This window comes from uncultured Pseudomonas sp. (genome assembly GCF_913777995.1).
Lineage (GTDB): Bacteria > Pseudomonadota > Gammaproteobacteria > Pseudomonadales > Pseudomonadaceae > Aquipseudomonas.
The window spans coordinates 1-57,671 of sequence record NZ_CAJYVE010000020.1; the positions used below are offsets into that span (position 1 = coordinate 1).

The following is a 57,671-nucleotide window of genomic DNA, read 5'->3' on the forward strand; positions in this document are numbered from 1 at the left end:
CTCGCCGCTGATCACCGCCACCGCCTGTGGGGTGCGCTGTGCCTGGTCGGCAAACAGCTGGTGGACGAAGCGCTGGCTTGGCCAACGCGCCTCGGTCTGCTCGCTGATCGCCAGTACCGCCTGCTGCTGTTCAGCGTCCAGCAGCGCCAGGCTGCCAATGGATTGCCGTGGACCGGCGAGCATGGCGTCCAGCAGGTTGCTCAGCGCGCAGGCCAGGAGCCGCACGCCCTGGGCGGAGAATGCCTGGCACTGGTAGATGAAATGCAGGCTCAGCTCGTCGCCGAGGCTCACTGCCAGGGTCATCGGGTAGTTGGTCTGTTCGTGGCTGCTGACGCCGGAGAAGCTCAAGTCGCCGGGCGCCCGCTGCAATGCCTCGGAAACCGGGTAGTTCTCGAACACCAGAATGCTGTCGAACAGGGCTTCACCGCCCTGCCCGGCCCAGCGCTGGATCTCGTAGAGCGGCGTGTGCTCGTGCTCGCGCAGGGCCAGGTTCAGGCCCTGTACGTCTTGCAACCACTGCTCGACGGACTGCTCGGGACGCGGCGTGGCGATCACCGGCAGGGTGTTGATGAACAGCCCGATCTGCTCCTCGATACCCGGCAGGTCGGCCGGGCGCCCGGCCACCGTGGCGCCGAAAGCGACGCTGGCTTGCCCGGTGAAGCGTTGCAACAGCAGCAGCCAGGCCGCCTGCACCAGGGTATTGACGGTGACCTTGTGCTGCCGGGCGAACTCGCCCAAGCGTCGGGTGCGCGCGGCGTCCAGCACGCATTCATGGCTGCCACGTCCGTTGGGACGCACGGCGGCGGACTCGTCGCCCTGCGCCAGGCTGGGCTGCGCCAGCCGGGTCGGCTCGGCCAGGTCGGCGAGCCTGGCACGCCAGAAGCGCTGGCTGGCCGCCGCGTCCTGCGCCTGCAGCCAGGCAATGTAGTCGCGGTAGCGCCCGCCCGCCGCCGGCGGCGTCTGCCCGGCGTAGCGCTGCAGCACCTCGGCCAGCAGGCGCGCATTGCTCCAGCCGTCCATGAGAATGTGATGGCTGGTGTAGACCAGGTGATGGCTCTGCTCGCCGGTGCGCACCACCAGCAGACGCAACAGCGGCGCCTGCGCCAGATCGAAGCCGCGTACCCGTTCGGCATCGGCCAGGGCCGCCAGGGCGGCCTGTTGTTCAGACCGCCCCTGCCAGTCCTGCTCGCTGTACGGCAGGGCGACATGCTGATGAATGAGCTGCAACGGCTCGCCCATCGGCCCGGCCAGGATGAAAGCGCTGCGCAGCACGTCATGAGCGGCCAGGGTCGCCTCCCAGGCGGCCTTGAAGCGCTGGCTGTCCAGGCCCTGCACATCGACGCGCATCTGGTTGACGTAGTCGCCACCGCCCTGCTCGAGCAGGGTGTGGAACAGCATGCCCTGTTGCATGGGCGACAGCGGGTAGATGTCCTGCAGGTGCGCAGCAGGCACCGGCAGGGCATCCAGCTCGCGCTGGTCGAGGTTCACCAAGGGGAAGTCGGACGGCGTCACGCCACGCGGCTGAGCATCGCAGCAGTGGCGCACCAGCGCCTCCAGCTCCTCGGCATAAGCGTCCGCCAGGTGCTGGATCGTGGCGCTGTCGAACATCTCGCGGCTGAAGGTCCAGCTCAGGCTCAGGGCACCGCCGTACACATGGCCGTTGACGGTAAGCCAGTTGCCCAGCGGCGCATGGCCGTCGTGCTCGCGGCCCCGGGCTTCGCTGGCCGGCGCGAACAGGGCGTCTGCGGCATCGAAACTGCTGTCGAAACGGCCCAGGTAGTTGAAGGTGATACGCGGCACCGGCAGGGCGGCCAGCGCTTGCCGGGTCTCGGCCGTGCCCATGTAGCGCAGCACGCCAAAGCCCAACCCCTTGCCGGGTACTGCACGCAGCTGTTCCTTGACCGCCTTGATCGAGTCTTCCAGCCCCGCCGACGGCGTCAGCTGCACCGGGTACAGGCTGGTGAACCAGCCCACGGTGCGGCTCAGGTCGATGTCTTCGAACAGCTCTTCACGGCCATGTCCCTCCAGCTCGACCAGCAGCGAGGCGCTGCCGGTCCAACGCGTCACGACCCGCGCCAGAGCGGTCAGCAGCAGGTCGTTGACCTGCGTGCGATAGGCCGCCGGCGCCTCTTGCAGCAGGCGACGCGTGTTCAGTGCATCGAGTCGGCTTTCCAGCGTCACTGCCAGGTCTTCACGCAGTGCGCCGTGCGGGTTGGCGCACGGCAGCGCGGTGTCCTGGTCACGCAGTACGGCCTGCCAATAGGGCAGCTCGGCCAGCCAGGCGCTGTGCTCGTGCAGGCGCTGCCCCCAGGCCTGCACGGAGCTGGTGCGGGCGGGCAACGTCGCGGCCTGCCCGGCTTCGATCTGCCGGTAGGCCTGTTGCAAGTCCTCCAGCAGGATGCGCCAGGACACGCCATCCACCACCAGGTGATGGACCACCAGCAGCAGACGCTGGCTGCCATCGGCGAGGTCGGCCAGCAGCGCACGCAACAGCGGGCCGTCGCGCAGGTCGAGGCTGCCCTGGGCTTCATCGCACAGCACTTCGAGGATCTCGTCATCCGCCACTTGCATGTGCCAGGTCAGCGGCTGCGCAGCGCTGTCGCGATAGTGGGCCTGCCACTGCCCGTCGTGGCATTCGAAGGCCATGCGCAGGCTGTCATGCCGGGCAACCAGCGCCTGCAGCGCCGCCTCCAGGCAGCGGGCATCCAGCGCCGTGGCAGGCCGCAGCAGCAGCGACTGGTTCCAGCGCTGGCGCTGCGGCATGTCCTGTTCGAAGAACGCCTGCTGCACCGGCAGCAGCAACGCCTGGCCGACGGGCGCCTGCGCGGCCGGACTGGCCGCGTCATCCTGCACCGCCACGCAGGCCAGGCTGGCGATGGTCTGGTGCTGGAACAGATGCTTGGCGGTGAAGCGCAGGCCGGCCTGCCGCGCGCGGCTGACCACCTGGATGGAGGTAATCGAATCACCGCCCAGTTCGAAGAAGTTGTCTGCCACGCCGACCCGTTCGAGCTTGAGCACATCGGCCCAGATCTGCGCCAGGCAACGCTCCCGGTCATTGCCTGGCGGCTGGTAGGCAACCTGCGCGACGCTGGCGTCAGGGGCTGGCAGCCGCTGGCGATCGAGTTTGCCATTGAGGGTCAGCGGCAGGCTGTCGAGCAGCAGGATGTGCGCCGGCACCATGTAGTCCGGCAGGACGGCCTTGAGCCCGGCGCGCAGGCTGTCGCGCCAGGCGGCCTGGGCCTGCGGGTCAGCCAGCAACCCGGTGGCCTCGGGTACCACATAGCCCACCAGCTGCTTGCTGCCGCCGGTCTCCAGCGCCAGCACCACGGCGTGGCGTACACCGGGCTGTTGCTGCAGCAGCGACTCGACCTCACCCAGTTCGATACGGAAGCCGCGAATCTTCACCTGGTGGTCGATACGGCCACGGTATTCCAGCACGCCCTGTGCGTCGAAGCGCGCCAGGTCGCCGCTGCGGTAGAGTCGCCCACCCCCTGTGGTACTGCTGTCGAAGGGGTCGGGAATGAACCGCTCGGCGGTGAGTGCCGGACGGTTGAAGTAACCCCGTGCCAGGCAGCCCTGGCCACCGATCAGCAGCTCGCTCTCGACGCCCACCGGTGCCGGTTGCAGGCCCTGGTCACAGACCTGCACACGGCGCCCGCCCAGCGGCTTGCCGATCGGCATGTTGCCCTGCGCCAGGCTGCCCGCGTCGACCTCGGCGCAGTCGAACACCGTGGTCACCACGGTCGCCTCGGTGGGCCCGTAGGTATTGAGCAGGCGTACATGGCCCAGCCCCGACGCCAGCCAGTCGCTCAAGCCTTCCGGCGGCAGCGCTTCACCGCCGACATGCACCTGGCGCAGGCTCGGGCAGGCGCCGGCTGGCCAGCGTTCGGCGGCCAACAGGCGCCAGTAGGCGGTCGGCAGGTCCGCGACGGTCACGCCGTGGGCTTCGATGCGCTCCCGGAGGGTGGCAATGTCCCAGACTTCCTGGCCACGCATCACCACCTGGGCGCCGTGGCACAGCGCCGGGTACAACTGCTCGACGAAACCGTCGAAGCTCACCGTGGCGAACTGCAGCACCCGGTCTTGCGGCGACAGCCGCGAATAGTCGGCGGCCACCTGGCTGAACGCGGCCAGCTCGGCGTGGGCGATAGCCACGCCCTTGGGCCGGCCGGTGCTGCCAGAGGTGTAGATCACGTAGGCCAGGCTGGTCGGCAGCAGCGGCGTGGCGAGGTCGCTGTCGGGGTAGCCGGACCACTGCGGGTCGCCGACCTCCAGCACCGCGCAGTCCGGCGCCAACGGCAGGCGTTCGCGCAGGCCAGCCTGGGTCAGCAGTACTCGAATACCGCTGTCATCGAGCATGTAGGCCAGGCGCTCGCGCGGGTAGTCCGGGTCCAGCGGCACGTAGGCACCGCCAGCCTTGAGCACCGCCAGCAGCGCCACGATCAATGGCAGGTCCCGTTCCAGGGCGATGCCGACCCGCACTTCCGGCCCCACGCCGCGCTCGCGCAGGGCATGCGCCAGGCGGTTGGCGCGGCGCTCGAGTTCGCCATAGCTCAGGCGCTGCTCGCCGAGCACCAGGGCGATGGTATCGGGGCGCTCACGCGCCTGACGGGCGAACTGCAGGTGCACCGCCGGTGGCACATCGGCCCGCTGCCAGGCCGGATTCCAGTCCTGCGACATGCGCTGCGCGTCGCTGGCCGGCAGAATCGGCAGCTCGCCCACGGCCTGCTCGACGTCTTCGGCCAGGCCATGCAAGGCCTGCAACCAGTGTTCGGCCAAGGCCTGGATGCGCGGCGCCAGGAACAGATCGGTGGCGTAGGTGAACGAGGCCGTTACCCCGTTGCTGCGCTCCAGGGTGTCGAGCGCCAGGTCGAACTGGGCGGTGCGCTCGCCGAGTTCGATCTCTTCGGCGCGCACGCCCTGCACGGCATCAGTGCCGATCTGCTCGCCCACGTCGCGCAGATGGTTGTACATCACCTGGAACAGCGGGTTGTGACCCAGCGCCCGCTCGGGCTTGAGCGCGTCGACCACCGCATCGAACGGCACGTCCTTGTTGGCCTGGGCCTGCAAGGTGGTTTCCCTGACCGCCGCCAGCAGCGCGTCGCCACGCTGTGCCGGGTCGATGGTGATACGCGCCACCAGGGTGTTGACGAAAAAGCCGATCAGGCCTTCCAGTTCCTCGCGGTTGCGGTTGGTGACCGGTATGCCGACATTGACCTTGTCCTGTCCGCTGTGACGGGCCAGCACCAGGGCGAAGCCGGCGAGGAATACATGAAACAGCGTGGCATTGGCTTGCACGGCGCGTTGCCGCAGGCGCGCCGTAAGGGCCGCGGGCAGGTGCAGGTCGATGCGCGCGCCACGGTAGCTCTGCACCGGCGGGCGCGGATGGTCGCTGGGCAGGGCCAGCACGCTGAAGTCATCTTCCAGCGCGCGGCGCCAATAGGCCAGTTGCTGCTCGGCCAGGCCGCCGGCCAGGCGCTGGCGTTGCCAGGCGGCGTAGTCGGCGTATTGCACCGCCAAGGCCGGCACGGCCTCGGTGCGCCGCGCGGCATGGCTGTTGTAGCGCGCAGCCAGCTCACGGACCATCACGCTCATCGACCAGCCGTCCGACACGATGTGATGCAGCACCAGGCACAGCACATGCGCCTGCGCAGCCGTCTTGAACAGGGTGATGCGCAGCAGCGGGCCGTGCTCCAGATCGAAGGGCTGGCCGACCTGCTCCTGGATCCACGCGTCGAGGGCGCTGTCGTCAGCCCCCTGCAGGTCGACGAAATCAATTTCGATACCGCTGGCCGGCAGGATGCGCTGCCAGGGCTGGCCGTCACGCTCGACGAACACACTGCGCAGGGTTTCATGCCGCGCCAGCAGGGCATCGAAGGTCGCCTGCAGGGCCTGGCGATCCAGCTCGCCGTGCAAGCGCACCGCCAGGGGCGTGTTGTACGCCGTGCTTGCCGGGTTGAGCTTCCAGAACAACCACTGCCGATGCTGGGCGTGCGACACCGGCAGCGGCTGGCTGCGATCCACCGGCCTGATGCTGTCGTCCTGCACCGCCTCGACCGCCGCCAGCGCCTGACAGAAGCCTTCCAGGTCGGCGCTGTCGAACAGCGCCCGCAACGGCACCTCCAGATGCAGCTGCCGGCGCAGCCGCGACACCACCTGGGTGGCCAGCAGGGAGTGGCCGCCCAGGGCAAAGAAATTGTCGTCCAGGCCGACCCGCTCGACCCGCAGGACCGCGGCCCAGATGGCCGCCACGCTGATTTGCAGCGGGGTCTGCGCGGCGCGGTGGCTGGCCTGCACCTGCATCGGTGCCGGCAAGGCCCGGACATCCAGCTTGCCGTTGGCGGTCACCGGCAGACGCTCCAGCACCTGCCAGTGCAACGGCAGCTGATGCTCGGCCAGCGCGTGCCGCAGCGCCTCGCGCACGCACAGCACCAGGCCCTGGCGCGCCGTGTCGTCTGCCAGCGCAGCGCTCGGCACCAGCCAGGCCGCCAGGTATCGGTCACCCTCCTCGCCCAATACGCGAACCACAGCCTGCGCGATACCCGGCACCTGCAGGATGTGCTGTTCGATCTCGGCCAATTCGATGCGATGGCCGCGAATCTTCACTTGGCCATCCATGCGCCCACCGAACGCCAGCAGACCTTCGGAATTACGCCGCACCCAGTCGCCTGAGCGATACAGGCGCGCGCCCGCCGCCCCGCATGGATCGGGCACGAAACGCTCGGCGGTCAACGCTGCACGGCCCAGATAACCGCGCGCCAGGGTCGCGCCACCGATGTACAGCTCGCCCCGAGCAGGGCCGGGCACCGATTGCAGGCAGGCGTCGAGCACGTGCACGCTGACGCCGGGCAGCGGGCTGCCGAGCAGCGGCTGGCCGTGCAATTCATGGGTGAGTACGCCGACCGTGGTTTCCGTCGGGCCGTAGTGATTGATCATGCGCAAGGCCGGTGCCAGTTCGGCGATCCGCTTCAGCAGCGCCGCCGGACAGGCTTCACCGCCGAGTACCAGGCAGCGCCCTGGCAAGGCCGCCGCACCGGCGGCGAGCATCGCCTGCAGGTGCGAGGGCACCATCTTCACCGCATCGATGGCGTGCTGCTGCAGGTAGGCAGCGAACCCCTCGGCGTCCAGCACGCGGTCCTTGTCCAGCAGGTGCAGGGTCTTGCCGTGGCACAACGCGCCGAACAGCAGGGTGTGGCCCAGGTCGGCGGCCGGCGTGGTGACCATCGCCAGGCTGGCCAGACCCTCGAGGTCCAGGCGCTCGGCCACGCCACGCAGGTAGTGGGCCAGCGCCCCATGGGTGACGCCGACGCCCTTGGGCATGCCGGTGGTGCCGGAGGTGTAGATCACGTAGGCCAGCTGATCGGCACTGACGTTCTGCGCCGGAGCCTCCGCCTCGGGGTAGGCCGCAGCGATATCGATCGTCTCGATGCCATCGGGCAGCTCATCGGCCTGGCCCAGCACCCAGCGCACCTGACTGTCGGCGAGCATGAAGGCCTGGCGTGCCGGTGCCAGGCCCGGCTCGATGGGCAGGTAGGCCGCGCCGCTCTTGAGCGCCGCGACGATCGCCACCAGCATGTCGACGCTGCGGTCAGCCATGACCGCCACGCGCTCGTCCGGCTGCACGCCGCGCTGCAACAGAACATTCGCCAAGGCATTGGCGCGCTGCTCCAGCCCCTGGTAGCTCAGGCGGCCATCGGCACACACCGCCGCCAGGCGCTGCGGATGCGCCTGCGCCGCTCGTTCGATGAGGCGATGGACACAGGCCTGTGGCGGGGTGATGGGCTGGGCTGGCGCCGGGGCCGGTAGATCCAGAGGCAACTCGCCGACGCGCGAATCCGGCGCGGCGGCCAGGCCAGCGAGCAGACGCAACCAGTGCCGACCCAGCTCGCCCAGGCTGGCGGGTTCGAACAGCTCCACTGCGCCGGTGAACACCGCGTGCAGACGCCCGGCGCTTTCATAGGTATCCAGAGCCAGCTCGAAGCGCGCACTGTGGCTGCCCAGCGCCAGCTTCTCTACCCCCAGCCCGGAAGCCGTACGGATCTGCCCGGCATCGGCAACCTTCGGCTGGTGGTTGTAGAGCACCTGGAACAAGGGGTTGTGCCGCGCACTGCCCTGCAACCCCATGGCCTCGACCAGGCGTTCGAAGGGAAGCTCCTGATGCGCCTGGGCGCCCAGCGCGGTGTCCTTGACCCGCTGCAGCAGCTGGCGCACGTCCAGCAGTGGGTCGACCTCAGTGTGCAGCACCTGGGTGTTGATGAAGCAGCCGATCAGCCCTTCGACCTCCGCCCGGTTGCGGTTGGCCACCGGCACGCCTACGCGAATCGCCTGGCGACCGCTGTAGCGCTGCAGCAGCACCTTGAAGGCCGCCAGCAGCACCATGAACAGCGTCACGCCCTGCTCACGGGCCAGTTCGCGCAGGCGCTCGGCCAATGCCGGCTCGACCTCGAAGGCGTAGCGGTTGCCGCGATAACTGCGCGACAGCGGACGCGGCTGATCGGTGGGCAGCTCCAGCGGCGTGTGGTCGTCACCCAGCTTGGCACGCCAGTAGTCCAACTGGCGCTCCTGCTCGCCGGCCTCCAGCCAGCTGCGCTGCCACAGCGCATAGTCGCGGTACTGGATCGGCAACGCCGGCAGCTCGGCCGCGCCGCCGACACACGCCGCGTCGTACAGGCGGATGAATTCCTCGATCAGCACGTTATACGACCAGCCATCGGCCGCGATGTGGTGCAGGGTCAGCAACAGCACATGTTCCTGCTCGGCCAAGGCCAGCACCTGCACACGCAGCAACGGCCCATGGGCCAGGTCGAACGGCGCCAGCGCCTCGGCATCGGCCAGGCAGCGCACCTGCGCTTCGCGCTCGTCAGCCGCCAGGGCGCTCAGGTCGTGGCGGGCGATGGCCACGGCGAACGGCGCGACAACCTGCTGGCGCACCTCGCCATCCGCTTCACGGAAGCGGCTGCGCAGGGTCTCGTGGCGCGCCACCAGGGCATCGAAGGCGCTTTGCAGCGCCTGTTCGTCAAGCGTGCCGCTCAGGCGTACGGCCATCGGCAGGTTGTAGGCGGCGCCCTGCGGATCGAGCTGCCAGAGGAACCACATGCGCTGCTGGGCGTACGACAGGCCATCACGCTCGGCCACCGGCACCTCGGCAGGAATCGGCAACAAGGCGAAGTCGACGGCCTGCTGTTGCAGGCCGGCCAGGAACAGGCGGCGCTTCTCCGGGGGCAGTTCGATGAACCGGCGGGCGAGTTTCAGTGCGTCTTGAGCGTGCATGCAATGCGTCCTTGTCGATAGGAAGCGGGGCCGAGTGGCCCGGTCGATCCCACAAGGACGAAGCAGCAGAGGGTTGATTTAGCCGCCGGCACGGGCAGGGGCAGGGGCAGGCTGACTGACAGGTAAGGGGGATAAAGGGCAATACTGTTCGATTAGGCGCTTTGCGGCCCTGTGGGAGCGAGCTTGCTCGCGAAAAGCTGGCAAAGTCACTGCATCTGTTGTGAACGTGACGCCGCCTTCGCGAGCAAGCTCGCTCCCACGGACTGAACTGTATCTGGATAAAGGGCGTCGGCCGCCGGGAAAAGCGCTGGCCGAGGCTTCAGCCGGCCACCGCGGCCAGGCGCCGGCCACGCTGGCGGTGCAGGTCGACTTCCAGGTTCGAACGCAGAATACGCAGCACCATGCCTTCGTGGTCGTGGATGAAGAAGTGCCGGCCGGGCAGCATCTCCAAGGAAAAATTGGCGTCGCTCTCCTGCTGCCAGGCGATCAACTGCTCTTGGGTGGCCTTGTCATCCTTGCCACCCAGCACATGGATCGGACAACTCAGCAACGGTCGCTGACGACGCTGATAGAGGCCGCACAGCCGGAAGTCGGCGCGCAGCACCGGCAGGGTCAGGGCCATCAGCTCTTCGTTGTCCAGCACCTCCTGCGGCGTGCCGTTGAGGTCTCGCAGCTCGGCCTTGAGCTGGGCGTCGGTCTTGGGGTCGGCAAAGCCGCGTGCGTAGTCATCACGCATCGACGGCGCTGCGGTGCCGGAGGCGAACAGTGAAACGGGCGGCGGCGCGCCCAGCTCACGCAGCACGTGGGCGATCTCGAAAGCCAGCAGCGCGCCGAGGCTATGGCCGAACAGCGCATAAGGCGTCTTCAGCGCTGGCAGGATTTCCAGTGCCAGCTGCCGCGCCAGCGCTGGCATGTCGGTCTGCAGCGCCTCGCCCAGGCGCGCACCGCGCCCGGGGATTTCCACCGGCTGCACCTGCAGCCACTGCGGCAGGTGGCGCCGCCAGCGGCTGAACACCATGGCGCTGGCGCCCGAGTAAGGCAGGCAGAACAGTTGCACGGTTGCCATGGCGTAGACCTCAGTGGTTGGCTGGCGCCTGCTGCAGACGCGCCTGTTCTTCCATGTGCTTGCGCAGGCTCAACGGGCGCATGTCGGTCCACACCTCTTCGATGTAGGCCAGGCATTCCTTCTTGAAGCCGCTCTTGCCAACGGTGCGCCAGCCGTTGGGCATTTCCTTGTAGTCCGGCCAGATGGAGTACTGCTCCTCGTGGTTGACCACCACCTGGAAGAGGATGTCGTCGCGATCGAATACTGAGGTCATGCTTTGCTCCCTGATAAGGCTGAAGTCGTGGGCAGCGGCCAGGCCGCTGCAGGAATGAACGATTGGCCGGTGGAAAAATTAACCACTGCGGCGCGACTGAAAGCATGCCTAGCGCTGGGCGATGGCCGACTCTACGGCCCTGGCGAAGATCCGCGCCACCTGATCGACCTGCTCGGCCGTGATGATCAGCGGCGGCAGGAAGCGCACCACACTGCTGTGCCGTCCACCCAGTTCGAGGATCAGCCCGCGCTTGAGGCATTCGCGCTGGATGCGGCTGGCCAGGGCACCGTCATGCGGGGCATGGCCCTGCACGTCCGGCTGGCCGGCCGGGTCGACCACTTCCACGCCGAGCATCAGGCCCAGGCCACGCACGTCACCCAGTTGCGGGGTGCGCTGTTGCAGCGCCAGCAAATGCGAACGCAGGCGCTGGCCCATCTCGGCAGCGTGCTGGACCAGATGGTGCGCTTCGATGTAGCGGATCACCGCCGAGCCTGCCGCCATGGCCATCTGGTTGCCACGGAAGGTGCCGGCATGCGCACCGGGCTGCCAGGTGTCGAGCCAGTCCTGATAGACCATGACCGCCAGTGGCAGGCTGCCGCCGATGGCCTTGGACATCACCACCACGTCCGGCACGATGCCGGCATGCTCGAAGGCGAACAGCTTGCCGGTGCGGGCAAAGCCGGTCTGGATCTCGTCGACGATCAGTGGAATGCGATGCCGCGCGGTGATTTCGCGCAGGCCCTGCAGCCAGGTGCTGGCCGCCGGAATCACCCCGCCCTCGCCCTGCACCACTTCGACGATGATCCCGGCTGGCGGCTGGACACCGCTTTCCGGGTCGCTGAGCAAGTTGTCCAGGTAATGCAGGTTGGCCCGCACACCGGCCTCGCCACCCAGGCCGAACGGGCAGCGGTAGTCATAGGGGAACGGCATGAACTGCACGGCCTGGCTGAGCAGCGCGCCCAGCGGCGTCTTGGCCTTGAGGTTGCCCATCAGGCTCAGGGCGCCCTGGCTCATGCCGTGGTAGCCACCGTGGAAGGCCAGCACCGTGCTGCGCCCGGTGGCGATGCGCACCAGCTTGAGCGCCGCTTCCACCGCGTCGGTGCCGGTGGGGCCGGTGAACTGGATGCGCGCCTTGGCCGACAGGGCCGGCGGCAGCACGGCGAACAGGTCCTGGACGAAGCGGTCCTTGACCGGCGTGCTGAGGTCGAGGGTGTGCAGCGGCAGTTCATCGTCGAGCACCTGGCGAATCGCGTCGGTGACCACCGGGTGGTTGTGCCCCAGGGCCAGGGTCCCGGCACCGGCCAGGCAGTCGATGAACACCCGGCCTTCGACGTCTTCGACATGGATGCCACGGGCCCGCTTGAGCGCCAGCGGAATGCGCCGCGGGTAGCTGCGGGCATTGGACTCCTGCTGCTTCTGCCGGGCCAGGATGGGGTGGTCTTCAAAGCGGTAGTGCTGGTCTTCGTCCTGGGCCTTGATCGGGCTTTCGGCAAACGCTGTGCTCATGGTTGCGCTCCTGAATGAGATGAAAAGCCGTGAGTCCTGGGCAATAGACGAAGAGGATGAGAGCGGCTTTAGCCACGATACTGATCAGTTAGACCGTTGGAGCTTACTCGCGAATGGCCGGCTATCTGGACCGGGTACACCCGCCGCAGCATCAGTGCCCTTGAGTCACCTTTCCGCCTTTACGGCGGGTCCCTTTTGGTTACGCCCAAAAGGAACCAAAAGGCATTGCTCCTGGCTTGGGTCTGCCCTGCGGGCAGACTTCCCTCCTTCCGGCGCCATTCCAGGGGGCCGGCGCAATGGGCCGCCCCTGGCCCAGTGCGCCTAAGCCGGCTTCCCTGCCGGCTTACCCCCTTCCATGACACCTGCACTCGGCCTGCACCCAAGTCGCGATTGGCGGCGCCTGAGAAAGCGGTGCTTGAAAAGCAAAAGCTCGGTGAAGCGCTTCCGGCTTTTGTTGGCGAGCTTGCTCGCGAAGAGACCCACTCAGCCCTTGCATCGGCGGTGAACGTGACGCTGCGTTCGCGAGCAAGCTCGCTCCAACAACGTCCGAGGGCGACTGGTTGATCGGTATTGCGGCTTTCGCCGCTCCCGCTCACTGGCGTCACGATCAGTCCATTACAACGCCTCCAGCTGCGCCATCAGGTCGTCGAGGGCGCTGACTTTCTGTTCGGTAAGCGCCGCGCCGTCGAGTGTTCCGATGTACTGCGCCAGCTCGCGCACCGTGCTGCACTCGAACATCGCCCGCAGCGGCACGCTGCGCTGCAGGGTCTGCTGTACCCGCGAGGCGATCTGCGTGGCCAGCAGCGAGTGGCCGCCGAGGTCGAAGAAGTTGTCGGTGACCCCGACCTGATCCACGCCCAGCACCTCGCCCCAGATCCGCGCCAGGGTGCCTTCCAGTTCACTGGCCGGCGCCTGGTAGTCGCGGCCGGCATTGAAGTCCAGCGCCGGCAGGGCCTTGCGGTCGAGCTTGCCATTGGGGTTGAGCGGCAGCTTGTCCAGCACCTGCCAATGGCGCGGCACCATGTACTCGGGCAGGCCCTGGGCGAGGTGCGCCTTGATGGCCTCGACGTCCAGCTGCGCCGCCTGCGCCACCACGTAGCCGACCAGGTACTGGCCGCTGGCGGTGCTCTGCACGGCCACGGCCGCGTCACGCACCTGTGGCCACTGGCGCAGGCGGGCTTCGATCTCGCCCAGTTCGATGCGGTAGCCACGGATCTTCACCTGGTGATCGACCCGGCCGACGTACTCCAGCACCCCGTCGTCGCGGCGCCTCGCCAGGTCGCCGCTGCGGTACAGCCGCTCACCCGGCGCCCCGTAGGGGTTGGGCAGGTAGCTGGCGGCGGTGCGCTGCGGGTCGTTGAGGTAGCCGCGCCCGACCCCGGTGCCGGCGATGAACAGCTCGCCCTGGGCCAGGGCCGCCACCGGCTGCAATTCGTCGTCCAGCACATAAAGGCGGTTGTTGTCGGTCGGCGTGCCGATCGGCAGGTAGCTGCCGACCACGGCAGCGGCATCCACCGCGAACAGCGCCACGTCGTCGGAGCACTCGGCCGGCCCGTAGGCGTTGACCAGAGTGATCTGTGGATAACGCTGCAACCACTGCGCGGCCAGGGCCGGCGGCATGGCTTCACCGGTGGGCAGCAGCCAGCGCAGGCCCTCGAGTTCGGCCGGCGGCTCGGCCAGCAGGCCCTGGATCAGCGACGGTACGCTTTCCAGCACACTGATGCCGGTGTCGCGAACATGCCGTAGCAAGGCGGCCGGGTCGTGGGCGATCAGGTCGGGGACGATCTCGACCCGTGCGCCGCACAGCCCGGCAGCGAGGAACTGCCACACCGAGATGTCGAAGCTCTGCGAGGCGGTCTGGGCGATCACCGAATGCTCGTTGAGACCGAAGTAAGGCACCTTGCTCAACTGGTTGTTGAGCATGCCGGCCTGGTGCACCGCCACGCCCTTGGGCACGCCAGTGGAACCGGAGGTGTAGATCACGTAGGCCAGGTGCTGGCCGCTCACCGCGATGCGCGGTGCGTGTTCAGGTACTTCGCCTTGCTGAACCTCATCCCAGACCAGCAGGCGTGGCCGGGCAGTGGCGCAGCCCAGCTCTTCGAGCAGTTGCATGGCCTGCTCGCGGCAGGCGGCGTTGCACACCAGCAGCGGCGCGGCACTGCTATCCAGGATCTGCGCCAGGCGCTGCGGCGGATGCGCCGGGTCCAGCGGCAGGTAGCCGGCACCGGCCTTGAGGGTGCCGTGGATCATGCCCAGCAGCGCCAGGCTGCGTTCGGCGAGCAAGGCCACCGGTTGGTCCGGCTGCACGCCGGCGGCGAGCAACGCATGCGCCAGGCGGTTGGCACGCCGGTCCAGCTCGGCGTAGTTCCACTGCTCGCCCTGGCAAGTCGCGGCGATGCGCTGCGGGTACGCGGCCACCGTGGCTTCGAACAGCGCTACGTACCCCTGTTGCAACGGGTAGTCCCGGGCGCTGCGGTTGCAGCCGTCGAGCAGGAACTCGCGCTCCTGCGCAGCCACCAGCTCCAGGCTGGCGAAGTCCTGTTCGAAAGCTTCGGCGATGGCCAGCAGCAGCCGCTGGAAATCGCCCAGCAGGCGCTGCACGGCCGGCTCGTCGAAGAAACGCCGGTCGTAGGACAGGTGCAGCCCCAGGTCATCGCCGGGGTAGCAGACCACGGTCAGCGGGTAGTTGGTGTGCGTGCGCCCCGAGCCGGAGCGCGCCTTCAGCCCTGCGGCGCCCTGCAACACGCTGGCGTCCACTGGCGCGTTCTCGAACACGAACAGGCTGTCGAACAGCGGCTGGCCCTTGGGCAGTTCGCTGCATTCCTGGATGGCCACCAGCGGCAGGTGCTCGTGCTCGCGCAGCTCCAGGTTGCGCTCGAACAGCTGCTGCAGCCACTGGCGCACACTCAGGCGCTCACCGGCCGCCGGCATCGGCACGCGCAGGGCCACGCTGTTGATGAACAGGCCCACGCAGTGCTGCATCTGCGGCAGGCTGGCCGGGCGACCGGCCACCGTGACGCCAAACAGCACGTCGCGCTCGCCGCTGTAGCGGCGCAAGACCAGGGCCCAGGCGGCCTGGGCGAAGGTGTTGACGGTCAGTTGGTGCTGCTGCGCCAGCTCGCGCAGGCGCGCGCCCTGCTCGGGCAGCAGGCGGCTGTACACATCGCCGACCTGCATGCCGCCGTTGTCGTGGAGGATCGGCCGGTCGCTGGGGATCAGCGTCGGCCGCTCGAAGCCGGCCAGGGCCTGGCGCCAGTAGGCACGCGCCTGTTCCAGGCCCTGGTGGTGCAGCCAAGCGATGAATTCACGGTAGCGTGGCGGCGTCGGCAGGCCGGCTTCGCGGCCCTCGCCGAGGGCCTGATAGAGGGCCAGGAAATCGCCCATCATGATCGAGCGGCACCAGGCATCGATGAGGATGTGGTGGTTGCTCATGATGAACCAGTGCCGGTCACTGGCCAGGCGAATCAGGCGCAGGCGCAGCGGTGGTCGCTCCAGCAGCGCGAAGCCGGCCAGGCGTTCGTCTTCCAGCAGCTGTTGCAGGCGCGTCTCGTGGGCGTCTTGCGGCAGCGCGCTCCAGTCGAGGAATTCGACACCGTCACCGTCGCCACGGTGGATGATCTGCAGCATCTGCTCGCCGGTGTTCCACACGAACGAGGCACGCAGCGCCTCGTGGCGGGCCACCACCTGGCGCCAGGCGCGGTCGAAGCGCGCCACGTCCAGTTCGCTGTCGATGCTGTAGCGGTCCTGCATGAAGTAGATGCCGGTGCCGGATTCGAGCAGGGTGTGCAGCAGCATGCCTTCCTGCATCGGGGTCAGCGGGAACACGTCGTCGATGGCCGCGAACGGCAGCGGCAAGGCATCCAGTTGCGCCTGGTCGAAACGCGCCAGGGGGAAGTCCGAGGGCGTCACGCCACCGGCCTCGGGGGCCAGGCAATGGGCGATCAGCGCCTGCAGCTCGGCCTGGTAAGCCGCCGCCAGGCGTTCGATGGTCGCGGGGTGGAACAGCCGCTCGCTGAAGGTCCAGTGCAGGGTCAACTGCCCGCCATACACCTGGCCATCGACGCTGAGCCAGTTCGGCAGCGCCGCATCGCGGGCGTGCTGGGCACCACCGGCTTCGTCCAGCGGTCGCCATGGGCTGTCTGCGGCGAAGCCCTGGTCGAACTGCCCCAGGTAGTTGAAGGTGATGCGCGCCTCGGGCAGCGCCGCCATGGCCTGGCGTGTCGGGGCATCGGCCAGGTAGCGCAGCACGCCATGGCCCAGGCCCTTGTGCGGCACCTCGCGCAGTTGCTCCTTGATGGCCTTGAGGCTGGCGCCCGGCTCACTGGCCGGTTGCAGGCGCAGCGGGTAAGCGCTGGTGAACCAGCCCACGGTGCGGCTCAGGTCGATGTCGTCGAACAGCTCTTCACGGCCATGGCCTTCCAGCTGCACCAGGAGCGAATCCTGCCCGGTCCAGGCGCACAGGGTACGCGCCAGGGCGGTGAGCAGCAGGTCGTCGACGCGCGCCCGATAGGCTTGCGGCGCCTGCTGCAACAGCTGGCGGGTGGTCGCCGCATCCAGGGTCAGGCTGACGCGCCGGGCATCGCGCTCCAGGTTGGTCTGGTCGCCGCCATCGAGCGGCAGATCACCCGACGGCCCTTGCAGGCGGCCTTGCCACCAGCGCAGTTCCTCGCGCAGCGACTCGCTGCCGGCATAGGCCTGCAGGCGTGTGGCCCAGTCGCGCAGCGAACTGGTCTTGGCCGGCAAGTGCACGGCCTGGCGGTTTTCCAGCTGGGCGTAGAGCGTCTGCAGGTCTTCCAGCAGCACTCGCCAGGACACGCCGTCGACGGCCAGATGGTGCACGACGATCAGCAGTCGTTCGGGCGTACCGGGCAGCAGCAGCGCACGCAACAGCGGCCCCTGTTGCAGGTCGAGGCTCTGCTGCGCCTGGTCGAACCACGCCTGGCGCTGCTCGGGCGTGTCGGCCTGACCGACCCAGAGCAGCTCCTGGCCCGCTGGGTGCGGCACGAACTGCGCACGGCCGTCGGCAGCGAAGCGCAGGCGCAGCGCGTCGTGGTGGGCCACCAACGCGTGCAGCGCCTGCTCCAGCAACGCCGCCTGCACGGGGTGGCTGGTTTGCAGCAGCAGCGACTGGTTCCAGTGCTGCGGTTGGGCGTGGCGCTGGGCGAAGAACCAGTGCTGGATCGGCGTCAGCGGCGTCTCGCCCACGACCGGCCCCTGGTCGATGCTCAGCCGCTCGCTCTGCCGTGCGGCCGCGGCCAGGGTGCGTACGCTCTGGTGCAGGAACAGGTCCTTGGCACTGAAATGCACCCCGGCCTGGCGAGCACGGCTGACCACCTGGATGGACAGGATCGAGTCGCCGCCCAGGGCAAAGAAGTTGTCGTCGATGCCCACCTGGGGCACGCCCAGCACTGTCTGCCAGACTTCGACCAGACGCTGTTCCAGCCCATTGCGCGGTGCCTGGTAGGCGCTTTGCGCAGCACTCAGGTCCGGCTGCGGCAGCGCACGGCGGTCGAGCTTGCCATTGGCGGTCAGCGGCAAGGCGTCGAGCAGCATCAGGTGCGCGGGCACCATGTGCTCGGGCAATGCCGCCTGCAATTGCGCCTTGAGCTGTTCGACCAGCAGACCGCCCTCTGTGCCCGCCTCGGCCAACAGATAGCCGACCAGTTGCTTGCCCGACGGCCCGTCGACGGACAGCACCGCCGCTTCGCGCACCTGTTCATGGGCCAGCAGGCAGGCCTCGATTTCGCCCAGTTCGATGCGGAAGCCGCGCACCTTGACCTGCTGGTCGATACGCCCCAGGTATTCCAGTTGGCCGTCGTGGCCCTGGCGCACCAGGTCGCCGGTGCGGTACATGCGCCCGCCGTCGGCGGCGAACGGATCGACGACGAAACGCTCGGCGCTCAGCCCGGCGCGCTCCAGGTAGCCACGCGCCAGGCCCTGGCCGCCGATGTACAACTCACCCGGCGTACCGGCCGGCAGCAGCGCCAGGTCGGCATCCAGCACGTACAGGCGACGGCTGCCGACCACCCGGCCGATCGGCACACTGCCCAGCCCCACCGGCAGCACCTGCGGGGCAGCGCAGGCCGTGGGCATCACCACGGTTTCGGTCGGCCCGTAGGCGTTGAACACCGTCTGTGGGGTGAAGCTTTCGCGCAGCGTGTGCAGATGTTCAGCCGTCAGCGCCTCGCCACCGGTGATGATCAGCCGCACCGGCAGCTGTTCGCCCTGGCTGCGCAGCCACTGCGCCAGTTGCCCGCCGTAGCTGGGGGTGAAACCCAGCACGTTGATGCCGTGGGCGCGGATCAGCCCGCACACCGACTCGGCATCCCACTGCCCCTGCTCGCGCAGCACCACTTCGGCACCGAACAGCAGCGGCACCAGCAGGCGCTCGCTGGCGGCGTCGAAGTTGATCGAATAGAAGTGCAGCTCGCAGTCTGCCGGGGTGGTGCCGAACAGCTCACCGACCGCCTGCAGGTGCATGGCCAGCGGCCCCTGGCTTACCGCCACGCCCTTGGGCAGGCCGGTGGAACCCGAGGTGTAGATGACATAGGCCAGGTGCTCGGGCTGGCTGCGCTCGGCAGGGTCGATGCTCGGATACGCGCCCAGTGCCGGGCCGTCCTGCTCCAGGCTCCAGGCCTGCACAGCCGCCGGCAGCGGGGCCAGTTGCGCAAACAGCGCGTCGTGGCCGAGCAGCACCTGAATGCCGCTGTCTTCGACCATGTAGCGCAGGCGCTGCTGCGGGTATTCCGGGTCCAGCGGAACGTAGGCACCGCCGGCCTTGAGCACCGCCAGCAGGCCGACCACCAGGTCCAGCGAACGACGCAGGGCCAGGCCGACGCGTACTTCAGGGCCGACGCCCAGCTCGATCAGGCGGTGGGCCAGGCGGTTGGCGCGGGCGTTGAGTTCGGCATAAGTCAGCGACTGGCCGGCACAGGTCACCGCCCGGCCCTGCGGCGTCGCCTGGGCCTGGGCCTGGAACAGCGCCTGCACGCTGCGCGGCGCGGTGTCGGCCAGCGCTCCACGACCGCTGTCCAGCAGGCGCTGGCATTCGGCCTGGCCGAGCAGCGGCAGTTCGCTCAGGCGGCAATCCGGGTCGGCGAGCATGCCGCGCAGCAGTTGCTGCCAGTGCCCGGCCATGGCTTCGATGCGCCGGGCATCGAACAGGTCGGTGCTGTAGGTCAGGCAGCAGCGCAGCTGGGCGTCGAAGTCGGTGACCTCCAGGTTGAGGTCGAACTTGGTCGCCCGGGCATCGTTGACCAGGTAATCCACCTGCACGCCACCGGCCAGCTCGCGCTGCTGCTGGAACTCCCAGCGCTGCACGTTGCACATCACCTGGAACAGCGGGTTGAACGCGGCACTGCGCTGCGGCTGCAAGGCCTCGACCAGTTGGTCGAAGGGAATGTCCTGGTGCGACTGGCCGTCGATGGCCACCTGGCGAACCTGTTCGAGCAGTTCGCTGACCCGCATCTGCCCATGCGGCTGGATACGCAGCACCTGGGTATTGAGGAAGGCACCGATCAGCCCTTCGCTTTCCGGGCGAATACGGTTGGCCAGCGGCACGCCGATGCGCAGGTCGTGCTGGCCACCGTAGCGGTACAGCAAGGTGGCCAGCGCGGCGGTCATGGTCATGAACAGGGTCAGGCCGCGCTCGCGGTTGAAGCGGCTCACCTGCTCGGCCAGGGCCGCGTCGAGGTCGAAGCGGTGCAGTTCGCCGCGATGGCTCTGCAGCGCCGGGCGTGGCCGGTCGCTGGGCAGGGTCAGCAACGGCTGTTCGCCACCCAGCTGGGCCTTCCAGTAGTCGAGCTGGCGCTGCATCTCGCCGCCCTCCAGCCACTGGCGATGCCAGGCGCTGTAGTCGAGGTACTGCACCGGCAGCGGCGCCAGGGAGGTTTCGCGTCCGGCGACGAAGTCGGCGTACAGCGCCGACAGCTCGCGGGCGAAGATGTCCATGGCCCAGCCCTCGGTGACGATGTGGTGCAGGGTGATCAGCAGGTGATGCTCCTGCTCGCCACTGCGCACCAGGCACACGCGCAGCAGCGGGCCGCTTTCCAGGTCGAACGGTGCATGGGCCTGCTGGTCGGCCAGGCGCTCGATCTGCGCCTGGCGCTCGCCGGGCGGCTGCGCGGCAATGTCCAGGTGCTGCATCGGCACCTGCGAGGTGGCCGCAACGCGCTGCCAGGGCTTGCCGGCCTCGCTGGGGAAGGTGGTGCGCAGGCTCTCATGGCGTTGAATCAGCGCCTGCAGGGCCTGTTCGAACGCCTCGACATTCAGCGCGCCGCGCAGGCGGGCCATGCCGCCGACGTTGTAGGCCGGGCTGCTCGGGTCCATCTGCCAGAGGAACCACATGCGCTGCTGCGAATACGACAGCGGCACACGCTGGCTGCGGTCGACCCGGGCAATCGCGCCCTGGCTGTCGACCCGACCTTCGGCCTGGGCGCGGGCGACCCAGCTGGCGAACGCCTCCAGGCTGCGCGACTCGAACAGGCTGCGCAGCGGCAGCTCGACGCCCAGGGCCTGGCGCGCTCGCGAGACGATGCGCGTGGCCAGCAGCGAGTGGCCGCCAAGTTCGAAGAAGTCATCGTCCAGGCCGACCTGCGGCAGGCCGAGGACCTCGCCCCAGATCGCCGCCAGGGTCTGCTCCACGGCATTGCGTGGGGCGCGGTAGTCGCGCTGCGCCGCCTGCGGTGGCGGCAGGGCACGACGGTCGAGCTTGCCGGCCGGGGTCAGCGGGAAGGCCTCGAGACGCAGCACATGGGCGGGAATCATCGGCTCCGGCAGGCACAGGCGCAGCGCCTCGCGAATACGCTCGGCCAGCGCCTGCGGCGCCTCGGCGCCATCGGTCACCAGGTAGGCGAGCAACTGCCCACCCTCGCGGCCTTCACCGAGCAGCACCAGCGCCTGGCGCACGCCGGGCTGCTGCAGAATGGCCTGGCGAATCTCGTCCAGCTCGATGCGCACGCCGCGCAATTTCACCTGCTCATCCAGCCGCCCCAGGTATTCCAGCGCACCGTCCTGGCGCCAGCGCGCCAGGTCGCCGCTGCGGTACAGCCGCGTGCCGCCTTCACCGGGCAGGAAGCGGCTGGCGGTCAGCGCCGGCTGGCCCAGATAGCCACGCGCCAGGCCATTGCCGCCCAACAGCAGTTCGCCACGCGCACCTGCAGGGGCCAGCGCCCAGTCGCTGTCGCGGATCTCGGTGAGCACATTGCTCAGTGGTCGACCGATCGGTATGCGCACGCCGTGTTCTTCGCCACAGCGCCAGTGAGTGACGTTGATCGCGGTTTCGGTCGGCCCGTAGCGGTTGTGCAGGGTTACCGACGGCAGGCGCGCCTGGATGCGCCGGCACAGCTCGACCGGCAGCGCTTCCCCGCCGGAGAACAGGTGGCGCAGGCTGGTGCACTGGCTGAAGCCGTCTTCATCGGCAAACAGTTGCAGCAGCGGCGGCACGAAATGCAGCAGGGTCACGCCGTGCTCACGCACGCGCTGCACCAGGCAGCGCGGGTCGCGATGCTCGCCATCGCCGGCCAGCACCAGGCGCGCGCCGCTGAGCAGGGGCAGGAAGCACTCCCACAGCGACACGTCGAAGCTCAGTGGTGCCTTTTGCAGAAACACGTCGTCGGCGCCGACCTGGTATTCGGCCTGCATCCAGGCCAGGCGTTCGACCAGCGCGCCGTAGCTGTTGCCCACGGCCTTGGGCAAGCCGGTGGAACCGGAGGTGTAGATGATGTAGGCAAGGTTGTGCGGATGCACGCTGACCGTCGGCGGCGCCTCGGCACCCGGACCGTGGGCGACGCCGTCGAGGGCCAGGGTGGCGAGGCTTGCGGGCAGCTCGAAGGCGTCGAGCAGTGCCGCCTGCCCCAGCAGCAGGCTGGCCTGGCTGTCGGCGAGCATGTGCTGGAGGCGCTCGCGCGGATAATCCGGGTCCAGCGGCACATACACGCCGCCGGCCTTGACGATGGCCAGCGCGGCAATCATCAGTTCCAGGGAGCGCTCGGCCAATACGCCGACGCGCACCTCCGGCGCCACGCCCTGGGCGTGCAAACGCAGCGCCAGGTGATTGGCCTGGCGATCCAGCTCGGCATAGCTCAGCGAACGCTCGCCGGCCACCAACGCGGTGCGCGGCGCGGCGCTCGCGGCCTGTTCAGCCAGGCGCTGGGCAAGCATCCACTGCGGTTGTGCCTGCGGGTTACGCCCCCAGCTCTGCACAGCATCAAGCTCGGTAGCGCTCAGCAACGGCAGCTCACCCAGCGCCTGCTGCGGCTGCGCACACACCTGCTGCAAAAGGCTGACGAAGTGCCCGGCCAGGCGCTGCACGGTGGCCGCATCGAACAGCTCCACCGCGTAATCGAACGACAGGCGAATACGCCCCTGGGCGTCTTCTTCGCTGTGCAGTTGCAGGTCGCATTTGGCCTCACGGCTGTGCCACGGCAGCTCTTCGGCAAGCAGGCCGGGCAGGCGCTTGAGGGCCTCGGTATTGCGCTGCTGGTGGTTGAACATCACCTCGAAGGCGGCGGCATCACCCAGCGCGGCACTGACCTGTTGGTAATCGATGGCCTGGTGCAGCTGCGCCGCCTGCACGCTGGCACTGACCCGCGCCAGCAGGCTGAGGAAGCTTTCCCGTGAGTCGATGCGAGTGCGCAACACCTGGGTGTTGATGAAGAAACCGATCAGCCCCTGGGTTTCCAGCAAGGGGCGGTTGGCATTGGGCACGCCGACGCGGATGTCCGCCTGCCCGGTGTAGCGTTGCAGCAGGCTCTGGAAGGCCGCCAGCAAAAGGCTGAAACTGCTGGTCTGGGCACTGCGCGCCAGCGCCTGGAGGCGCTCGCACAGGGTTTTGTCCAGGCGCAGGCTCAAGCGCTGCGCAGCCGAAGCCGCTGCGCTGCGCGGGCGGTCGAGCGGCAGTGCCAGCGCTTCGCGCTCACCCTCCAGGGTGTTGCGCCAGTAGTCGAGCTGGCGCTGCTGTTCAGTGGCATCGAGCTGTTCGCGTTGCCAGGCGGCGTAATCGGCATACCCCACTCCTAGCGGCGCCAGGGTCAGATCCTGGCCCTGGCTGTAGGCGGCATACAGGCGAGCGAATTCGTCGAGCAGGATGCCCAGCGACCAGCCGTCGGCCACGATGTGCTGCAGGGTCACCAGCAACAGGTGGTCGTCTTCGTCGAGACGTACCAGGCGGATGCGCAGCAACGGGCCCCGTTGCAAGTCGAAAACGCTGCGCGCCTCGTCTTCCTGGAGCTGCCGGGCACGCGATTCGCGCTCGGCTTCGGGGTATTCACCGAGGTCATCACGCTGCACCTGGACCGGCGCGTGGTCGAGGATGCGTTGCAGTGCCACGCCGTCCTGTTCCAGGAAGCGCGTGCGCAAGGCTTCATGGCGCTGCACAAGCGTGTCGAAGGCACGCTGCAGGGCCGCTTCGTCCAGTTCGCCACGCAGGCGCAGGCCACCGGGAATGTTGTAGGCGACACTGTCGGGCTGCAATTGCCAGAGGAACCACAGGCGGCTCTGCGCGACCGACTGCGCCAGCAGGCCGCTGCGTGGCAGGCGCGCAATGGCGCCGGACGCAGCGGCACGGCCTTCGACCGCCGCGATGAACTGCGCCAGGGTCGGCGCTTCGTAGAGGGTGCGCAGTTGCACATCCAGGCCCAGCTCATCGCGCAGCTCGGCGATCATCTGGGTGGCCTGGATCGAGTTGCCACCCAGGCCGAAGAAATGGGCCTCGGCGGCCAGGGTTTCGGTCTTCAAGCAGGCGCACCACAGCCGTTCGATGCGTTGCGCCAGGCTCGCGGCCAGCGCAGCCGGCGCAGGGGCCAGGTGCTCGCCCTGGCGCCACAGGCACACCGCTGCGAGGCTGCCGTCGGCCAGCTGCGCGGCACAGGCGGAACGCTGCAGTTTGCCGCTGGAGGTCTTGGGCAGGCTGCCGGGGTCGAGCAGTGCCACCCACGCGGGTGCCTCGCGATGCACGTCGGCCACGGCGTCGCGGATCTGCGCGATCAGTTGCTCCAGCGGCTGCTGGTGCTGCGCCCGCCGTCCCACCTCGGCGGCCACACCGAACGACTCCACGCCCTGATGCAGCACCGGGAACACCGAGACCCGGCCTTTGCGCACCGCCTCCACGCGGGTCTCGACGGTGCGTTCGATGTCCTGTGGATAAAGATTCTGGCCACGGATGATCAGCATGTCCTTGATGCGCCCGCTGACATACAACTGGCCGCCCAGCATGAAGCCCAGGTCGCCGGTGCGCAGCCAGCGTTCGCCGTCGCGCTCGAAGAAAGCCTTGGCGGTGGCCGCGGGGTTGCGCCAGTAGCCTTGGGCGATGCTCGGCCCGCCGCAGCAGATCTCGCCAACCTGCCCCTCGTCCAACGCCTGAGCGCTGTCCGGGTCGAGGATCAGCAGCGGGTGCTGCGCTTGCGGCCAGCCGCAACTGGCCAGGATCGCGCCCTGCCCTGGCTGTGCCTGGTGGCGACCCAGCGCGTCGGCGTCCAGGTGCAGGATGTCGATGCCCTGCCCCGGCCGGCTGCCGGTGACGAACAGCGTCGCTTCGGCCAGGCCGTAGCTGGCCAGGTAGCTGCCGGCCTGGAAACCACAGCCGGCGAAGCGCTCGGCGAAGGCCTGCAGGCTGTCCTGGCGAATCGGCTCGGAGCCGGAAAACGCCACCCGCCAGTGCTGCAGGTCAAGGTCGGCCAGCTTGTTGTCGTGGATGCGCTCACAGCACAGCCGGTAGGCGAAGTCCGGGCCACCGCTGATAGTGCCACCGAAGCGGCTGATCGCCTCCAGCCAGCGCACCGGGCGTTCGAGGAAATGCTGCGGTGACATCAGCACCACCTGGACACCGCTGTAGATGCCTTGCAGCAGGCCGCCGATCAGCCCCATGTCGTGGTAAAGCGGCAGCCAGCTGACGATCACGTCGTCGGCACCGATGCCATAGCCCTGGCGGATCAGCCAGGCGTTGGCCTCCAGGTTGGCGTTGCTGACCTGCACGCCCTTGGGGGTCGAAGTCGAGCCGGAGGTGTACTGCAGAAAAGCGATATCGTCGGCTGCCGGTGCATGGGCCGTCCAAGGCCCTTGGCAGTCACCGACCAGGGCGTCGACCGCCAGCATCGGCGTGTGCCGAGCGTCGCTGTCCTGCAAGCCCGGCAGCACCTGCGCGGTGGTGAGAATCAGGCTGGGCTGGGCATCGTCGATGATCGCCAGCAGACGCTGCAGGTGTTGCGAACGGGTCGACTCCGGCGGATAGGCCGGCACGGCAATCACCCCGCTGTACAGGCAGGCGAAGAACGCGGCGACATACTCGGGGCCGCTGGTCAGCAACAGCAGGGCACGGTCGCCGGGCCGGCAACGCTGCATCAGGGCCGTGGCGATGATCTGCGCCCGAGCATCGAGTTCGCGCCAACTCAGAACCTGCCCCGCCTCGTGCCGAGCGTCGAGAAAGCGCAGGGCCGGCTGGTCGCCATGCGACGCCGCCTGACGCATCAGTGCGTGCGCGAGAGATGCCGGGCGCTCGAAGAAATTTGCCATCGCTGTACCTGTCCTCAATCCATGCATGGGGCCTGACGCTGCGTCGTAGAGCGCCGCGTTCACATAGATCGGGAGACGGGTGGCGATGAAAAAAAATTAGCTTGACGCCCTCGATAATGGCGTAATGCCGCTACCTTAATGACAATCTATCGCAGGTATAAAAAATAATGATTATCATTTGACACATTCAGTAACGGCCTCTAACTTGTGCTGCGCCCCAGGGAAATCGACTTTTCACAACCTTCGTCGCATAGGCAGAATCATGCAGGAATATGGATCCGTACAGCACAATGACCAGCGTTCGACGCCGACACTCCTGGAAGCTCTACTGGATAACCGTAATACCCTGGTCAAGACCGCAGCACGTATCACCGGCTGTCACAGCCGGGCCGAAGACGTGGTACAGGACGCCTTCCTGAGACTGTCCAAGACGCCGCGCGTGACCCTGCCACTCAAGGCGCACATCAGTTACGTGTTCCGTATCGTGCGCAACCTGGCCATCGACCACTACCGCAAGCAGGCCATGGAGCAGAAGTACTCCGGCAGCGAGGAGGAAGGGTTGAACGTCGCCATTCAGGGTGCCACCCCCGAAAGCCAGAACCTCGATCATGAAACCCTGATGATCATCGATGCTGCGCTCAACCAGCTGCCCCCGCGCACGCGCTACGCCTTCGAGAGCTATCGCCTGCACGGCGTCGCGCAGAAAGACATCGCCAAGGAACTGGGTGTCTCGCCGACCCTGGTCAACTTCATGATCCGCGATGCCATGGTGCATTGCCGCAAGGTGCTGGCCGAGCAGGCCTGACCCTCGTCACCCGCGCTCAACGGGTCCATTGCGGGTCGGTGGTGAAGGCGATGGTCAGCCAGCGGTTCGGCCCTTCCCCGCCGATGGCCTCACCCACTTCGTCACGCACCGCATCCCACTGCGCCAGGGTCCAGGCCGGCCAGTCGGCGGGCACGATGAAGTACAGCTCGATCTGCCGCGCCCGGCCGACCTTGGCCACGTAGGCCTGCCAGGTGATGAAGCCGTGCCGCTCGACCACCTGGGCGGCGACCGAGTCGACCTGATGCTTGAGCGCCGGTGGCGTGACCATCAGCACGTCCGACAGCGCCTGGCGGATGGTGCGTATCGGCATGGGGATGATGATCAGGCAGATGACAGCCAGCACCGCCGGGTCGATGTAGGGGCCCAGCCAGGCCTGTTCGGTGCGCTCCAGCAGGGCGCCAAGCATGAAGGCGATCAGCAACGCCAGAGAGATGCTGCCGGACATGACCCAGGCCTTGGCGTCCAGCGCCACGAAGTCCGAGCGGATCTGCCGGTTGGCGCGAAACTCCAGGGCCGCCAGACCAAAGCAGGCCAGGCTGGTGAGCACGGCATAGACGATGGCGAAGCCGAACTCCAGGTGCCGACCGCCGCTCAGCAGGCTGCCGATGGCGTTGATCAGCGCATACAGCGACACCCCGCACAGCAGCGTGCCGTTGATGCCCAGCACCATCGGCTCCAGGTGCCAGAAGCCCATGTTGAAACGCTCGGCCAGACGCCGGCTGGCCTCGCCTTCGGCGGTATGCCGGCGAATCAGCGTGGCGACGATCAGCGCCAGCACGCTCATGCTCGCATCGGCCAGCGAATACACGCCGTCGAAGACGATGGAGAACGAGCCGGACAACAGCCCGAAGACGATCCCGAAGCCGGCCACCACGACGGTGACCAGGATCGACAGGCGCAACACGGCGCGTTCGTCACGCATCGCTCACACTCCGGCCGACAGCGCTTGCGGGGCCTGACGCTGCAAGGTGTGGCCGGCGAAGTACGCCGGGGTCAGCCAGCGGAACAGCACCATCAGCGCCACGCCCAGCAGCAGGATGACCATGGCGATGATGAACACCAGGCCCAGGCCGCCAATGTGCGAGCCGCTGCCGAACGCCGGCGAGGCACTGTCGATGGCGGTCTGCACGAAGATCACTGCCAGCGCCGCACCGCCGAGCAGCGGGCACAGGCCGCGCAGCAACAGGTGACGCAGGCTGTCGAACAGGCTGTGGCGGAAGAACCACACACAGGCGAAGGCGGTCAGCGAATAGTAGAAGCAGATCATCATGCCCAGCGCGGTGATGGTGTCGGCCAGCACGTTCTCGCTGAGCAGGCGCATGCTCACGTAGAACAGCGCCGCACCGCCGCCAGCGCACAGGGTGGCGAAACGCGGTGCCAGCGAGCGCGGGCAGATACTCGCGAAGCGCTTGGGCAGGGCCTGGTAGTAACCCATGGCGAACAGCGTGCGCGCCGGGGAAATGAAGGTCGACTGCAGCGAGGCGGCGGTGCTGGCCAGCACGGCGATGGACATCAGGATCGCCAATGGCCCCATCACTGGCCCAGCCAGGTGGGCGAAGACGTTCTCCTGAATGGTCGGGTTGCCCAGCCCCAGACCCTCTTCGGCCACGCCGGCGAAGCGCAGCGTGGCGATGGCGGTCACCAGGTACAGGCCGAGGATCAGCAGGACGGTGAGCGCTGCTGCGCGACCGGGTACGGCGTGGCTGCTGACCGACTCTTCGCTGACCGTAAGGCACACGTCCCAGCCCCAGAAAATGAAGATCGACAGCGACAGCCCGGCGGCGAACGACGAAAACGAACCGATGCTCCAGGGGTTGAACCAGTTGCTGTCGAACGCCAGCGCCGGCCCCTGCGGTGCATCGCCGAAGGCGGCGATGCAGAAGCCCAGCAGCACGAACAGTTGCAGGGCCACCAGCACGTACTGCACGCCCATGGTGGTGCCGATGCCACGGCAGCAGATCCACACGGCAATGCCGATGAACACGCAGCAGGTGAGGATGTTGACCCACACCTGGTCGCTGAGGGCGATGATGTCTTCCCGGCCGCTGAGCTGGCCGAGGAACAAATAGAAGAAGTCCACCGCCACCCCGGCCAGGTTGGACAACACGATGGTGGTCGCGGCCACCAGCCCCCAGCCACCGATCCAGCCCATCATCGGTCCGAAGGCCCGCGCCGACCAGGTGAAGGAGGTGCCGCTGTCCGGGTCGGCGGCGTTGAGTTCACGGTAGCCCAGGGCGACCAGCAACATGGGAATGAAACCGACCAGGAAGATCGCCGGCAGGTGCGCGCCGACCTCACGGACCGTGGGTCCGAGGGCGCCGGTGAGGGTGTACACCGGGGCGATGGTGGAGATGCCCAGTACCACGCAGGCCAGCAGGCCCAGGCTGCCGCTGGCCAGCCCCTTGGAACTGGTGCGCGCACGCGTTTCGCTGTGTTGACTCATTCAGGGTCCGCCGTTTTCTTGGAGTTATGGCTGATGGACGAGGCTGAGGCCTGGCACGGTGGCCGGCGCGCCGGGTGGGACCGGCTTCAGCCGCAATACGGGTCAGTTAGGCCGGGTAGCAGCGGCTTCAGCCGCGAAGCGACCGCATGTTCACAACAGATGCAGTGAATTTCCTCGCGCTTTCGCGGCTAAAGCCGCTCCCACCGAGCCACATAACGACTGACTGAACTGCATTGGCTTCAGCCGGGCTTGCCTTTCGCGGCTGAAACCAGGCCTACCGATCTACGCGCTCTGGCGTGCCTTGGCGTACGCCTGGCAGGCGTCGCGGAAGGCGTCGAACAGGCGCAGCGACACCGGGTTTTCGGCGAAGCGCCATTCGGGATGCCATTGCACGCCCAGCACGAAACCGCGCGCGCCCGGCAGCGATACCGCCTCGATCAGGCCGTCCGGCGCCAGTGCTTCGGCACGCAGGCCAGGCGCTAGGCGGTCGATGCCCTGGCTGTGCAGCGAGTTGACCTGGAACTCGGTGTCCAGGCCCAGGCTGTGCAGGACACCACCGTCCTGCACCTTCACGCCATGCACCGGCGCGTACTGCTCGGCCAGCGACTCGGTCTTCGGCTCGCGGTGGTCGAGGTAACCGGGCAGGTCCTGCACGCGCTGGTGCAGGGTGCCGCCGAGGCTCACGTTGAGTTCCTGGAAGCCGCGGCAGATGCACAACACCGGTACGCCCTGATCGATGGCCGCGCGCAGCAGCGGCAAAGTCAGGCGATCACGGTCGGGATCGTGCTGGGTGCCCTCGACACTGGCGGCACCCTGGTAATGGTAGGGCTCGACGTTGGACGGCGAGCCGGTGAACAGGATGCCGTCGAGCGATTGCAACAGCTGGCGCGGGTCGCTGGGCGTCGACAGCGCCGGCAACACCACCGGCACGCCGGCATGTGCGGCGGCCTCGACGTATTTGTCGCCCACCGTGTGGGACGAGTATTTGCCCAGCATCTGCCGGCATGCGGTGACGCCGATCAGGGGAAGACGAGACATGGTGGAACCTCTCATCGAAATTCGAATGAATACCTGTGGGACCGGCTTGAGCCGGGAAAGCGGTTGCCCCTCCCTGCGCGGCTGAAGCCGCGCCTACCGGGAGGGGGATGCCTCACACGCCCAGGCGATCACGCAGCTGGTAGTACGAGGCGCCCAGCGCCGTGAACGGCACGCGGAACAACCGCCCGCCCGGGAACGGGTAGTGCGGCAGGCCGGCGAAGGCGTCGAAGCGCTCGGCCTGGCCACGCAGGGCCTCGGCCAGCACCTTGCCGGCCAGGTGCGTGTAGGTCACGCCATGGCCACTGCAGCCCTGGGAGTAATAGATGTTGTCGCCCAGGCGTCCGACCTGCGGCAGGCGCGACAGGGTCAGCAGGAAGTTGCCGGTCCAGGTGTAGTCGATCTTCACGTTTTGCAGCTGCGGGAACACCTTGAGCAGCTTGGGCCGGATGATCGCTTCGATGTCCGCCGGGTCGCGGGCGCCGTACACCACGCCGCCCCCGAAGATCAGGCGCTTGTCGGCGGTCAGGCGGTAGTAGTCGAGCAGGTAGTTGCAGTCCTCGACGCAGTAGTCCTGGGGCAGCAGGCTGCGCGCCAGTTCATCACCCAGGGGTTCGGTGGTGATCACCTGAGTGCCGCACGGCATGGACTTGGCGGCCAGCTCCGGCACCAGGTTGCCCAGGTAGGCGTTGCCCGCCACCACGACGAACTTGGCCCGTACCTGACCCAGCGGTGTATGCACCACCGGGTTGGGACCGCGGTCGATGCGCGTGGCCGGGCTCTGCTCATGAATGCGCCCGCCCAGACTGGCCACCGCAGCGGCTTCGCCCAGCGCCAGGTTCAGCGGGTGGATGTGCCCGCCGCTCATGTCCAGCATGCCGCCGATGTAGCGGTCGCTGTCGACCACCTCGCGGATGCCCTGCTCATCGAGCAGTTGCAGCTGGTCATGGCCGAAGCGCTGCCAGAGTTTCTGCTGCGCCTCCAGGTGGCCCATCTGCTTGGCGTTGAGCGCGGCGAACACGCCGCCGTCCTTCAGGTCGCACTGGATGCCGTATTTGGCCACCCGCTCACGGATGATGCGCCCGCCTTCGAAGGCCATCTCGCCCATCAGCCGCGCATTGTGCGGGTCGACGGTCTTTTCGATGACATCGATGTCGCGGCTGTAGCTGTTGACGATCTGCCCGCCGTTGCGCCCGGAGGCACCGAAGCCGACCTTGGCGGCCTCCAGCACGGTCACGGAAAAGCCGTGTTCGAGCAAGAACAGCGCGGTAGACAGCCCGGTGTAGCCGGCGCCGATGATGCACACATCGGTCTCGACCGCGTCGCTGAGCACCGGGTATTCGTCATGCCGGTTGCGCGAGGCGGCGTAATAGCTTTGAACGTGTTGCTGCATGGTGTTTTCCTCCGCCTGACGTTACAGCTTGATCCAGGTCGCCTTGAGTTCGGTGTACTTGTCGAAGGCATGCAGGGACTTGTCCCGGCCATTGCCCGACTGCTTGAAGCCGCCGAATGGCGCGGTCATGTCACCGCCGTCGTACTGGTTGACCCACACGCTGCCGACGCGCAGCGCCTTGGCGGTGCGGTGGGCCTTGGACAGGTCGGCGGTCCAGACACCGGCGGCCAGGCCATACACGGTGTCGTTGGCGATGCGGATCGCCTCTTCGGCGCTGTCGAAGGCGATCACCGACAGCACCGGGCCGAAGATTTCCTCACGGGCGATGCGCATGGCATTGTCGACCCCGTCGAACAGCGTCGGCTCCACGTAGAAGCCGCCACTTTCCTGCAGGGTACGCTGGCCGCCACACAGCAGCTGCGCGCCGTCGCCGTGCCCGGCCTCGATGTAACCCAGCACGGTGTTCATCTGGGTGTCGTCCACCAGGGCACCGACACGGGTCTCGGGGTCCAGCGCATGCCCGGGTTTCCAGGCCTTGAGTGCTTCGACCACCATGGGCACGAAGCGATCCTTGATGGAACGCTCCACCAGCAGGCGCGAGCCGGCGGTGCAGACTTCGCCCTGGTTGAAGGCGATGGCGCTGGCCGCCGCCTGGGCCGCCGCTTCGAGGTCCGGGGCGTCGGCAAAGACGATGTTCGGGCTCTTGCCACCGGCCTCCAGCCACACGCGCTTCATGTTCGACTCACCGGCGTAGACCATCAGTTGCTTGGCGATGCGGGTCGAGCCGGTGAACACCAGGGTGTCGACGTCCATGTGCAGCGCCAGAGCCTTGCCGGCGGTGTGGCCGAAGCCCGGCAGCACGTTGAACACGCCAGCCGGAATACCGGCCTCCAGGGCCAGGGCAGCCACACGAATGGCGGTGAGCGGCGATTTTTCCGAAGGCTTGAGGATCACCGAGTTGCCGCTGGCCAGGGCCGGGCCCAGTTTCCAGCTGGCCATCAGCAGCGGGAAGTTCCACGGCACGATGGCGGCGACCACGCCCACGGCCTCGCGGGTCACCAGGCCAAGCTGGTCGTGCGGGGTGGCGGCGACTTCGTCGTACAGTTTGTCGATGGCCTCGGCGCTCCAGCGAATGGCATTGGCCGCACCGGGAATGTCGATTTGCCGCGAATCACTGATGGGCTTGCCCATGTCCAGGGTTTCCAGCAGCGCCAGCTCGTCGGCGTTGGCCAACAGCAGGTCGGCGAAGCGGATCAGGGTGCGCTTGCGCTCGGCCGGGGCCTTGCGCGACCACACGCCACTGTCGAAACGCTCGCGGGCCACGCTGACCGCATGGTTGACGTCTTCCAGGTCGCAACTGGCGACCTGCGCCAACGGGCGGCCGTCGACCGGGCTGAGGCAGTCGAAGGTGGCATCGCAGACCGCTGGCAGGTAATGCCCGTCGATGAACGCGCGGCCTTCGATCTTGAGGTTCTGGAACAGCTGTTCCCAGTAATCACGTTGCGGGATGTTCATGGTCTTCTCTTCTCGGCTGTTCACCGGGCCTGTGGGAGCGAGCTTGCTCGCGAAAGGGCATTCGCGAGCAAGCTCGCTCCCACAGGCCCGGCAATGCATTGCCTGGGTTCAGACGGTATGCAGGTACCAGTTGTATTCGAGGTCGGAGATCGAGGCTTCGAACTCGGCCAGTTCGCTCTCCTTGCAGGCCACGAAAATGTCGATGTAATCGGGGCTGATGTACTGGTTCATGATCTCGCTGTCGTCCAGCTCGCGCAGGGCATCGCGCAGGTTGTTCGGCAGGCTCTGCTCCAGTTGCTCGTAGGAGTTGCCCTCGATCGGCTCGCCGGGCTCCAGCTTGTGGGTCAGGCCGTGATGAATACCGGCGAGGATCGCTGCCATCATCAGGTAAGGGTTGGCATCGGCGCCGGCCACCCGGTGTTCGATACGGATCGCGTTGTCGGCACCGGTGGGTACGCGCACCGCTACGGTGCGGTTGTCCAGGCCCCAGCTCGGCGCGTTGGGCACGTAGAACTGCGCGCCGAAGCGGCGATACGAGTTGACGTTCGGGCACAGGAAGGCCATCGACGCCGGCATGGTTTCCAGCACCCCGGCAATCGCATGGCGCAGCTCGGCATGCTCCTGCGGCGCGTCGGTGGCGAAGATGTTCTCGCCGGTGGCCTTGTCGATCAGCGAGATATGCACGTGCAGGCCATTGCCCGCCTGGCCCGGATAAGGCTTGGCCATGAAGGTGGTGTCCATTTCATGGTCGTAGGCGATGTTCTTGATCAGGCGCTTGAGCAGCACCGCATAGTCGCAGGCCAGCATGGCGTCTTCGACGTGGTGCAGGTTGACCTCGAACTGCGCCGGGGCACTTTCCTTGACGATGGCGTCGGCGGGAATGCCCTGCTCCTTGGCCGCTTCGAGGATGTCCTGCAGGCAGTCGGCGTATTCGTCCAGATCGTCGATCAGGTAGACCTGGGTGGAGTGCGGGCGCTTGCCGGAAATCGGCGAGCGCGGTGGCTGTGGCCGGCCGTTCACGTTCTCCTGGTCGATCAGGTAGAACTCCAGCTCGAACGCCGCGCAGATGCGCAGGCCCATTTCGTCGAAGCGCGCCACCACCTGGCGCAGCACTTCACGCGGGTCGGCGAAGAACGGATGGCCGTCCAGTTCGTGCATGGTCATCAGCAATTGCGCGGTGGGGCGCTTCTGCCACGGCTCGTAGGCCAGGGTGCCGGGAATCGGATAGCAGACCCGGTCCGAGTCGCCGATGTCCAGGCCCAGGCCGGTGCTTTCCACGGTGGAGCCATTGATGTCCAGGGCGAACAGCGAGGCCGGCAGGTTGATGCCACGCTCGTAGACCTTGTGCAGGCTGGGGCGCTCGATGCGCTTGCCGCGCACCACACCGTTCATATCGGAAATCAGCAAGTCGACGAACTGGGTCTCGGGGTGAGCCTGCAGGAACTCACTGACTTCATTGGAGACAATGGCGCGCGGGGATACCGACGACATGATTGAACACCTTCTGGTTTTTGTGGGACGTCAGAGGTGGCAGGAAGAACAAGCAGGCGGCGCGTTGAAGAGTCGGCGGCATTCTTGATTTTTTTCTGCCATTCGCCCCGAAAAGTTACTTTTTTTACGGCTTTCTCGCCGTGACTGCCGATTTGTGCTTGGCAGTGCAGGCTCACTGTAAATTACAATCCCTGCAATAAATATTGGCGTTTTGGCAATACGAGTTTGCATCCATGCAATATGAAATCAACCACAACGACCTCAGCCTGGTGCTCGCCCTGGTACGCGGACGCTCCTTGGCGCGGGCTGCCGAACTGCTGCAGGTGGACATCTCCACGGTGTTCCGCTCGATTCGCCGGCTGGAGAGTGCGCTGGGCAACGCGCTGTTCGAAAAGAGCCGGCGCGGCTATGTACCCACCGATGCCGCACAGGCTATCGCCGAGCAGGCCGAGCGCGCCGAACAGGCCCTGGGCGCGGCGCGCATGGCCCTGCGCCAGGGCGAACAGGTGGTCAGCGGCACGGTGCGCCTGACCTGCACCGAAGCCGTGTTGCACAGCCTGATGCTGCCGGCGCTGGCGCGCTTCATGCCGAACTACCCGGCGCTGAACCTGGAGCTGGCGACTTCCAACAACTTCGCCAACCTCAGCCGCCGCGATGCCGACATCGCCCTGCGCCTGACCGACACGCCGCCCGAGCACCTGGTGGGCCGCCATCTGGGCGACACTGCCTATGTCATCTGTGGGCGCCCGGACTTTCGCCAGGCGCTGGAAAAGGACCCGACCTCGGTGCCCTGGGTCGCCCCGGACGACTCCATGCCCGACCATGTTTCGGTAATCTGGCGTGAGCGCACCTGGCCGAGCATCGTGCCGCGCTACCGCTGCAGCAGCATGTCGGCGGTCTCGGAACTGGTCAGCGCCGGCCTGGGCGTGGCCGCCCTCACCGACTTCACCGCCCGCGACCTGCAAGGCGTGGAAGCCTTGAGTGCGCCGCTGGAAGGCTGCAACACCGGCGTGTGGCTGCTGACCCGCCCCGACTGCCGCGCCCTGCGCTCGGTGCAGACACTGTTCGACGAGCTGACCCCGCTGCTGCGCGAAGCGCTGCAATGAACAGGATGCGCCCCTCGCGGCTGAAGCCAATACCCTTCGACTGGCTCTTGTTGGAGCTTGCTCGCGATGGCTACATCACGTTCACAGCAGATGCATGAGGTTTGCTGACCTGTTCGCGAGCAAGCTCTCCAACAAAAACCGGGACGCACTTAACTGACCGGTAGTGCGGTTGAAGCCGGTCCTACCGGTGCGGTGCGGCTGATTCCTCTACAGCGACAGGTTCACCGGCGTAGGCCCCGGTGTGTGCCGCGAGCCGGCGCCCATCACCAGCACCAACGCACAGCCAAGCAGGATGGCCACGGATGACACCACGAAGATGGTCTGCCGCCCGTCGCCCTGCAGCAACAGCGCCAGCAGCGTCGGCGCGGAGGCGGCGGCCGATACCTGCACCACCCCGACCAGACGGGTCAGGCGCCCACTGGGGTCGTGGGTGACCACCGAGGACATGTAGTACGACAGCGCCAGGTTCCAGCCCAGGTTCATCAGGAACACCGCCAGCGCCAGGTCGGTGATGTCATGGATGCGCGCGGCCAGCAGGTAGATCGACAGCAGCACCACCAGCGAACCGATGAGGATCATCGGCAGGCGCCCCAGGCGATGCCCCAGCAGGCTGGGCAGCGCCGCACCCGGCAGGCCGCCGAGCAGGCCGATGCTGATCGCCCAGCCGATGTCCACCGGGGCGATGCCGGCGTCGGCGCCGATGCCCTCGACGAAGCCCCACAGCGAATAGATCGCCACCTGCAGCAACAGCATGCCCAGCAAGGCACAGACGCCCAGCAGGGTCAGCCCTTCGCCACGCGGTGCACGCACCACCGGTGTTTCTTCCAGTTGCGCGGCGGGCAGGCACAGGCAGGCCAGGCAGACCAGGGCGAACCAGGCCGCGAGAAAGCCCATCGCCGCACCGAAGCCCAGGCGCTCGGCGATTATCGGCAGCACCGCCGCGCTGAAGGCGAACAGCGCGGTCTGCAGGAACAGCAGAAAGCCGAACGAGCGGTCCGGCCCGCTCATGCGGCCCAGGCAGTAGATGGCGTAGGAATACAGCAGGCCCGAGGCGAGGCCGGAGCCGAAGCGCAGCACCAACAGGTGGTCGAACTGCCCGACCCAGGCGGTCAGGCCATTGCACAGCAACAGCAGCAGCCCGCTGCTCAGGCCGATGGAGCGCGCGCCCAGGTAGCGGATCATGGGCAGGCACAGCAAGGTGCCGACGATCGAGGCGCACATTTCTGCCGACATGGTCCAGCTCTGCTGCACCAGGGTCAGGCCCAGGCGTTCGGTGAGCAGGCCGATGAAGATCGGCTGTACGCCGATGGCGAGAATCGAGGCAGCGGCAATGAAGATGCACGCGGCGCGCACGGCAAATGACTGGTTCATTTCAGTACCCATCCTGTCTGGCCGCCCTGAGGGCGATGATGCCAGCGTCAACGAAGCGATTGAATGTATGCCGTACGCCGATTCAGGCCTGGCGATAGCAGTCGATGACCACGCGGGTTTCCCCGGGGTAGGTCACCCGTCCAATGAAGGTGTCCTGGGTCAGCCAGGCGAGCCGGCCGGCCGCCTGGAATACCGGGGTGCAGGTACAGCGGTACTCGGAGACCGGAATGGGCCAGATGCCGTCGGCCTCCAGCTGCTTGCCGCGTTCGGTGAGCAGCAGCAGGCCACGGTTATGAATGTTGATCAGCTCACCCTGGTCGCTGCGCAGGCTGTAGCGGGCGTCCAGGTCGCCGACGCCGTCGTGGCGCAGCAGGAAGAAATCCGCGCCGCCGGGCAGCACTTCGCCCTGCAGTTGCGGGCCCTCGAAGCGCCCGCCAAGGATCCGGTAATTGCTGCGCAGCCCGTCGGCGCAGCGCCCCAGCGCATCACCCGGCGCGATCTCGACGTCCAGGCGCATGACCGGCAGCAGCCGGGGTGTTGCACAGACGTCATCAAGACTCGTCATGTTCGCTCTCCCGTGAGTGCCGCCGCTCAATAGCGGTAGGTGAAGTACAGTTCCAGGGCATCGAAGCGCTGGTCGTTACCGAACACCTGCTTGGCGGCGGCCTGGGGCTTGACCCTGTTGTAGGACAGCGAGGCGTACCAGCGCGGTGTCGGCGTCCAGTCCAGGTAGACGGCGGTCTCGTCGGCGAAACGCCGGTCACTGACCGCCGCGCCCTGGAAGTTCTTCTCGTCGAGCCAGAACTGGTAGTGGATCACTCCCAGGGTGAAGGCTTCGTTGAGACGGTTCTTGATGGAGAACTGCTGAACCCGCTCGTTGCTGTTGAACAGCAGGTAGTTGCCCACCACGTCGCCGACCAGCCAGGTGCTCCAGTCGACGAAGCCCTTGGCCAGCGGATCCCAGGCTTTCTGGCGATTGTCGGCAAGGTTGTCGTCGCCGGAGAACACCGCGTAGCGGTAGCCCAGGGTCGGGGTGAACGGCAGTTGCTGGAAGCTGTAGTCGGCCTGGGCGTACCAGGCCTTGGCGTCATAGTCCACGCCTTCGCCGCTGCCGCGCTCCACGGCATATTCGGCGTTGAGGGTCAGGTCCGGCACGCCAGGCAGCTTGCCGTTGAGCGCACGCAGGTTATAGACCTGCATGCCATCGCGCCGCGCCGTGGTACCGCGGCGGCCCAGGGCATCGACTTTCAGCGCGGTGGCACCGAGGGTCACCTGCTGCTGCAGGTCGTAGTCGAGGTTGACACCGTTGAGGCGGAAGTCGCCCATGTGGTCGTCGACCCGCAGGCTGAAGGCCTGGGCCTGCAGCGGGCCGTGGTTCCAGGCGAGGATCGCCGAGTCCCTGAATGCAGTGCGCGGGCCCAGCCAGTAGGCGCCGTCGCCAAAGGCGTCGAGGTTGCCGTCCATGACGATGAAGCCGGTGCCGATCTTGTAGTTCTGCCGCCCGGCGGTGAACTTCCACTCACCGGCACGAAAGCCGGCGTACAGCTCTTCGGTGGTGGTGTTGCCGTCGGAGCTGCGGGTGAAGCCCCCGGCATCGCCATCGCCCAGGGTCTTGGAGGCCACCAGCGAACCACCCGCCAGCAGGCTGAAGTCGTCGCTCAGTGAATAGTCCAGGGTGATGCCCGGTTTGAGGTAGAACTCTTGCCAGCCGATCTTGCTGCCGTCGCGCCGACCATTACGCAGGTCGACCCGGCCAGCGCCGAAGTTCACCCCGCGGGTGGTGACGGTGGCCGCGCCGCCGGTGAAGTTCAGCTCCCCCTTGAGGTTGCCGTCTTCGAAGGTCTCGCCAGCTTCGACCGTTGCGCTGGCCACGGGCAGGCCGAGCGCGAACAGCACGCAGGAAACACGCGTTCTTGCAGACATCATGTAAAGCTCCTGTGCGGTTATTTTTGTACTACAGGGCAGTTGAGAGGCGACCAGTCGGCCACCAAGCCCGCCAAGGCAGGCAGGGACGCAGCCAGGCAGCGTCCGCAATCTTGTTATGCGTCAGTGCACCTCAGGCCTGGTCCAGGTGGGCAGTGATGGTGCGCAGCATGCGCACGACATCGACGTCGATTTCCGTCACCGCCACTGGCGTGGACGATTGCTTGACGATCACGGTGCCCGAGGGCCGGTCGACGAACAGGTATTGGCCATGGATGCCGCTGGCCATCAGCACCTGGCTGTGGTCGTTGAACACGTACCACTGGCTGCGGTACGACGCCCCCGGCGTCCACGCTGCGAACTCTTCGTTGTTGCGGGCGTAGACCGCTGGGTCATTGCCCTGGGCAACCGCTTCGATCGCTTCCTTGGCGATGACCTGGCGCCCGTCGACCACGCCGTCGTTGGCCAGCATCAGGCCGAAACGCGCCATGTCGCGCAGGGTCGCGTTGAAACCGGCACCGGCCACGCTGCGCCCCCAAGGGTCGGCCATGAAGTAGCCGTCACGCTCACAGCCCAGTTGCGACCAGACGCCTTGCAGCAGCTCATGGCAGGACACGCCCGAAGCACGCTCCATCACCCAGGCCAGAGCTTCGGTGGTGGCGGTTACGTAATGGAACAAGCCGCCGTGCTCGCCGCGCTTCTGCAGGCTGGGCAGGTACTGGTACAGCGACTGGTAGCGGGCGTACTCGGCCGGGGCCGGCTTGAAACCGCAGGCATAGCCGTACTGCGAGCTTTCCGAGTCGGGGTCTTCGTAGACCTCGCTGTAGTGAACGCCCACCGCCATGTCGAACAGCTGGCGCACCGTGGCGTCGCCGAAGGCGCTGCCGCGCAGCTCTGGCACGTAGTCCTGGGCCAGGGCCTGCTCGTTCAACCTGCCTTCGTGCACCAGTTGCTCGCCGAGCAAGCCGATCAGCGACTTGGTGGTGGAGAACATGATGTGCCGGTCGCTGGGGTTCTGGCCGTTGAAGTAGCGCTCGTACACCACCGTGCCCTGGCGCATGACCAGAAAGGCATCGGTGTAGCTGGTGGCCAGGCACTGGCTGACACTCACCGAAGCCCCGCTCAGGCTGTCGAAGCGCAGGTGCTCCAGCGCCTGGGGCGCCTGAGGCAATTCGCTGGCCGGCTTGGATCCGCTCGCCACGTCGATGCTCGGCCGCAGGCGCGCCAGGTGGCGAAACCCCCAGCGGTTGAACGGCGGGTTCATCCAGTTATGCCAGGTGACGCGGGCTTCGGGGGCGGCGGGAAAGCCTTGCATCAGCGTCGGGCCAGGGGCGCTGGCCTCACCGAGCTGCCGGTACTGCGCGGCGAGGGGGTGTTCGAACATCTCATTCATGGGGTTAATCCTGAGAAGTGGCTCTGCGTGCGAGCAGATGTGACAAAACAATTAAACCTGTAAAAAGTTTTAGTCAATAAAATATTTGCCCGAAAAAATCTTTGCGGCCTATGATCGCCCCCTGACTACAGGCCCAGGAGCCACAGTGAGCGGATTACGGGAGCGTCAAAAGGAGCTGCGCAAGCAGGCCATTGCCAAGGCGGCCATCGAGTTGTTCCAGCGCCAGGGATTCCAGGACACCACCGTCGAGCAGATCGCCGCCCAGGCCGGCGTCTCGGCGCCTACGGTGTTCAAGTACTTCGGCAGCAAGCAGGAGATGCTCCTGGAGATGATCCGCGAGGCTGATCGCCGCGCCGTAGAAGATGTGCACACCCAGTTGCCGGAGTACGACGACCCGGTCGACACCCTTTGCCACCTGGAGAGTCTGCTGGTGGGGCGCAGCCTGGAGATGCTCCCGGCTGCGCTGTGGAAAGAACTGCTGCCGCTGGTGCTGACCGGCAACACCGAGTTGCCCGAGACCTACCGGCAACTGAACGCCACCCTGCAGGCCGAGATCGCCAGCGTGCTGGGCAAGCTGCAACAGGCCGGCAAGCTGCGACCCGAACTGGACCTGAAACTGGCCGCGTTCATGCTCAACGACTACGCCCAGTTGCAATTGCTGCGCCTGACCAGCAGCGACACCCCGGACCTCCAGACGCACCGCGACAACGTGCGGGCGACCACGCGATTCATGTTCGAAGGCATGCGCAACCCGCCGGTGAATAGCTGAGCCTGAAACCGCACCGGTAGGCGCGGCTTCAGCCGCGAGGCGGCCTCATGTTCACCGCAGATGTACTGGACCTGCTCGCCCTGTCGCGGCTGAAGCCGCCCCCACCTCGTCACACGCCCAACTGACCCGTATTGGCTTGACCGCGAACAATGTCTCGCTGAAGCCGCTCCCAGCCATGCAAATTGCAGTCAATGACAGCGCCGCTCTGGCACGGGGCGTTACGGGCGTTTGCGACCAAAGTCGCAGAGACGAGTGTCGGCGCGAGCGTTGACAGCGGCTTTTCGCGCCGCTAATAATTTCCGAGTCGTACGATAACGCACAACAAAAACAACAAACGGTGAACCGACTCCATGACGACTCCAGCCCCATTGATCCGCGCCCTCCCTCCCGATCATTCCTTTGCGAAGACCCGCGACGCTTCCGGCACTGCCGGCTAGCCCTCGCCTCGTTCTGCATCGCTGGCCACCAGGCCAGGTCATTCGCTTGCCACCGCCCTGCATCGCTGACAGGCGGTAGGCCGTTCCTGATCGGGAGTAATACATCCATGAAGATCCATCAGACCCTGCCCTTCGCTCTGCTCGGCGCCGGCCTGCTCGGAGGTCTGCCCACCGGCGCCTCGGCCGCCGGCTTTACCGACGACGCCAAGGCCAGCCTCAACCTGCGCAACTTCTACATCAACCGCAACATGGTCGACCCGAGCAACCCGCAGAGCAAAGCCGAGGAATGGACGCAGAGCTTCATCCTCGATGCCCGCTCCGGCTTCACCGAAGGCCCGATCGGCTTCGGTGTCGATGTGCTCGGCCTGTGGTCGGTCAAGCTCGACGGCGGCGGCGGCACCTATGGCACTGGCCTGCTACCGCGCCACAGCGACGGTCGCCCTGCCGACGACTTCGGCCGCCTGGGCGTGGCGGCCAAGGCGCGCATTTCCAAGACCGAACTGAAGGTCGGTGAGTGGATGCCGGTACTGCCGATCCTGCGCGCCGACGACGGCCGCTCGCTGCCACAGACCCTGCGCGGGGCGCAGATCACCTCCAACGAGTTCGACGGCCTGACGCTCTACGGCGGGCAGTTCCGCGCCAACAGCCCGCGCAACGACGCGAGCATGGAAGACATGACCTATGGTCGGGGCGCATCCGACCGCTTCAACTTCGTCGGCGGCGAGTACAAGTTCAACCAGAACCGCACCCTGGTCGGGCTGTGGAATGCCGAGCTGAAAGACGTCTATCAGCAGCAGTACCTGCAGTTGAGCCACACCCAGCCAGTCGGCGACTGGACCTTCGGCGCCAACCTCGGCTACTTCCAGGGTGACGACGACGGCGCAAGGCTGGCCGGCAAGCTGGACAACAAGACCTACTCGGGCATGTTCTCGGCGAAGATCGCCGGCAACACCTTCTTCGTCGGCCTGCAAAAAGTCGATGGTGACACCTGGATGCGGGTCAACGGCACCAGCGGCGGCACCCTGGCCAACGACAGCTACAATTCCAGCTTCGACAACGCCAATGAGCGCTCCTGGCAACTGCGCCACGACCTGGACTTCAGCGTACTGGGCATTCCCGGCCTGAGCCTGATGAACCGCTATATCAGCGGCGACAACGTTCACACCGGGGCGATCACCGACGGCAAGGAATGGATTCGCGAATCCGAACTGGCCTACGTGATCCAGAGCGGCACCTTCAAGAGCCTCAGCCTGCGCTGGCGCAACTCGAGCATCCGCCGCGATTTCAGTAACAACGAGTTCGACGAGAACCGCCTGATCATCAACTACCCGCTGTCGATCCTCTGACCGAGGGCGAATTGACAGGCGCGAGGATCGGTGTCGATAATCGCGCCAAGTCATACGACAACACACAACACTCATAACAGTTTCAGGTAACCCTGGCCATGACGACTCCCCGCTTCAATCGCCTGCTGCTCACCGGAGCCGCCGGCGGACTGGGCACTATCCTGCGTGAACGCCTCAAGGGCTGCGCCGAGATCCTGCGTCTTTCCGACATCAGCCCCATGGCTCCCGCCGCTGGCCCGCATGAAGAAGTGGTGACCTGCGACCTGGCCGACAAGGCTGCCGTGCATGAACTGGTGGCCGGCGTAGATGCCATCGTGCATTTCGGCGGGGTGTCCACCGAGCATTCCTTCGAGGCCATCCTCGGCCCGAACATCTGCGGCGTGTTCCACATCTACGAGGCGGCGCGCAAGCACGGCGTCAAGCGGGTGATCTTCGCCAGTTCCAACCACACCATCGGTTTCTACCGCCAGGACGAGCGCATCGATGCCCACTCGCCGCGCCGTCCGGACAGCTACTACGGCCTGTCGAAGTGCTACGGCGAAGACATGGCCAGCTTCTATTTCGACCGCTACGGCATCGAAACCGTGAGCATCCGCATCGGCTCCTCGTTCCCGGAGCCGAACAACCGGCGCATGCTCTGCACCTGGCTGAGCTACGACGACCTGGTGCAGCTCATCGAGCGCGGCCTGTTCACCGCGGATGTCGGCCACACCATCGTCTACGGTGCTTCGGACAACACCCCGCAGTGGTGGGATAACCGCCATGCCGCGCACCTGGGCTATACGCCCAAGGACAGTTCCGAGCCGTTCCGCGCCAAGGTCGAAGCCCAGCCGGCACCGCCAGCCGATGATCCTTCGATGGTCTACCAGGGCGGAGCCTTCGCGGCGGCCGGCCCCTTCGACTGAACCCACGGCGCAAGGAGGCCAGCCATGCAAAGCGAATTGCTCATCGATGCACGTAACGCCACCGGCGAAAGCCCGGTCTGGCACCCTGAAGAACAGGCGCTTTATTGGGTGGACATTCCCGCCCGCCAGCTGCACCGCTGGCAACTCGCCGACGGTGCGCACCGCCTCTGGGAAGGCGATGAAATGCTTGCCTGCATCGCCCGCTGCGCCAGCCCCGAGCAGGGCTGGATCGCTGGCATGCAGAGCGGCCTCTTTCATATTCGCGCCAATGCCCAGGGCGGCCTGGACAAACGTCTGATCAGCACGGTGGAACATGCCCGGCCCGGCATGCGCTTCAACGACGGCCGCTGCGACCGCCAAGGGCGCTTCTGGGCCGGCACCATGCTGATGGACATGCAGGCTGCCGCTGCAGTGGGGGCGCTGTACCGCCAGGACGCTGACGGCCAGCCCCTGCACCTGCAGCAGCACGGCATGATCGTGCCCAACGGCCTGGCCTTCAGCCCCGATGGCACGCGCATGTACCTCTCCGACTCGCACCCTGACATCCAGACCATCTGGGTCTTCGATTACGACGTCGACAGCGGCACGCCCTACAACCAGCGGGTGTTCGTCGACATGCACCAGCACCCCGGCCGCCCGGACGGCGCCGCCATCGACCAGGACGGCTGTTACTGGATCTGCGGCAACGATGCCGGGCAGATCCATCGCTTCACCCCCGACGGGCGCCTGGACCGCACGCTCCACGTCCCGGTGAAGAAACCGGCGATGTGCGCCTTCGGCGGGGCCAACCTGGACACCCTGTTCGTCACCTCGATCCGCCCTGCGGGTGTCGACCTCGCCGACCAGCCTCTGGCCGGCGGCGTCTTCGCCCTCAATCCCGGAACCAAGGGCCTGGAAGAGCCCGCCTGGCGGCCTTGACGCCGCCACCTACCATTGCGCCAACGAAACCAGACAATAACAACATCGGAGTTTCATCATGACCTTCAAACGCAAGTTGCTCCTTGCCGTCCTTCCGTTCGCCATCGGCCTGTCCGGCACCGCTTCGGCACTGGACATCAAGTTCGCCGAGATCCACCCGGCCGGCTACCCGACCGTGGTGGCCGAACAGAACATGGGCAAGAAGATCGAACAGGCCAGTAACGGCAAGATCACCTTCAAGATGTTCGCCGGCGGCGTCCTGGGTTCGGAAAAGGAAGTCATCGAGCAGGTGCAGATCGGCGCCGTGCAGATGACCCGCGTCAGCCTGGGTATCGTCGGCCCGGTGGTGCCCGACGTGAACGTGTTCAACATGCCGTTCGTGTTCCGTGACCACGAGCACATGCGCAAGATCATCGATGGCGAGATCGGCCAGGAGATCCTCGACAAGATCACCCAGTCGGAATTCAACATGGTCGCCCTGGCCTGGATGGATGGCGGCACCCGCAACATCTACACCAAGAAGCCGGTGCGCAACATCGCCGACCTCAAGGGCATGAAGATCCGTGTACAGGGCAACCCGATCTTCATCGACATGATGAACGCCATGGGTGGCAACGGCATCGCCATGGACACCGGCGAGATCTTCAGCGCCTTGCAGACCGGCGTCATCGACGGCGCCGAGAACAACCCGCCGACCCTGCTGGAACACAACCACTACCAGAACGCCAAGTACTACACCCTCACCGGCCACCTGATCCTTCCTGAGCCGGTGGTGATCTCCAAGACCACCTGGAACAAGCTCACTCCCGAGCAACAGGAACTGGTCAAGAAGGTCGCCCGCGAGGCGCAGATGGAAGAGCGCACCCTGTGGGACGCCAAGTCGGCCGCCAGCGAAGAGAAGCTCAAGGCCGCCGGCGTGGAATTCATCACCGTCGACAAGAAGCCGTTCTTCGATGCCACCGCGCCGGTGCGCGAGAAATACGGTGCGCCGTTCGCCGACCTGATGAAGCGCATCGCCGCAGTCCAGTAACCATCCCCTTCACTGCTGCTGCCCGCAGTGCGGCACTCGCCGCCTGCGGGCCTGGATGTGCCTTATGAAAACTCTCGTACTGCGTGTGAACGACGCGCTGTACAGCGCCTGCATCTGGATCGCGGGCCTGTCGATCCTGGCCATGTCGCTGATCATCCCCTGGGGGATTTTCGCTCGCTACGTACTGGGCACCGGCTCCAGCTGGCCGGAGCCGGTGGCGATTCTGCTGATGGTGGTGTTCACCTTCGTCGGCGCGGCCGCCAGCTATCGCGCGGGTGCGCATATGGCCGTGGGCATGGTCGTCGACCGCCTGCCAATGCCCTTGCACAAAGCGGCGGCGCTGCTGGTGCAACTGCTGATGCTGGGCGTGTGCCTGTACATGACCTACTACGGCACACGGCTGTGCATGACCACCTGGAACCAGTTCCTGGCCTCGCTGCCAGGCGTGCGCGTGGGCATGACCTACGCACCGATTCCGATCGGCGGCGTGCTGACGCTGATCTTCGTACTGGAAAAACTCATCCTCGGCGATCAGAGCCAGCGCAAAGTGGTGCGCTTCGACCTGGTCGAAGAAAACGAAGGAGCGGCATAAATGGATGCCTTCATTCTGCTGGGCAGTTTCATTCTGCTCATTCTGCTGGGCATGCCGGTGGCCTATGCCCTGGGCCTGTCGGCGCTGATCGGCGCCTGGTGGATCGACATCCCGCTGCAGGCGATGATGATTCAGGTCGCCGCCGGGGTGAACAAGTTCTCCCTGCTGGCCATTCCATTCTTCGTGCTGGCCGGGGCGATCATGGCCGAAGGTGGCATGTCACGCCGCCTGGTGGCCTTCGCCGGGGTGCTGGTGGGCTTCGTGCGTGGCGGCCTGTCGCTGGTCAACATCATGGCCTCGACCTTCTTCGGCGCCATTTCCGGCTCGTCGGTGGCTGACACCGCGTCGGTGGGTTCGGTGCTGATTCCGGAGATGGAACGCAAGGGTTACCCGCGTGAGTTCTCCACGGCGGTCACGGTCAGCGGCTCGGTGCAGGCGCTGCTCACCCCGCCCAGCCACAACTCGGTGCTTTACTCGCTGGCCGCCGGCGGCACGGTGTCGATCGCCTCGCTGTTCATGGCCGGGGTGATGCCGGGGCTGCTGCTCAGCGCGGTGATGATGGGCCTGTGCCTGATCTTCGCCAAGAAGCGCAACTACCCCAAGGGCGAAGTGATTCCGCTGCGCCAGGCATTGAAGATCGCCGGCGAGGCACTCTGGGGGCTGATGGCCATGGTCATCATCCTCGGCGGTATCCTGTCGGGCGTGTTCACCGCCACCGAGTCGGCGGCCATCGCGGTGGTGTGGTCGTTCTTCGTGACCATGTTCATCTACCGCGACTACAAATGGCGCGACCTGCCCAAGCTGATGCACCGCACGGTGCGGACCATCTCCATCGTGATGATCCTCATCGGCTTCGCCGCCAGCTTCGGCTACGTGATGACCCTGATGCAGATCCCGTCGAAGATCACCACCGCGTTCCTGACCCTGTCGGACAACCGCTACGTGATCCTCATGTGCATCAACTTCATGCTGTTGCTGCTGGGCACGGTAATGGACATGGCGCCGCTGATCCTGATCCTCACGCCAATCCTGCTGCCGGTCATCGAGGGTATCGGCGTCGACCCGGTGCATTTCGGCATGATCATGCTGGTCAACCTGGGCATCGGACTGATAACCCCGCCAGTGGGGGCGGTGCTATTCGTCGGCTCGGCAATCGGCAAGGTCAGCATCGAGGCCACGGTCAAGGCGCTGCTGCCGTTCTACCTGGCGCTGTTCCTGGTGCTGATGGCCGTCACCTACATTCCGGCCATTTCCCTGTGGCTGCCTAGCGTGGTGCTGTAACCCTCCCAGACGGGCCGGACCTCACCGGTCCGTCCCTTTCTGCGAATGGACCCTGCACATGGCTGCCTCCCCCGCTGCACCGCTGTTCCCCCGCAAACTGGCCGTGGCGCTGCTCGCGCTACTGGCCTGCTGTTTCGCCGGCAACCACATTGCCGCGCGCATCGCTTTCGACAACGACACCGGCGTGCTGCTGGCGATTCTGTGCCGCTCCGGCCTGACCTTGCTCGCCCTCGCCGCCCTGCTGGCCTGGCAACGCCAACCGCTGAGCCTGCCCGCCGGTACGCGCGGCTGGCAGGTGCTGCTCGGGCTGCTGATCGCCACCCAGAGCCTGTGCCTGTATTCGGCGGTGGCGCGCATTCCCGTGGCCCTGGCGCTGCTGGTGGGCAATACCTTTCCGATCTTGCTGGCGCTGCTCGGCTGGGCCTTGGGCGGACCACGGCCGACCCGCCGTACCGCACTGCTGATGGGGCTGATTCTCTGTGGCCTGGCGCTGGCCCTGGACGTTCCGGCACGCCTGCGCGGCGGTGGCGCCGACGAGCCAGCCTGGGCCCTGGGCATCGGCCTGGCGTTCGGCGCGGCCTGCGTATTCGCCTGTGCGCTGTGGATAACCGATCACAAGCTGGCCGAGGTACGCGGGCCGGTGCGCAGCCTGCTGACCCTGGCGATCGTGTTCAGCAGCATGCTGGTGGCGGGGCTGAGCGGGGTGATGCCGGCCGGGTTGTCAGTGCCAGGCAGCAGCAGCGGCTGGCTGGCGCTGGCCAGTCTGGTGCTGCTCTATGGCGTGGCCTTCACCTTGCTGTTCGTCTGCGTGCCGCGCTTGAACATGGCCCAGAACGCACCGGTGATGAACATCGAGCCGATTGCCACGCTGGTACTGGGCTGGGCCCTGCTCGGCCAGCAGCTCAGCGCCATGCAGTTGCTCGGTGGCGCCCTGGTGATCGGCGCCATCGTGTTGCTGACCTACCGCAAGAAAAGCTGAAGCCCCGCGACAGCGAGGCTTCAGGCAATGGCATCCGAATCCGGCGCGGATCAATGCCCGGGGGTGAGTGCTCCGGCATTGGTCACTGCTGGCTCATGGACCGGAACGCTGCGGATCTCCCGTGCGACCTTCCACACCAGCACCGCGGCGACGATGTCGAACGCTGCCAGCACCACGAACAGCGGGCTGTAGCCGATCTGCGTGACCAGGATGCCGAACACCAGGGTAAAGACCGCCGCCCCCAGGTAACCGAACATGCCGCCCATGCCGGTGGCGGTGGCCACCTGGTCCTTGTTGAACGAGTCAGAGGTGATGGCATACAGCGCGCCGGACAGGGTCTGGTGCGCGAAGCCGCCAATGCACAGCAGCATGATCGCGGTGTAGGGGCTTTCCACCAGGCCGATGCAGGCCGGGCCGATCATGCAGCTGGCACCGAATACCAGCACCATCTTGCGCGAGGTGAACAGCGAGACCTTGAAGTGACGGTGGAAGAACGGGCTCAGGTAACCGCCCAGTACGCAGCCGATATCGGCGGCAAGGAACGGCAGCCAGGCGAACATCGCCACTTCCTTGATGTTCATGTGCCGCTCGGTCATCAGGTACAGCGGAATCCAGGCGTTGAAGGTCTGCCAGGCCGGTTCGGAGAGGATGCGCGCCGAAGCGATGGCGTAGAAGTTGCGTTCCTTGAAGATGCGCTTCCAGGCGCCCTTCTCGCGCTTCTCGACCTTGAAGTGGGCTTCCTGGCCGGCCAGGATGTAGTCGCGCTCGCTGTCGCTGAGCAGTTTCTGGTCGCGCGGGTGCTTGTACAGCAGCATCCACGCCAGGGTCCATACCACGCCAGAGCCACCGACGATGAGGAAGGCCAGTTGCCAGCCGCTGTGCAGGATCGCCCAGACCACCAGCGGTGGTGCCAGCAATGCGCCCAAAGAGGAACCGATGTTGAACCAGCCGATGGCCACCGAGCGTTCCTTGGCCGGGAACCATTCGGTGGTGGCCTTGACGCCGGCGGGCAGGCCGGCCGCTTCGGTGATGCCCAACAGGCCGCGCATGAAGGCCATGCTTTGCCAGCCGCTGGCCAAGGCCGCACCCGCACAGGCCACCGACCAGGCCAGGGCGAAGACCGCGAAGCCCAGCTTGGTGCCGATGAAGTCGATGATCCAGCCAGCCACAGGCTGCATGAAGGCGTAACACAGCTGCCAGGCCGCAACGATCTTGGCGTACTGCTCGGTGGTGATCGACAGGTCGGTCATCAGCGTAGGCGCGGCCACGGACAAGGTATTGCGAGCGAGATAGTTGACCACAAGGCCAGCCGTCACAAGGCTGACCATCCACCACCGGATGCCTTTGATTCTCATTTTTTCACCTGATTATTTTTAGATTGCTGGTGAGTGCCCCGTTGTCTTCAAGCGGGTCGAGGCAACTTGTTTCAAAATGATTCTGACATGTCATAAGTCGTCGTACAACACCTTTTCAGCGTCGTGACTTTCGACCAAAGGCTTATATAACGGAGGCTTTACCGAGAGATGGCAAAATGATTTCAGCGTGGAGATCACGCCTTTCACGGGGGGAGTTGTACGACCAGGTCCGGCGATTTTCAGTGGCAGGCTCACCCACCTTTCGAAGCAAGGGGAGCATGGCTCCCCTTGCCTTACCCGGCAGGCTTAACGCTCAGGCTGCTCGTCTTCATCGCTGCGTTCGCTGACCTGCTCCCGCCCGCCACTGTCTTCACCCTGCTGGTGGGATGCCTGGCCACCCTTGCGGCCTGCTTCGGCGGCGCGTTCAGGGTCATTGGCGAAGTTACCGCCCGACACCTGCCCGCCTTTCTTGCCAGCCTCGGAGGCCCGCTCGGGATCGTTGGCGAAATTGCCTCCCGACGCCTGGCCACCTTTCTTGCCTGCTTCGGAAGCACGTTCGGGGTCATTGGCGAAATTGCCCCCCGAAGCCTGGCCGCCCTTCTTACCGGCCTCGGAGGCCCGTTCAGGATCGTTGGCGAAATTGCCCGGATTGTTGTTACCGGTATTGGCCATTTGCATATCCTCCTCAAATGCACACCGCGTGAGCACGGCTGCACTGTCTAGGAGTGTGGCCAGCATCAGCGACGCTCCCAGCAGGCGACCAATGGCGTTCGTGCGGGTCCCGAGGGGTGGTGATTCATCGACCTTCGAAAATGGTTATAACGTTAGAACATATCCCTCTAACCCTCTAAGAACATAAATCGCTATGCTGCCCGCCACTTTTTACCTGACAACAGATAACAGTGATTCAGGGTTCGATAATGGATGTGGGCGGTTTCGGTTTTACGGTCGCCGGCCTGGTGGTCGGTTTCATAGTCGGCATGACCGGCGTGGGTGGCGGTTCGCTGATGACGCCGATCCTGCTGTGGTTCGGCATCAACCCGGCCACGGCGGTAGGCACCGACCTGCTCTACGCCGCAGTGACCAAGGCCGGCGGCGTGTACGTTCACAAGAAGAACGACAACATCGACTGGAAGATCACCGGCTGGCTGACCCTGGGCAGCGTACCGGCGGTGCTGCTGACGTTGTGGTTCCTCGGTAATCTGGGCCATAAACCGGAGGCCCTGAACGCCATCATCAAGCAGGCGCTGGGCTTCGTGCTGCTGCTCACCGCCCTGGCAATCCTGTTCAAGAACCGCTTGCTGGCCTTTTCCCATAGCCGCGTGGAAGGTCACTCGCTGTTCAAGGGTTCCAGCCTCAATGTGCTCACGGTGGTCACCGGGCTGATCCTCGGCGCCATGGTCGCGCTGACCTCGATCGGTGCCGGCGCACTGGGCACCGTGGCGCTGTTCATCCTCTATCCGCTGCTGCCCACGCGGCGCCTGGTCGGCACCGAGATCGCCCACGCCGTGCCGCTGACCCTGGTAGCCGGCATCGGCCATGCCAGCATGGGCAACATGAACTGGGAACTGCTGGGCTTCCTGCTGATGGGTTCGCTGCCGGGCATCTATCTGGGTAGCCACATGGCCGGTCGGGTGCCCGACGGCCTGCTGCGCCCCTTCCTGGCCGTGATGCTCGGCGTGATCGGCTTCAAACTGGCGTTCTGAAGCCTTCGACACCAGCCGCCAGAACACAGCCCTGCCCTGCCGTACGTTGACCGGCGGCAGGGCATTCATCGATTCATGCAAATAGCACTGGCGCCCATCGGCATAGAAGCGCAGGATTTTCGGCGCGATTACCCGTGCCGGTCATCCGGCTCCGTTCACCTTGCCTGATGGAGATTGCGTCATGCTCATCCAGATAGAAGAAGGGTTCAGTGCCAACCTGTGGATCGTGAAACTCGATGACTACCCGGTGACCTGCCGCAGCCGGGAGGAAGCCCACGCCTTCGCCCAGCGCATGCAGGAACGCCTGGACGCACCGCACCCCCTGCCCGATATCAGCGCCACGGCCCCTCAGGAAGCGCTCGCCGCTACCGCACACTGAGCGGCGAAGTTTCCGTTTCGTCTACATCCATTTCACATCCTCTTCACCTGAGGAGTCCTAAAGTTACATCACTCCTTTGATGAATCCCCTTGGCTCGCCGCCCCGCGAGCCATTTTTTTTGCCCGCGATTCAGCGGCTCTGCGCAGCCTCAGCCTCTCGCGAAACCGCAGCGGTCATGGGTGTGTTCAGCACCTGCAACTGCGCCAGCCGCTCGCTGCTGGTACCGCTCACGACCTGCCCACTCCAGTGGCCGACAATGCTGGCCAGCCAGGCGAACAGAAACAGCACCAGCAGTTGCAATGCCCATTTGCCAATTGTCGCCATGATCGATACTCCCCTGTGCTTTTGCATGCCCGGCATCTAACCACCGCACTGTTGCAAGGGCATTGCAAGCGGCCGCTGATCCATTGCCAGGAACTCCTATCAAGCGTAGCGCTTCCATACCTGAACGGCGCACAAATGGCGTGGCGCCAGCAAACGGAGGATGGGACATGCCGGTCGGAGACAAGAAACGCTACACCGCCAAGCAGAAGCGCAAGGCCGCGGCCATCGAGCAAAGCTATGAAGACCAGGGCGTGCCCAGGCAAGAGGCCGAAGCCAGGGCTTGGGCGACGGTCAACAAACAGTCCGGAGGTGGCGAACGTCAGGGCGGCTCCGGCACCCGCAAGTCAGAGGCTGCCAAGCGCCGGGACCGTGAGGATTCCGCGCAGCGTGCCGCCCAGACCCGGCGCGGCGTGGTGCACAGTGACCGTCCGTTGCAAGGGCAGACCAAGGCAGAGCTGCTGCACCGGGCGCGTATGCAGAAGATCGCCGGGCGTTCGAGCATGAACAAGCAGCAGTTGATCGAGGCGTTGAGCAACGCCTCCTGAGCAGGCAGCACCCGCAGGACAGCCCTGCGGGTGCCTGGTCGAAGGTCAGTAACGCGCAGTGTCGGGCGCGTGGCGCGGTCCGGCGACGATCCACGCCAGTACGCCAATGATGGGCACCGCAACGATGCCGATGATCCACATCGCCTTGTTCGAGGCGCTGGTACGGCTTTTACGAACCCGCATGACCGCCCACAGGTCCGACAGGATGATGAGGGCGACCAGCAAGGTGCTGGTCCACAAACCCAGTTCTGATAGTGGCATCTGAAACCTCCCCGACATGCTTGTCTACGGCACCCGATGCGGCGCGCCTTCCATAGAAGAGGCCAGCACGCCGCGTAAAGTTCAGAGTAGTAGGAAAACTCGGCGTTTTTTCCACTCCGGCGCGACTGTCGGTCCGTTTCAGCACGGCTCATCGTCCAAGCTTGGGGTCTGCGCAGCGCTGCCCCCAAGGAGAACCGAGCATGAACGTGCCCCTGTTCAAACTGTTGATCCATCCGCACGAGGCCTGGCAGGAAATGCACGGCCAGGAAGCCGCCGCCCCACGACAGTTTCTCGGCCACCTGGTGCTGCTGGCGCTGCTGCCGGCGGTGTGCCTGTTCATCGGCACCAGCCAGACCGGCTGGCCCCTCAGCGACCAGGAACGCGTATGGCTGGCCACCGGCAGCGCGCTGCAGCTGTGCATGCTGCTGTATCTGGCGATGCTGGTCTCGGTGTGGGTGGTAAGCCTGCTGATCCAGTGGCTATCCGGACGCTTCGGCCCGCGTCCTGGCTACAACCATTGCATCGGCTTCGTGACCTATGCCGCCGCCCCCTTCTTCATCGCTGGCATCGTAATGCTCTATCCCAACCGCTGGCTGACCGGGCTGGCGCTGATCGTCGCGGCGCTGTGGTCGAGCTGGCTGTTGCTGGTGGGTGCTCCGGGCTTCATGCGCACGCCGGCGGGCAAGGCATTGCCCTATGCGCTGCTGGTCTGGGTGCTCGCCATTGGGGTGACGCTGCTGACGCTGTGGCTGGCGATGAATCTGTGGCAGGCGCTGGGGCCGGAGTACGTGCTGGAAACGCTGGGAGAGGTGGTGCCGTGACGGCAGCTGGATGACCCGACAGAAGCGGTTTCAGCCGCGAAAAGCGTCACGGCTGAAACCAATGCCGGGTAGGAGCGGCTTCAGCCGCGAAGCGGACGCCTGTTCACAACAGATGCAGTGAATTTCCTGGCGCTTTCGCGGCTAAAGCCGCTCCCACCGGCCCACATGCCGCTTAATCGAACGGTATTGCCGCTGAAACCGTTCCTGACAGCAGTCAGGTCACCGGCGCCGGGTTGAACAGCGCCAGGTCGTTGTGCAGGCGGTAGTGTTCGGTCCAGGTCTTCTTCTTGCCGCTGGCCACGTCCAGGTAGTAGTGGAACAGCTCCCAACCCAGTTCTTCGATGCTCGCCCGGCCAGTCGCGATGCGCCCGGCGTCGACGTCGATCAGGTCCGGCCAGCGCCGTGCCAGTTCGGTGCGGGTCGAGACCTTGACCACCGGCGCCATGGCCAGCCCGTAAGGCGTGCCGCGACCGGTGGTGAACACGTGCAGGTTCATGCCGGCGGCCAGTTGCAGGGTGCCACAGATGAAATCGCTGGCCGGGGTGGCGCAGAAGATCAGGCCCTTGCCCTTGACGCGCTCACCAGGACCGAGCACGCCGTTGATGGCGCTGTTGCCCGACTTGACGATGGAGCCCAGGGATTTCTCGACGATGTTCGACAGCCCGCCCTTCTTGTTGCCAGGCGTGGTGTTGGCACTGCGGTCGGCCTCGCCCTTGGCCAGGTAGCGGTCGTACCAGTCCATCTCGCGCACCAGTTCGCTGGCCACCTGTTCGTCCTGCGCACGCGAGGTGAGCAGGTAGATGGCGTCACGCACTTCGGTGACTTCCGAGAACATCACCGTGGCGCCAGCCCGCAGCAGCAGGTCCGAGGCATAGCCCAGCGCCGGGTTGGCGGTGATGCCCGAGAAGGCATCGCTGCCGCCGCACTGCATGCCCAGGATCAGCTCGGAGGCCGGCACGGTCTCGCGACGGCGCTGGTCGAGCTTCTTGAGGCGCACCTCGGCCAATTCCATGATCTGCTCGATCATTTCGTTGAAGCCATTGCCTGCGTCCTGCAGGCGGTACAGCCACTCATCGCTGAGGTCCACCGAGGGGTCGTTCTCGTGCATCACCTGCCCGGCCTGCAATTTCTCGCAGCCCAGACTGATGACCAGCGCTTCGCCGCCCAGGTTGGGGTTGCGTGCCAGGTTGCGCACGGTACGGATCGGGATGTACGCATCGGTGGCGGTGATCGCCACGCCACAGCCGTAGGTGTGGGTCAGCGCCACCACGTCGTCGACGTTGGGGTATTTGGGCAGCAGCTCGTCGCGAATACGCTTGACCGCATGTTCGAGTACGCCAGCCACGCACTGCACGGTGGTGGTGATGCCCAGGATATTGCGCGTGCCCACGGTGCCGTCGGCGTTGCGATAGCCTTCGAAGGTGTACCCCTCCAGCGGCTGCTCCTTCTCCGGCACGGCGTCGGACATCGGCAGGCTGTCCAGCGCCGGGGCCGCTGGCATGCGCAGCAGGTCTTCACGCACCCAACTGCCACGCGGGATCGGCTGCAAGGCATAGCCGATGGTCTGCCCGTAACGGATCACGGCATCGCCTTCGGCAAGGTCCACCGTGTTGATCTTGTGGCTTTGCGGCACGTTCTCGACGGTTTCCAGACCATCCTCGAAGCGGGTACCGGCAGCGATACCCTGGTCGTTGACCACCACGACCACATTGTCCCGCGGGTGCAGGCGGATGTAGCGCGGTGAATCGGCGTGTTGGATCAGGCTCATCACGGTTACCTCAGGTTTAGGCTTTGGAAAGGTCGCTGCTTGGCTGATTCAGCGATGACCCCTTGCTTGGGGGCTCTTTCAATTCCACACGCTTGATCTCACCGACGATGAACAGGTAGCTGAACACCGCCAGCAGGGCGTTGGCGCCCACGTAGACCAGGGCCCACTTGAACGAGCCGGTAGTGCTGATGATGTAGCCGATGACGATCGGGGTGGTGATCGATGCCAGGTTACCGAAGGTATTGAACAGGCCGCCACTCAGACCGGCGATCTGCTTTGGCGAAACGTCGGACATCACGGCCCAGCCCAGCGCGCCCACGCCCTTGCCGAAGAACGCCAGAGCCATGAAGCCCACGACCATCCACTCGATGTCGACGTAGTTGCAGGTGACGATGGTGGTGGAGAGCATCAGGCCGCCGATGATCGGTGCCTTGCGCGCGAAGGTCAGCGTGTGGCCACGACGCAGCAGGTAGTCGGAAATCACCCCGCCCAGCACGCCACCGATGAAACCGCAGATGGCCGGCAAGGAGGCGATGAAACCGGCCTTGAGGATGGTCATGCCGCGTTCCTGCACCAGGTACACCGGGAACCAGGTGAGGAAGAAGTAGGTGATGGCGTTGATGCAGTATTGGCTGAGATAGATACCCAGCATCATGCGGTTGGTCAGCAGCTGGCGGATGTAGTCCCATTTCGGACCGGCCTTGGCGGCGCCGTTGTCCTTGGCCTTCTCATCCATGTCGACCATGCCGCCATTGTTGGCGATGTGCTCGAGTTCGGCCTGGTTGATCATCGGGTGCTGACGCGGGCTGTAGATGACTTTCAGCCAGATACCCGAGAACACGATACCGGCTGCGCCCATGACCACGAACACGTGCTGCCAGCCGAAGCGATAGACGATCCAGCCCATCAGCGGAGCGAACAGCACGGTGGCGAAGTATTGCGCGGAGTTGAAGATCGCCGAGGCGGTGCCGCGCTCGGAGGTGGGGAACCAGGCCGCGACGATGCGCGCGTTACCGGGGAAGGATGGCGCTTCGGCCAGGCCGACCAGGAACCGCAGCATGAACAGCGCGACAACCGCGGTGGAGAGGCCGAACTCACCCACATAGCCTTGCAGCAGGGTGAACAGCGACCAGGTGAAAATGCTCAGGGCGTAGATTTTCTTCGAGCCGAAGCGGTCAAGCAGCCAGCCGCCGGGAATCTGCCCGGCCACGTAGGCCCAGCCGAAGGCGGAGAAGATGAAACCGAGGGTTACGGCATCGATGCCGAGGTCTTTCTGCAGGCTGGAGCCGGCAATGGCGATGGTGGCCCGGTCGGCATAGTTGATGGTGGTGACCAGGAACAGCATCAACAGGATCAAATAGCGGACGTGGGTCGGCTTGGACGTTTGCATTGGTAGAACTCCCACTCATTATTTTTTTACGCGGGTTAATGCTGTTTTTTAGGTTGCCCGACCGGCCCCTTGGTCACATCGTAGACAACGACACGTCCACCGGCCGGGCCCGCAACGACCAAGGCCGCTGAAGGTTCAGCGGCCTGGGTCCCTGGCGGTCTTACTGCTTGCCTTGCTTGTCCATCAGCGCGGCGAGCATTTCGAACTCTTCGCCGGTCAGGTCGGTCAGTGGTGCGCGCACCGGGCCTGCATCGTAGCCGGCGATCTTGGCGCCGGCCTTGACGATGCTCACGGCATAGCCGGCCTTGCGGTTACGGATGTCCAGGTATGGCAGGAAGAAGTCGTCGATGTACTTGCCGACGGTGGCGTGATCGTCGCGGGCGATGGCGTGGTAGAAGTCCATGGCCAGTTTCGGTACGAAGTTGAACACTGCCGAGGAGTAGACCGGTACGCCCAGCGCCTTGTAGGCAGCGGCGTAGACTTCGGCGGTCGGCAGACCACCCAGGTACGAGAAGCGGTCGCCCAGGCGGCGGCGGATCGACACCATCAGTTCGATGTCACCCAGGCCGTCCTTGTAGCCGATCAGGTTCGGGCAGCGCTCGGCCAGTTTTTCCAGCAGCGACGCGTTCAGGCGGCAAACGTTGCGGTTGTAAACCACCACACCGATTTTCACCGACTTGCACACAGCTTCGACGTGGGCGGCGACGCCGTCCTGGCTGGCTTCGGTCAGGTAGTGCGGCAGCAGCAGCAGGCCCTTGGCGCCCA

At 66.0% G+C, this 57,671-nt stretch carries 36 protein-coding genes (1 of these 36 running past the window's edge); 14 read left to right on the forward strand and 22 right to left on the reverse strand.

Annotated features, from left to right (window positions below):
• From QZ497_RS08265 to QZ497_RS08285, 5 genes are all read right to left on the reverse strand, one after another.
• Positions 1-9,270: non-ribosomal peptide synthetase (locus QZ497_RS08265; protein WP_295473018.1), on the reverse strand; the 9,270-nt coding region annotated here is incomplete at its 3' end.
• A gap of 319 nt (positions 9,271-9,589) precedes the next feature.
• Positions 9,590-10,336 carry an alpha/beta fold hydrolase gene (locus QZ497_RS08270; protein ID WP_295473019.1) on the reverse strand — a complete coding sequence of 249 codons (747 nt, stop codon included), beginning with the start codon at positions 10,334-10,336 and terminating at the stop codon, positions 9,590-9,592.
• 10 nt (positions 10,337-10,346) lie between these two features.
• Positions 10,347-10,589 (reverse strand): MbtH family protein, encoded by a 243-nt coding sequence (locus tag QZ497_RS08275; RefSeq protein WP_295473021.1) that lies wholly within the window; start codon positions 10,587-10,589, stop codon positions 10,347-10,349.
• A 108-nt stretch (positions 10,590-10,697) separates the two neighbouring features.
• Positions 10,698-12,095: an aspartate aminotransferase family protein gene (locus QZ497_RS08280; RefSeq protein WP_295473023.1), complete on the reverse strand. Its 1,398-nt coding sequence runs from the start codon at positions 12,093-12,095 to the stop codon at positions 10,698-10,700.
• A 615-nt stretch (positions 12,096-12,710) separates the two neighbouring features.
• Positions 12,711-25,604 (reverse strand): non-ribosomal peptide synthase/polyketide synthase, encoded by a 12,894-nt coding sequence (locus QZ497_RS08285; protein WP_295473025.1) that lies wholly within the window; start codon positions 25,602-25,604, stop codon positions 12,711-12,713.
• A gap of 262 nt (positions 25,605-25,866) precedes the next feature.
• Here QZ497_RS08285 and QZ497_RS08290 point away from each other — a divergent pair, with 262 nt between their 5' ends.
• Positions 25,867-26,409: an RNA polymerase factor sigma-70 gene (locus tag QZ497_RS08290; RefSeq protein ID WP_295473027.1), complete on the forward strand. Its 543-nt coding sequence runs from the start codon at positions 25,867-25,869 to the stop codon at positions 26,407-26,409.
• A gap of 16 nt (positions 26,410-26,425) precedes the next feature.
• Here the strand turns inward: QZ497_RS08290 and QZ497_RS08295 are convergent, their stop codons facing one another.
• The 6 genes from QZ497_RS08295 to QZ497_RS08320 form a co-directional block, all read right to left on the reverse strand.
• On the reverse strand, positions 26,426-27,352 hold the full coding sequence (locus tag QZ497_RS08295; protein WP_295473029.1) for a cation transporter: 927 nt from the start codon (positions 27,350-27,352) through the stop codon (positions 26,426-26,428).
• A 3-nt stretch (positions 27,353-27,355) separates the two neighbouring features.
• Entirely contained in the window at positions 27,356-28,873 is a 1,518-nt protein-coding gene (locus tag QZ497_RS08300) for an APC family permease (protein WP_295473031.1), read from the reverse strand.
• 282 nt (positions 28,874-29,155) lie between these two features.
• On the reverse strand, positions 29,156-29,911 hold the full coding sequence (locus tag QZ497_RS08305) for a gamma-glutamyl-gamma-aminobutyrate hydrolase family protein (protein WP_295473033.1): 756 nt from the start codon (positions 29,909-29,911) through the stop codon (positions 29,156-29,158).
• A gap of 112 nt (positions 29,912-30,023) precedes the next feature.
• On the reverse strand, positions 30,024-31,301 hold the full coding sequence (locus tag QZ497_RS08310; protein ID WP_295473035.1) for an FAD-binding oxidoreductase: 1,278 nt from the start codon (positions 31,299-31,301) through the stop codon (positions 30,024-30,026).
• A gap of 21 nt (positions 31,302-31,322) precedes the next feature.
• A complete protein-coding gene (locus QZ497_RS08315; RefSeq protein WP_295473037.1) occupies positions 31,323-32,816 on the reverse strand; it encodes an aldehyde dehydrogenase in 1,494 nt (497 codons plus the stop codon).
• A gap of 108 nt (positions 32,817-32,924) precedes the next feature.
• Positions 32,925-34,307 (reverse strand): glutamine synthetase family protein, encoded by a 1,383-nt coding sequence (locus tag QZ497_RS08320; RefSeq protein ID WP_295473039.1) that lies wholly within the window; start codon positions 34,305-34,307, stop codon positions 32,925-32,927.
• A 233-nt stretch (positions 34,308-34,540) separates the two neighbouring features.
• On the opposite strand from QZ497_RS08320, the gene QZ497_RS08325 reads away from it, so the two are divergent.
• On the forward strand, positions 34,541-35,413 hold the full coding sequence (locus QZ497_RS08325) for a LysR family transcriptional regulator (RefSeq protein WP_295473041.1): 873 nt from the start codon (positions 34,541-34,543) through the stop codon (positions 35,411-35,413).
• A gap of 207 nt (positions 35,414-35,620) precedes the next feature.
• On the opposite strand, the gene QZ497_RS08330 is transcribed toward QZ497_RS08325, so the two are convergent.
• The 4 genes from QZ497_RS08330 to QZ497_RS08345 all read right to left on the reverse strand — a co-directional run bounded on the left by QZ497_RS08330 (position 35,621) and on the right by QZ497_RS08345 (position 40,091).
• Positions 35,621-36,784, reverse strand: a complete 1,164-nt coding sequence (locus tag QZ497_RS08330) for an MFS transporter (RefSeq protein WP_295473042.1) — start codon at positions 36,782-36,784, stop codon at positions 35,621-35,623.
• 82 nt (positions 36,785-36,866) lie between these two features.
• Positions 36,867-37,349, reverse strand: coding sequence for a DUF3237 domain-containing protein (locus tag QZ497_RS08335; protein ID WP_295473044.1), 483 nt, complete (start codon positions 37,347-37,349; stop codon positions 36,867-36,869).
• 26 nt (positions 37,350-37,375) lie between these two features.
• Entirely contained in the window at positions 37,376-38,707 is a 1,332-nt protein-coding gene (locus QZ497_RS08340) for an alginate export family protein (protein ID WP_295473229.1), read from the reverse strand.
• 133 nt (positions 38,708-38,840) lie between these two features.
• Complete coding sequence (locus tag QZ497_RS08345; RefSeq protein ID WP_295473230.1) at positions 38,841-40,091, reverse strand: serine hydrolase; 1,251 nt, start codon at positions 40,089-40,091, stop codon at positions 38,841-38,843.
• Positions 40,092-40,245: 154 nt separating this feature from the next.
• Here QZ497_RS08345 and QZ497_RS08350 point away from each other — a divergent pair, with 154 nt between their 5' ends.
• From QZ497_RS08350 to QZ497_RS08385, 8 genes are all read left to right on the forward strand, one after another.
• Entirely contained in the window at positions 40,246-40,869 is a 624-nt protein-coding gene (locus tag QZ497_RS08350) for a TetR/AcrR family transcriptional regulator (protein WP_295473046.1), read from the forward strand.
• Between the two features lie 544 nt (positions 40,870-41,413).
• Positions 41,414-42,652, forward strand: a complete 1,239-nt coding sequence (locus tag QZ497_RS08355) for an OprD family porin (RefSeq protein ID WP_295473048.1) — start codon at positions 41,414-41,416, stop codon at positions 42,650-42,652.
• 98 nt (positions 42,653-42,750) lie between these two features.
• Entirely contained in the window at positions 42,751-43,557 is an 807-nt protein-coding gene (locus tag QZ497_RS08360) for an NAD(P)-dependent oxidoreductase (RefSeq protein WP_295473050.1), read from the forward strand.
• A 24-nt stretch (positions 43,558-43,581) separates the two neighbouring features.
• Positions 43,582-44,475: an SMP-30/gluconolactonase/LRE family protein gene (locus QZ497_RS08365; protein WP_295473052.1), complete on the forward strand. Its 894-nt coding sequence runs from the start codon at positions 43,582-43,584 to the stop codon at positions 44,473-44,475.
• A 58-nt stretch (positions 44,476-44,533) separates the two neighbouring features.
• Positions 44,534-45,505: a TRAP transporter substrate-binding protein gene (locus QZ497_RS08370; RefSeq protein WP_295473054.1), complete on the forward strand. Its 972-nt coding sequence runs from the start codon at positions 44,534-44,536 to the stop codon at positions 45,503-45,505.
• Between the two features lie 64 nt (positions 45,506-45,569).
• Positions 45,570-46,097, forward strand: coding sequence for a TRAP transporter small permease (locus QZ497_RS08375; protein ID WP_295473056.1), 528 nt, complete (start codon positions 45,570-45,572; stop codon positions 46,095-46,097).
• Complete coding sequence (locus QZ497_RS08380) at positions 46,098-47,378, forward strand: TRAP transporter large permease (protein WP_295473058.1); 1,281 nt, start codon at positions 46,098-46,100, stop codon at positions 47,376-47,378.
• A 58-nt stretch (positions 47,379-47,436) separates the two neighbouring features.
• A complete protein-coding gene (locus QZ497_RS08385) occupies positions 47,437-48,357 on the forward strand; it encodes a DMT family transporter (protein ID WP_295473059.1) in 921 nt (306 codons plus the stop codon).
• 50 nt (positions 48,358-48,407) lie between these two features.
• On the opposite strand, the gene QZ497_RS08390 is transcribed toward QZ497_RS08385, so the two are convergent.
• Both QZ497_RS08390 and QZ497_RS08395 read right to left on the reverse strand, forming a co-directional pair.
• Entirely contained in the window at positions 48,408-49,712 is a 1,305-nt protein-coding gene (locus tag QZ497_RS08390; RefSeq protein WP_295473061.1) for an MFS transporter, read from the reverse strand.
• A 306-nt stretch (positions 49,713-50,018) separates the two neighbouring features.
• Positions 50,019-50,384 carry a general stress protein gene (locus tag QZ497_RS08395; protein WP_295473232.1) on the reverse strand — a complete coding sequence of 122 codons (366 nt, stop codon included), beginning with the start codon at positions 50,382-50,384 and terminating at the stop codon, positions 50,019-50,021.
• Between the two features lie 248 nt (positions 50,385-50,632).
• On the opposite strand from QZ497_RS08395, the gene QZ497_RS08400 reads away from it, so the two are divergent.
• Both QZ497_RS08400 and QZ497_RS08405 read left to right on the forward strand, forming a co-directional pair.
• Entirely contained in the window at positions 50,633-51,418 is a 786-nt protein-coding gene (locus tag QZ497_RS08400; protein WP_295473063.1) for a sulfite exporter TauE/SafE family protein, read from the forward strand.
• A gap of 181 nt (positions 51,419-51,599) precedes the next feature.
• Positions 51,600-51,797, forward strand: a complete 198-nt coding sequence (locus QZ497_RS08405) for a hypothetical protein (protein WP_295473065.1) — start codon at positions 51,600-51,602, stop codon at positions 51,795-51,797.
• A gap of 129 nt (positions 51,798-51,926) precedes the next feature.
• On the opposite strand, the gene QZ497_RS08410 is transcribed toward QZ497_RS08405, so the two are convergent.
• Entirely contained in the window at positions 51,927-52,121 is a 195-nt protein-coding gene (locus QZ497_RS08410; protein ID WP_295473067.1) for a hypothetical protein, read from the reverse strand.
• Between the two features lie 167 nt (positions 52,122-52,288).
• Between QZ497_RS08410 and QZ497_RS08415 the strand changes: the two genes are divergently transcribed.
• Entirely contained in the window at positions 52,289-52,666 is a 378-nt protein-coding gene (locus QZ497_RS08415) for a termination factor Rho (RefSeq protein ID WP_295473068.1), read from the forward strand.
• Between the two features lie 45 nt (positions 52,667-52,711).
• On the opposite strand, the gene QZ497_RS08420 is transcribed toward QZ497_RS08415, so the two are convergent.
• The gene (locus QZ497_RS08420; protein ID WP_295473070.1) at positions 52,712-52,927 is read right to left on the reverse strand and encodes a PLD nuclease N-terminal domain-containing protein; all 216 of its coding nucleotides are present in this window, start codon (positions 52,925-52,927) and stop codon (positions 52,712-52,714) included.
• A 200-nt stretch (positions 52,928-53,127) separates the two neighbouring features.
• Here QZ497_RS08420 and QZ497_RS08425 point away from each other — a divergent pair, with 200 nt between their 5' ends.
• Entirely contained in the window at positions 53,128-53,748 is a 621-nt protein-coding gene (locus QZ497_RS08425; RefSeq protein WP_295473072.1) for a Yip1 family protein, read from the forward strand.
• Positions 53,749-53,962: 214 nt separating this feature from the next.
• On the opposite strand, the gene garD is transcribed toward QZ497_RS08425, so the two are convergent.
• From garD to kdgD, 3 genes are all read right to left on the reverse strand, one after another.
• On the reverse strand, positions 53,963-55,516 hold the full coding sequence (gene garD, locus QZ497_RS08430; RefSeq protein WP_295473074.1) for a galactarate dehydratase: 1,554 nt from the start codon (positions 55,514-55,516) through the stop codon (positions 53,963-53,965).
• A gap of 16 nt (positions 55,517-55,532) precedes the next feature.
• On the reverse strand, positions 55,533-56,906 hold the full coding sequence (locus QZ497_RS08435) for an MFS transporter (protein ID WP_295473077.1): 1,374 nt from the start codon (positions 56,904-56,906) through the stop codon (positions 55,533-55,535).
• Positions 56,907-57,066: 160 nt separating this feature from the next.
• Positions 57,067-57,671, reverse strand: the 3' portion of a protein-coding gene (gene kdgD / locus QZ497_RS08440) for a 5-dehydro-4-deoxyglucarate dehydratase (protein WP_295473078.1). Its footprint extends 307 nt past the window's final position; the window shows 605 of its 912 coding nt (coding positions 308-912); its start codon lies beyond the right edge, outside the window; the stop codon is at positions 57,067-57,069.

Coding starts and splice junctions, on each gene's coding strand:
- QZ497_RS08270 (WP_295473019.1), bottom strand. CDS start 10,336: ATGGCAACCGTGCAACTGTTCTGCCTGCCTTACTCGGGCGCCAGCGCC.
- QZ497_RS08275 (WP_295473021.1), bottom strand. CDS start 10,589: ATGACCTCAGTATTCGATCGCGACGACATCCTCTTCCAGGTGGTGGTC.
- QZ497_RS08280 (WP_295473023.1), bottom strand. CDS start 12,095: ATGAGCACAGCGTTTGCCGAAAGCCCGATCAAGGCCCAGGACGAAGAC.
- QZ497_RS08285 (WP_295473025.1), bottom strand. CDS start 25,604: ATGGCAAATTTCTTCGAGCGCCCGGCATCTCTCGCGCACGCACTGATG.
- QZ497_RS08290 (WP_295473027.1), top strand. CDS start 25,867: ATGCAGGAATATGGATCCGTACAGCACAATGACCAGCGTTCGACGCCG.
- QZ497_RS08295 (WP_295473029.1), bottom strand. CDS start 27,352: ATGCGTGACGAACGCGCCGTGTTGCGCCTGTCGATCCTGGTCACCGTC.
- QZ497_RS08300 (WP_295473031.1), bottom strand. CDS start 28,873: ATGAGTCAACACAGCGAAACGCGTGCGCGCACCAGTTCCAAGGGGCTG.
- QZ497_RS08305 (WP_295473033.1), bottom strand. CDS start 29,911: ATGTCTCGTCTTCCCCTGATCGGCGTCACCGCATGCCGGCAGATGCTG.
- QZ497_RS08310 (WP_295473035.1), bottom strand. CDS start 31,301: ATGCAGCAACACGTTCAAAGCTATTACGCCGCCTCGCGCAACCGGCAT.
- QZ497_RS08315 (WP_295473037.1), bottom strand. CDS start 32,816: ATGAACATCCCGCAACGTGATTACTGGGAACAGCTGTTCCAGAACCTC.
- QZ497_RS08320 (WP_295473039.1), bottom strand. CDS start 34,307: ATGTCGTCGGTATCCCCGCGCGCCATTGTCTCCAATGAAGTCAGTGAG.
- QZ497_RS08325 (WP_295473041.1), top strand. CDS start 34,541: ATGCAATATGAAATCAACCACAACGACCTCAGCCTGGTGCTCGCCCTG.
- QZ497_RS08330 (WP_295473042.1), bottom strand. CDS start 36,784: ATGAACCAGTCATTTGCCGTGCGCGCCGCGTGCATCTTCATTGCCGCT.
- QZ497_RS08335 (WP_295473044.1), bottom strand. CDS start 37,349: ATGACGAGTCTTGATGACGTCTGTGCAACACCCCGGCTGCTGCCGGTC.
- QZ497_RS08340 (WP_295473229.1), bottom strand. CDS start 38,707: ATGTCTGCAAGAACGCGTGTTTCCTGCGTGCTGTTCGCGCTCGGCCTG.
- QZ497_RS08345 (WP_295473230.1), bottom strand. CDS start 40,091: ATGTTCGAACACCCCCTCGCCGCGCAGTACCGGCAGCTCGGTGAGGCC.
- QZ497_RS08355 (WP_295473048.1), top strand. CDS start 41,414: ATGAAGATCCATCAGACCCTGCCCTTCGCTCTGCTCGGCGCCGGCCTG.
- QZ497_RS08360 (WP_295473050.1), top strand. CDS start 42,751: ATGACGACTCCCCGCTTCAATCGCCTGCTGCTCACCGGAGCCGCCGGC.
- QZ497_RS08365 (WP_295473052.1), top strand. CDS start 43,582: ATGCAAAGCGAATTGCTCATCGATGCACGTAACGCCACCGGCGAAAGC.
- QZ497_RS08370 (WP_295473054.1), top strand. CDS start 44,534: ATGACCTTCAAACGCAAGTTGCTCCTTGCCGTCCTTCCGTTCGCCATC.
- QZ497_RS08375 (WP_295473056.1), top strand. CDS start 45,570: ATGAAAACTCTCGTACTGCGTGTGAACGACGCGCTGTACAGCGCCTGC.
- QZ497_RS08380 (WP_295473058.1), top strand. CDS start 46,098: ATGGATGCCTTCATTCTGCTGGGCAGTTTCATTCTGCTCATTCTGCTG.
- QZ497_RS08385 (WP_295473059.1), top strand. CDS start 47,437: ATGGCTGCCTCCCCCGCTGCACCGCTGTTCCCCCGCAAACTGGCCGTG.
- QZ497_RS08390 (WP_295473061.1), bottom strand. CDS start 49,712: ATGAGAATCAAAGGCATCCGGTGGTGGATGGTCAGCCTTGTGACGGCT.
- QZ497_RS08395 (WP_295473232.1), bottom strand. CDS start 50,384: ATGGCCAATACCGGTAACAACAATCCGGGCAATTTCGCCAACGATCCT.
- QZ497_RS08400 (WP_295473063.1), top strand. CDS start 50,633: ATGGATGTGGGCGGTTTCGGTTTTACGGTCGCCGGCCTGGTGGTCGGT.
- QZ497_RS08405 (WP_295473065.1), top strand. CDS start 51,600: ATGCTCATCCAGATAGAAGAAGGGTTCAGTGCCAACCTGTGGATCGTG.
- QZ497_RS08410 (WP_295473067.1), bottom strand. CDS start 52,121: ATGGCGACAATTGGCAAATGGGCATTGCAACTGCTGGTGCTGTTTCTG.
- QZ497_RS08415 (WP_295473068.1), top strand. CDS start 52,289: ATGCCGGTCGGAGACAAGAAACGCTACACCGCCAAGCAGAAGCGCAAG.
- QZ497_RS08420 (WP_295473070.1), bottom strand. CDS start 52,927: ATGCCACTATCAGAACTGGGTTTGTGGACCAGCACCTTGCTGGTCGCC.
- QZ497_RS08425 (WP_295473072.1), top strand. CDS start 53,128: ATGAACGTGCCCCTGTTCAAACTGTTGATCCATCCGCACGAGGCCTGG.
- garD (WP_295473074.1), bottom strand. CDS start 55,516: ATGAGCCTGATCCAACACGCCGATTCACCGCGCTACATCCGCCTGCAC.
- QZ497_RS08435 (WP_295473077.1), bottom strand. CDS start 56,906: ATGCAAACGTCCAAGCCGACCCACGTCCGCTATTTGATCCTGTTGATG.